Raw genomic sequence first — 57,671 nt, 5'->3', positions numbered from 1 at the left:
GAATATTTCAGGCATCCACTGGTTTATCTGGTAGAAGCTGCCGACGATATATGCTATCAGATTATGGATATTGAAGATGCGCATAAACTGGGAATGCTAACCACCAGGAAGACAAAATCTCTTCTGCTGTCATTTTTTGATACTGAACTTGAAAGCAAACGCATTGAACGACTCCGGGAAACCATGAACCGGGTGACAGATAAAAATGAACAGATTGCCTACCTGAGGGCTTCTGTTATCGGGAAACTGATAGATGCATGTTCGCATGAATTTATGGAAAATTATACAGCTATCATGTCAGGATCATATCAGGGAAGTCTGATTAAAAATATTCAGGGTGTGGTTGGTGAAGCTTATAAAACCTGTGCCGGTCTTGCCGTGCGTAAAATTTACAAAGCCCCTGAGGTGGTTGAAATCGAAATTGCCGGGTACCGCATTCTTTCAACATTGCTGGATGTGTTTGTGGAAGCCGCTTTAAACCCAGATAAATCTTACTCAAAGCAATTACTGCAACGTCTGCCTGAGCAATACGAAATTACTGAAGGATCAATCTACAGCCGAATCCGCAATGTACTGGACTTTATTTCAGGAATGACGGACATTTATGCGCTGGATTTATACCGGAAGATTACCGGCATTTCTATTCCGGGTGTAGATAAAGTTTATTAATCCAACAATCTGCAAAAACATTATAATTGGTGAACAGGGCAAATATATTGACTTTCTCCATAAGGTTTATTAACACCTTGCTGTTGTGTGTTTAAGCTTAAAAATTTACTTTTGAGCACTAAATAAAAATACGTTGCAAAAACTCATCCACATATTTTTTGTTCTGTTGGCCGTGGTTCTTTTTCATGCATGTGCCAATCCCGGAATGCCTTCAGGAGGCCCTAAAGACGTTGATCCGCCTTTATTGATTAAAAGTAAACCCGAACAAAATCAGAAAAATTATACCGATCCTAAAATCCAGCTCTATTTTGATGAGATTGTTGTATTAAAAGACACCCGGAAAAACTTTATCGTTTCACCACCGCTTGAGGAAGAACCAATTATAAATGCACTGGCAAAAAAAATATCAATTGATCTGAATAACGAACTACAGCCTAATACCACTTACACACTGTATTTCGGGAGTGCTATTGTGGACAATAACGAAGGTAATCCGCTTGAGAACTTTACATTCAGCTTTTCTACGGGAGAAGTAATCGACAGCATGATGATGTCAGGAAGGGTAATCAGGGCAAAAGATCTTGAGCCCATAGCAAATATCATTGTCGGAATTTATAAAGACACATCAGATTCTGCCTTCATCAAGAATGTGCCGTTGCGAATTGCACAAACCAACAGCAAAGGAGAATTTTCCGTCAAAAATATTGCTCCGGGAAAATACAGAATTTATGCACTGAACGAACCAATTAAAAATTACCGGTACGATGCGGGAGAAGAAATTGCGTTTCTTGATACAATTTATGAAACATATTTCGACACCATACAGTTGAGCGACACCGTCTGGGTAGATTCAGTGACCGTAGATACTATCATGTACCGTGATACACTGATCTACGGACCTGAAAACATATTATTACAAACATTCGAAGAGTTTCATCTGGTTCAGAATCTTAGGAAGAAAGAACGTTCTTTTCCGTATCAGTTTCTTTTTTCTTTTAGCTCACCGATACAGGAAGATCCTAAACTACACATTGACGGTACACCAGACAATTACGGAGGTATATTTTCGGAATATTCAACCACAAGAGATACGATTTACTACTGGCTAACGGATTCCAACCTTTATAAATTGGATACACTCATGGTTGAACTGCAGTACCAGAAGACAGATTCGCTTGAGCAACTTTTCTGGCAGCAGGATACCATTCAGATGATTTACCGTGAACCCAAAAGCGGTGGCAGGAAAGGCAGAGGGAAAAACAAACCGGACGAACCCAAAACAGCATTGTTGAAGATAAATCACAATATCTCTGCGACGATGAATCTGAAAGGCCGGATTATGTTTGAGTTTGAAGAGCCAATCAACCGGTTTAATAAGGATGAAGTCCATCTGTATCTGAAAGCTGACACCCTGGAAAAACCACTAAATTTCACACTCGATCAAAGTGATCTTTTCCCTCGTAAATTCTTCCTGGACTATAACTGGGCTGAAGGGGAAAGCTATACTTTATCCATAGATTCAGCAGCTATTGAAAATATTTACGGTATTCATTCCGATAAGTTTAAATCCTCTTTTACCATTCGTAAGCTGGATCAGTATGGCAATGTAAAATTCAACCTCACCAAACCGGATTATCCTGGTGTTTTATACATGCTTGATGCCAGCGGAAAAATTTTACGAAGCCAGCCCTTCAGTGCTTCAGACAATACAGTTTCTTTCAGGCTCATTCTTCCTGGTAAATATTATTTCAGTCTGTTTTTTGATAAAAACAGAAATGGAGAATGGGATACTGGAAACTTATTAGAACATATTCAACCGGAACCCGTAAGGTATTTCAGTAAACAAATTGAGGTGAAAGCTTACCGGGACTACGAAGAAGACTGGGATACCGAAAAATTATTGCTCTGGAAACAAAAACCTGAAGCTTTACAAGGGAAAGAAGAAAAGAGATAATTTATTTCTGGCATTACCGTTGTAGTATTATCCGAATCAAAGACATTATATGATCAGGTATCTGAAAGTTATCATATTATTTTCTTGTATCATTCAGACGTTGTCTGCACAACAAAAAACCTTTAAAAGTGGTGAAAAAGTTGTGTTTGATGCATACTACAACTGGGGTTTTATTTGGCTGAATGCAGGCCAGGCAATGTTTACAGCAAGCGATACCATTTTTAACGGCAAAGATGCGTACCAAATGAAAGCCACCGGCGTAACATATAATGGATATGACTATCTTTTCAAAGTTCGCGATACGCTGATTTCAGTCATTTCAAAAGATTCATTGCAACCACTTTGGTTCACCCGAAAAACAAACGAAGGAAGTTACTCGGCAGAAATTACATATAATTTTGATCACGAATCCAACCTGGTAAACGGCACTAAAAAGCGAAAGGGCAAAACTGAATACGCTTCTTATATTCTACCGGAGAACACAAAGGACATTGTCTCCGTGATTTACTACCTGCGCGAAGTAGATTTTACAGGAATGAAGGAAAACGACCGGATTTTATTTAATATGGTGGTTGATAACGAGATGTGGGAATTGTATGTGCGGTATCTTGGCAAAAAAGTCATAAAGCTTAAATCAGGTCGCCGGTTCAGATGTATCGTTCTGGCACCGCTGCTCCTGGAAGGATCGGTGTTTAGTGGTGGTGAAGGTATGAAGATTTTTGTTACTGATGACCGTAACCGACTGCCTGTCTATATTGAATCAAAAGTTCTGGTTGGAAAAGTGAAAGCCAGCCTTATCAGCTACGAAAATTTGAAGTATCCGCTTAGTTCTGAGGTCTATTAACCCCAAATTTTAGTAAAAATACGTAGTGCTTCAGCAGAAATAGTCTTATTTAAAAGAATTATTATTCGTATTTTTATGCGAAACCTGTAGGGGAATAAACTTTGCATATGAGATTGGTTAAATTGATTATAGCAATTATCCTGATTGCATTACCACTAAATGCTGTTAATGCTGCTGTGATCGGTGTAACTTCCCCAAAGAAAAATTCAGTTTATACTGCCGGCTCAACCCTTTATATCTCCTACGTTTTTTTGGATGTGGACACCGTAAATATTGAAGTGTTTTCCCCATTAAACGGTGGAACGTGGGAAGTTGTGGTCGATAGCCTGCCAACGGTGGAAGGAAGTAAAATTCCCATTCAGAACCTTAAGGCTCCGGACTGGGCTCATTACGAAATCCGTATTATTGATTTGCATCATAAAGCAGACACTGCTTATTCCGGACCGTTTACTATTCTAAATCCGCCATCACCGGTTTTGCGTCTGAAGATACAGGAAGACACTATTCAATCCGGATCCGACCTGAATCTCAACTGGGATATCTCACCTTCCATAGATTCAATCGCGTTTGAACAATATGATCCGTGGAAAAAACGCTGGATCAAACAGGACTTTGACTATCTGACCAGAGATAGTTCCAAAATGATCAAAACAGGTAAAGGCCTTATGGGAGGGCTACATTACTTTCGTATATATGATGTGAACTACCCTGATAAATATTCCAACACTGATTCATTTTATGTCAGGGATAACGTGTTCGGTGGCATCGATTCTCTTTTTCCTGCTAATGACGCCGAAAATGTCGATATCCGACTGGAATCCGAATCAGACACGTGTGTCTTTCTGATTTATTTTAAGGAATTTATAGAATTGGTTCCGGGTAAAAATATTGAAATCAATAACGAAGCACAGGGTGTTGTGACTACCATTTCAACAAGCGACACTGCTAAAGTAAAGGTTATTAATGATATAAACGGAGACCCAACGATATTATGCATAAAGCCACCACTGCCACTTACACATTCTACCAGGTATTATATTTTATCGGATAAAGGAATTGTGAAGGATATGTTGGGGAATATTTTCAACGGATTCAGAAGCAATCTGGACTGGAATTTCCATACGGAAACACTGAACGACTTTAAGGGGACACTGACTTACAATGGTGCTTTGAAAGGAAACCTTGTTATTGGTCTGTATGATCAGAGCGATATAGAAAGTAACATTACTAACCATCCTGAAAATTTTGAATACAACGAGGATACTGAATTTCCCTATAGTTATGCCATTGGAGCACCGGTTGACGGGACCTATGGTATATTCTGCTTTCTTGATCTGAATAATAATTTTGAAGCTGATGCCGGAGAACCAACAGGTTTTCTGGATAGTCTTTCGATGAACGGAAAGGACACAACTGGAATCAATATCCTGCTGACGGACAATGCCAGTGTTGACGACGTTTTTGTTTTCGATCAGGCCAAATCATACTGGGGGAATAATGAAACCTTTGGCTATAATGCATTCCTGAAATCGTACTATGCAGGTGATTGGTATTCCGGTTCAACACCGGTCATTTCGAATGCATATAAAATTGAGGAACTTCTATGGGGTGTTAGTTTCAAAATTCGCGAAAATGGTTCGGATGATCTGGCAAATTCCGTACTTAAACCGGGAACTGTAGCACATCTGGAATTTGGATTCCCTGATTCCCTGACCATAAATTATATTGCAGCAGGCGGTATCATAACCAAAGCACAAATGTTGAGTAACCGACTGGTGCTTGACTTAACGGTGGTAAATCCTGTGAGTTCTAACAGTGGAAATCTGAAAGCCTCGCTGGGCTTTATTATCAGCTGCTCTCCGGATCATAGTGCAGGTGTTAATGCATATGGCTCTTTGTTCTTTGGAGATAATTATATTAAAGATATAAGTCCGGTTTTAAGTGGTAACGGCAATGCCATAGGCGTAAGGATCAATGGCAAAAACGGCGTTGAAAGTCACCTTATTGGTATGTTGTCAGACAACTTCCTTATAAATAATTTCAGCCAGATTGACCCGAAACATTTGCCTGCAAACAGTAACAGCCTCATGGCTGTAATCCCTGAATTGGATCCGGCTCAATACGAAGTAGATAACTCGTTTGATGTGTACTCTAAAAGTTATGATGTTGACGGCGACGGAAAGCTGAATAAGATGTATCGCGTTGTTGTTTCCAATAACAGTTGGTCGGCACACGATATTTTGTTTACTTACGATGTTACCACAGATATTAAAAATCCTGATGCCCAACTACCGGATATTTATTACAACGGTCGCTTAAATGCATTAATAGCAAACAAAGTTATTCCGTGGCTGACGGTTTACGACATTACAGGGAAAGTTGTATTCATCTCACATACAAAAGGTTCAGAATTTAAACTACCGGACGCTCCAACAAAAGGTGTTTATTTTGTCAAAACACAGAACAAACAGGTACGTAAAGTTTTGATCCAGTAAATTATTTTTCAAAAAAGGCCTCTACTCCGGGATATTTGAATTCGTTTTGAGCTTTTTCAACCGGAAATAAAAAATAACTTACTACAGATTCCGTAGCAAAAACACCATCTGAGTTATAAAGTTTTACATTCACTTTGGCTAATCTTGTGGTCTGTTCCGCCACCTTTGCAACAAGTTTTACCTTCCCATTTATTGAAGAAAGCGGTTTTTTGTATTTAATTTCCATGCCTGTTGTTACGCCTGCTGTACCACATTTTACATACACCGTCCAGGCAGCAATCTCGTCCATCAACGTTGCCTGCAAACCTCCGTGAACCACACCGTGATAGCCTTCAAATGTACGCTCAGGTTCCCATTCGCAGGTAAGCTCTTCCCCTTCTTCCCAGAATTCCAGTCGTAATCCGTGATCGTTATGAGGAGAACAGGCAAAACAATTGTACAACTCCCCTTTTAGTTCCACAAACGGATTCAGTATTTTTCTTTTCATATTGCCCTGGTTAAAATTTTAATGCATATTCACAAGCCTCTGCCATCAGTTTTACAGCACGCTTAAAAACGTCGGGATCTTCGAACCCATAGGATAAACGAAGCTGATATTTTGCCTTTTCCGTTTTGCTGCAAATGGTTCCGGGAATATAAACCAAACGTGGATTCTTTTCGCCTTTTCCGTCCACATCCGGATCACCAGTCATACGTGACAAAAAATTAAAGAATGGAGATCCTTTATCCGTACGAATATTTTTAAATGTGATATAAAAATAGAACGCTGCATCGCCACCGGAATACGATTCAATGTATGGACCAAGATGTTGTGCAAACTGACTTTTAATAAATGTCGCCTTCTGCTGATAGCCAGAATTGACCGCTTCCTTTTGAATATGTATATAGTGATCCAAAAGCCATCCTGAAATTTCCTGATTGATGAGCGGAGAGCTAAAGCCGATATCCGAAGTGCGCTGCATGAGAATTTTTGCAAAATCGTTATCCGGACAGATAATATAACCAATACGCAATGCCGGAGCCAGAATTTTGGAAAGAGTGCCCACCTCAAACACCTGGTTCCATTTATCATACTTTAAACCCGATACCGGCTTTTCCAACTCCGGATTGTGAATAATATCCTCGTATGCTTTATCAAAAATAACAGGTATTAATTTCCCGCTTTCTTCGCTCAATCTTTGAGCGATCTTCACAATAGCTTTCCGGCGAGCATTGGATAATACAACCGTGGTGGGATTATTAACTGTTACAATGTAGAAGAAACTGATATCATTCGAATCAACTTTTGTTAATGCATTTTCTAAAAGTGCTGTATTCAGTCCTTCCGCATCTTCAGGAACAGCCAGTATTTTAAATCCTTTTCGTTCAAGAGTTTCGGTGTAGATGTAGTAATACGGATCTGCCGTAATCACGATTCCCGGCTGCAAAATATCAGAAAGTGCATCAAGAATACTGGTGGCACCGTTTGCTCCAATCAGAATTTTTCGGTTTGTAAAATCCTTTTCTTCAAGTCCTCCAATATTGTATCTCGTATAATACGACCGGATGGAGTTGCGCAGATTTGGTGAACCATCCGCACCACCATAATTCAGCGCGTTCCGGTAATGGTCGGGATGCGCCATAATATCACTGTAAGCTTCACGAATGGCTTCCACAGGAATGGTTTTATCGTTCACATAACCTACACCGAGATTAATATCAACACCTTCCCTGAAATCCTCCGCAAATTCAGCTGTCAATTGATTGATGGCAGAAGGTATCAGCGATGCCTTCGCCAGTGAGGAAAATGGATAGTCCATCTGATATTTTTTTCAAAGTAAATCAATAATGGTGGGAATTAAAATAATTTTAGTCAGTGTTGTTGCGCTAAATTTGTTTCTGTTATCCTATATTTTAGAATGGTTATAATTTAAGGTTTTCCATTAAAATTCTGTGACAATGGAATTGCTCACCCGAATATTCTTCATATTTTAGCGCTTTAGTACGAAACAAGCTTAAGCTTTTGCCTGTAAGTTTATTCGTTTACTAAAGTCTTAAACCATTTGAAATATTAACTTAATTCTACCTGTTCTATGGGAAACTTTAAAAAAATTATTGGATTGATCCTGCTAGGATTAACCTTGTGGTCATGCACTAAAGACAATGTTCTGGAAATTATTGATTACGGCACCTTAACCTTTAACATTACTGACAAGAGCGATGCCCCTCTTTCAGGAGCAACAATTTATGTTTTTGATTTTGAACTATTCAAAGTAACATCTATTGATATAAATGATAGTTACGATCTGGCAATAAAAAAAGGAGAAACTGATGCCAACGGTAAAATTGATTTCGGCAAACTCAATACTGGTCTCTATTTAATTTATGGAGTAGTAGAAGATGAAGACAACAGAATGTATCAGATCAGTAAACTGGTTCAGATACAATCCGGGGAAGAAACAAAACAGGAAATTAGTCTTGCAGACTATGTAGGATCTGTCACAATCCGGGTGAAGGGATTTGAATATACTGCATCATCATCAACCGACAAATACCTTGATACAATCAATGTTATTCTGGTACCGTATGAGCAGATGCATTCGGCATCAGGCACCAATTTTAGTGAAATGCTGAATCAGGGTATTGTACTGGGCAAAACCGACAATTCCGGTTTTGTATCATCAGAACAGGTCCCGATAGGTAGATATTATGCCATTGCATATTATGATGACACACGGTACGATATTCTTTCTTTAAACCGATATCAAAACTCTGAAAGCTACTTTGAAATTCAAAAAGGTTCAAAAATGAATATGAGTATGTATGCTGAAAAAGAGGATCTTGCTATTCATACGCCGGAGTCCATGTCGTTTCGTGTATATTACACAGAATACAATACCGGTACCGGGAAACACGATACCACATTTCTGCCCGATGTAAATATTCTTCTAAGCCAGACCAGCTCTTCTTATCTGGATAACGCTATTTCGTCAGGTTTCCTGACCATGTCAACGAATGATCAGGGGACTGCTTCTCTTGAAGACATTAGTAGCTTAAGTAGTTATTATAGTTATGCCTATCTTTGGGTTTACAGTGATATGAATACCTACAAAAGATTCGGACAGGTGTCTTTTTCTTCATTGAAAAACAAAGTGACAGACCTTGAAGTCGACAAGGAGGTGTTTTATAAAACATATGGGAATGTACAGGTAAATGCCAAAGGGAAATATATAACAGGTGTGACCCTTGACACGCTGGTATTTTCGAATATAAACCTTAGATTAACCACAAGTTCTACAACATATTTTAGTAATACTTCATCGTATTACGATGTAAAAACGGACGAAAACGGCAATGCAACTTTCACTCACATTCCTACAGGAACTTACTATTTATGGGCTTACTCCGATGCAGACCATGCAGATCGTTCAGTTGTTCTGGTCACCGTTGTCGAAAATGAAACCACGAATATTGAAGTTGTATTTAGTGCTGAAAATGCCTTAATCTTATCCGGAGACCTTAATTTTGAGTTTTATGGCTATAACAATGGTACCGAAGAACTCATTAAAGATGCTTACGTCATTATATCGAAAAATTATACTTCATCTGTAAGCACGGCATTAAATTATGCCTACAAGTCTGGTAAAACAGACCAGTATGGGAAAATCACATTTAAGGACCTTCCTGTTAATGAAAAGTTTTATGTTATTGTTTACTATGATGCAGATCGCTATTCATCCTCTTCAAGTAGCTATACCGTAAGATATAAGTCAAGTGACAAAATCAGAATTCAGTGCAGCAGCAGAATTTTTAACTAAAGAATTAATCCACCACAGCATTTTGTTGTGGTGGTTCTTTTTGTATCTTAGCTGAAGACCGGAATTAAACATCGTTATTACGGGTAAAGCAGTAATAACAATTACTTTATTTGATGATAAATCCTTATGTGCTTTTCAGCTGAAGTCAGTTTTGGTGCCAGTGCAGTTATATCAACGGTTGGTGTTGTTGCAGTTAAAAAAAGTGCAAGAAAAGAACAACTTTTTTTTGCATTGATCCCGTTAATGTTTGGTGTTCAACAGTTTTTTGAAGGCTGGCTTTGGGTTGCCTTACAGAACGAAGGATATCGCACCACCGAAATGCTCGCGAAATACGGGTTCTTAATATTTGCACAGCTTATCTGGCCGGTTTGGGTACCGTTATCGGTTTATAAGATTGAGAAGAACCGTAAACGAAAACGCATGATCGGCGGATCGCTGATATTGGGAATTGCAATGTTTGCTCTTCTTGCCTATCGGATGGCCGCATACGATGTCAGTGCACATATTGATCATCATCACATCTATTATACCGTAGGACATTTTAACAGCACAAACTGGTGGAGCGGCGCACTTTATCTGCTACCTGCAGTCTTCCCTTTTCTGTTTTCCAGTCATAGGAGAATTAATATTCTTGGTACCATCATGTTACTGTTTTTTGTGATCTCAAAGGTATTTTACCTGAAGTATATGATTTCGGTGTGGTGCTTTTTTGCAGCGGTAATGAGTATATACATATTGTATATTCTAAAAAAACAGGAACCTGAAGTAAAACAAACGATACCAATATCATGAAACGTTTAACCCTTTTTTTTGCAACATTTATCTTAACTGTCAGTGCAGGTTCAATGACTGGAAATGATTCTGCAGGCGCACGTTTTAATATGGACAAAGACTTTCTGCTGGTTCAGTATGATTGTAAAACAGATGTTGACGACCTCCATACCATTGCCGCTTTCAGGTCCCTGATTTCCGATCCTGCATTTTCAAACCTTCATTACTATGCCGTTGCCGGAGCCTACGGCATCCAGGATGGTTTGTATGTTCCGCCGAATAACCTCTTCAGACAGGCTTTTGGGAATAACTGGTCCAATGCCCATGAGAACGCAGAAAAGGCAGTTAAAGAAGTGATAAAGAAGGTAAAAGCTACCATCAAGAATTATGGTGATGTCTGGATTGCGGAAGCAGGGCAATCTGATTTTACGGCTAAACTTGTGAGCGAATTACAAAATGCATTCCCGGAATTAAATACACAAGGACGCATTCATGTGATTCAGCACAGTGATTGGAATGAAAAGTCTACATCGCCGGAAAGCCTTGCATATGTAAAAAAGAACTGCGACTACATTAAAATTCCGGATGGGAACACCGTAAGCAATGGATCACCCGGCTTCAGGGACGAAGATTATACTGATTGGAAACAGGATATTTCCAATGAGAAACTGGCAAGCATCTGGCAACTGGCCTCTGATATCTCAACAAAATATAACGGTAAAGACGGCAGGTACAACAACAGCGCCATTGCAAATGGCGGCCTCGACTTCTCTGACCTCTCTGAAGTATGCTGGATTTTTGGTTTGGAGGATATAAAGGATGCCAGACAGTTTTTTAAGCTCTATGTAAAATAACCAGGTCGGTAACGCGCTTACAGTTGACCCGTTAATCAGTTCAAATCACTTAGAATTTGTATGTTAATGGTATATTTTACAAAAATAAGAGATTTATACGCAGCAAAAAAGGTGCATCTACATCACAAAACCGGATTTTTATTACCTTTAAACGATTAACCGAAAATCTGTTGAATATATAACCGTATATAACACTAACCTTTAATAAAATAACCCGGAAAGCAGGAGTTTAAACATAACTATATTATGGCAAATACCGGAATATAATTAATAGTAATTTATATTACAACGTTAGGCAACATTTTGAAAAAAATTCTACATAAATTTAGCTTATGAAAAATTTAAAAGAATTCCACACTAATATTGCGGGAAAAGTTAGAAATACCAAACTCCCCAAAAGAAAAGCCTTGCTCCCACTTTTTGAGACAATAAGTAATTCGATTCATGCCATAGAAGAAAAAGGAAATGTAAAGTCTGGACAGATACAAATCTTTATCGTTAGAAATGGTAGAGATGAAACATTAAAAGAAATCAAGGAAATTGAAAAATATCCAATAAAAGGATTTAGTATCATTGATAATGGTATCGGTTTTAACGAAAAGAATTTTGATTCTTTTCTGACTGCTGAATCAGACTACAAAATAGAAAAAGGAGCAAAAGGGATTGGACGTTTCGTTGCGTTAAAAGCATTCAAGCAAGTTAAGTATTCAAGTTGCTTTCATGATGGAAAACAATTCGCAAAAAGAGAATTTACGTTTAAACCAGTACAAAATGGAATATTTAACTATTCGGAGATGCTGATAGAGTCAGACAAATCATGGACGAATGTTGAACTCCAAGATTTTCGTGAAGAATATCAAAAATTTTGCCCTCGTACATTAAATGATATTGCTGAACAAATCGTTGAGCATTTTTTAATTTATTTCTTGCAAAACAAATGTCCTTACATAACTATTATTGACCAAAATGGCACTGAACTCTTACTTCAAAATTATTATGGTAGTACTTTTAAGGGGTCAATCAAAAATCGCGAATTTCATCAAAAGGATGAGATATTCAATATTTATCTATTAAGAGTTTATAATACTCGAAAGTCTCATCAAATTCATTATTGTGCAAATAATAGAGAGGTAAAATTTGAACTACTAAATACTTTTATACCAGATTTGGGAAGGAGAATAGATGAAGAAGACGGAAATCATTTTGTATATCACGCTTACATAACAAGTAATTTTTTTGATAAAGCGGTGGACAATGAAAGACTGGATTTTAATTTACCCGACAGTGAGGAAGATGGAGAAGACGAAAACGATGAACTTTCATTAAAATCGATTAGAGATAAGTCAATTGAGAATATTGAGGACTTATTAGAACATTATTTGAATATTGTCAGGGAAGAAAAGTTTGAAAAATATCAAACACATATTTACGAATCAGCTCCACAATACAGAACAATCCTAAAATATCATCCAGACACAATCAGAAAAATGCAACCCAACCTGACAGGTAATAAACTTGATATTGAATTATTTAAAGTACAGAGTGATTTAGAATCAGAGATAAAAGAGCTTGGTGAACATGTACTTAATGCAGATGAAGATTTTAGAAGTTCTGATGACTATCAATCAAAGTATTCTGAGTACATTGAAAAGTTCAATGATATCGGTAAAGCTAATTTGGCAAAATATATTGTTCATAGAAAATCAGTAATTGAGTTATTGGATAAATTTCTTGGGATGGAAGATGAAAAGTATCAAACAGAAGAAACAATTCATAATATATTCTTTCCCATTAGAACAGACTCAGACGAGATAAACTATGATAAACAAAACCTGTGGTTAATTGATGAAAGATTAGCATATCATAACTATTTATCTTCAGATAAATCTTTTAAAAATATCAAGCACACAGAAAGTCTAGACTTACAACGCCCTGATTTATTAATATTCAACGATAGTTTTGCTTTCGTGAATGACGATGCACCACATCATTCATTTACTATTGTTGAGTTTAAGCGTCCTGAACGTGAAGGCTACTCTCCCGAATCAAGCAAAAAGAATCCTGTTGACCAGGTACTGCAATACATTAGAACCATAAGAACAAATCAAGCTTTTGATAGAAAAGGAAAAAGGATTGATTTTATAAGTGAAAACACACCTTTTTACGCATACATTATTCTAGATTTCAACGAAAGTATTAAGTATGTTTTAGACGATAAAGATTTTAAGAAAACTCCAGACTTGATGGGCTATTTCAAATTTCATGAAAATTATAATGCATACATGGAAGTTATTTCATATCAAAAATTAATAAAGGATGCTAAAATGAGAAATCGAATTTTATTTGATAAACTCGGATTACCAACAAATTAAAAAACGTTACCTAACAAATTGCAAATTGCATTGCGGGTGCAGTGGTGTTCGTTGTCTCTGCTCCTTCCTTGACCGTCACGTACTATCAACACTGACGCTCTCCGAAATCCACCCCGACAACATGTACCAACCGTTCTAGCTAATTATACCCAATCAGGTATATTACACCTTAAGCCGAAATAAAGTATACCTGAAAAGGTATAAAATCTATTTTTAAAAAATAATTTATACCCGAAATGGTATATTATAAATAAAAATCCTTATATTTATACCCTAAAGGGTATAGCCGCATGAATAAATTAAGTCAATTCGTAAAAAAAAGAAGGAAATCCCTTGGACTAACTCAAGAAGACCTTTCTTTCAAAGCTGGTGTAGGACTAAGGTTTATTAGAGATTTAGAGCAAGGAAAAGAAAGTTTACGAATGGATAAAGTTAATCAGGTCCTAACGTTATTTGGCCATGAGCTTGGTCCAATACAATCAGAAAGAAATGAAGAAAGCTAGAGTATATATGTATGATAAGTTAACTGGGACATTGACGGAGGACGAAAATGGATTCCATTTTGAATATGACCAATCATACCTAAAATCAGATAATGCAGAGCCAATAAGCTTGACATTGCCACTCACGGATAATGAGTATATAAGTAAAGTGATGTTCCCCTTTTTTGATGGATTAATACCTGAAGGGTGGTTACTCGATATAGCCCAAAAAAATTGGAAGTTAAACCCTAGAGATAGGATGGAGATATTGCTAAAGACCTGTCATGATTGTATCGGTGCAGTATCAGTAGAAGAAATTTAGACCTATGAAAAACAAATGTTTATACTGCTACAAAACAATAAATTCCACAGATTTAGATACTTCTGCAGGTCAGGAAGGCTATCATCCAAAGTGCAGCAAAAAGTTTTACGGTAAACCTACACCTCCATTATTAGACTTTACAGAAGATCAAATATTACAATTGGCAGAACAAGTAATTAAAAGCCATAAAACCGTAACAGGGGTACAACCCAAACTGTCACTTGGGTTGAGTAATGAAATTAATGCACCTGAACGTTTTACCATTGTTGGATTATGGGGGGAATACATATTGAAACCCCAAACTGAATTATATCCAAACCTGCCTGAAATAGAAGACTTAACAATGCATCTAGCCGAATTAAGTAAGATTAGAACGGTTAACCACTCATTAATAAAACTCAAATCAGGACAGCTAGCCTATATCACAAAAAGGATTGATCGGAATAATGGCAAAAAAATACATATGGAAGACATGTGTCAATTAACAGAAAGACTAACCGAACATAAATACAAAGGATCTCACGAACAAGTTTCAAAGGCAATAAAGAAATATACTGCGAACCCAGGATTAGACGTAACAGATTTTTACGAATTAGTTCTGTTTTGCTTCCTAACAGGTAACAATGACATGCATTTGAAAAATTTCTCATTGCTAAAAAGTAATCTGAAATATGATTTGTGCCCCGCATATGACTTAGTTGCATCAGAATTAGTTGTAGAGGGAGACGATGAAGACCTAGCATTAAACTTGAATGGTAAAAAGAAAAAAATTAAGAGAAAAGATTTTGAAGCTGCAATGGCAGGAGCAGGCATAGATCAAAAAGTAATTGAAAACATATTTAAAAAATATAAAAAACTAGTTCCTAAATGGGATCAGTTTATAATTGAAAGCTTTTTACCAGAGAAAATGAAAGATGAATACATCTCTCTTATTAAAAGAAAATCTATTCAAATTGAACTATAAAAACTAGCTACAAAAATGTCTATAGTGCAAAGCACCCTGCGGGATGCGACGACACCATACACGAACTGTTGTGTTTAATGCTAAAAGACATCGTGCTACTCATAAAAGAATAAGCTGAAAGATGATTTTAATACACCATTCAGCTATTCTGAAAATTTAATCGTGAGATTCAACGTGCCAAGCCTGTTCAACAGTGTGAAGATTAGCCTTGATGTCTGTTGTCCAACTTTTAACCTTAGCAGACAAACCTGATTTCATGATTTTCTCAGCGTGTTCGCTTTTCATGAAGTTTGTAAATTTATCACGACTTGTCCATAAAGAGATACCTGTAATAGGACCGTTCTTTTGTTCGGGTTTCAATGACATGCTCATTAATGCACCGTCCTGTTCTTTAATCATTTCAGAAGTTTCTTTTAGCATGTTTAATACTTCATCAAAATGTTCATCTTTTGGATAATAGTTCTCTGTTACTAAGTACGGTTTTGTATTCATTTTATTCAAATTTTAAGTTATTGGAAACACAATACTATGTTTTCGATACAAATATACGAATTATAATTCAATTACATACTTAAATTGTAATTGTTTTGTATGTTTTTGACATATTACGTATATTTGGATTATGAATAATTCATTACATATTGTTACAGAGTTGGTTGAACAACTTAAAAGGTTTGAAAGCGAAAAGGGGCAAGAACCGAAGGACATTAAAGAATTTACCGTTTGGTTAAATCAAGTTGTTTTTGAGCATCATACTTCATTGGAGTCAGGTAAAGAAGAAACTGATATTGATATGGAGTTAACTTTTCTTCTGATAATGCAAAGCAAACATTACAAAACATATTGTAAAGAAGCATTAGTTGAAACCGAAATAAATTCTCCTGACGAATATAGTTTCTTATATCATTTAAGCTTAGTTGACAGTTTTAGAAAGATGGAATTAATTCACATTCACCTCTTAGAAGCTCCATCTGGAATAGAGGTTATTAAAAGACTGTTAAAAAGAGACTTTATTGAGGAATTTGGTGACCCCGATGATAAAAGAGCCAAACGTGTGAGAATAACTGAAAGAGGTAAACAAGAAACCGAGCGGTTAACACCAAATATGAAGAAAGTTTATTCCAAAATGACGGCAGAAATGTCATTTAAAGAAAAAACTCATGTAATAACATTTCTTAGAGAACTAAACGATTATCATTCAACCCCAAAAGACAAAAGGAAATAACTATTAACAATAAGATATGTTTAATAACTGGTTGCAATTCGGGTATTGGAAAAGGTAACGCATTGACCAGCCAAGATTTTACTGACTTTATCAGGGAAAACGAAATAAGCGAATTTTATATTACCGGAGCAGACGCCATTGCCTGCGTGAAATCAACAGTATTTAATATGTGCAGGGAAAACTATAAAGTTACAGTCCTATCAGATTGTATTACGAGTTATGATAAAAGGAAAATTGACGAAATGCTGAATTATTATGAAAATAAAGGCAGCAGAATAATTAGATCGAATGACCTGATAGATTCTGAATAAAGATGACAGCGACTAGTAAAGTGTATATACCATAAGGGTTTCACCTGATATTCAGGCGTTGTAGCCCGCCCAAATTTTCCTGTAGACGGGCAGGAGTATTAGAAATACCGTACGTTTCATATACTTATCCATTAGCAACAATTTAAATACGACGCAACAGAATCCGGGAAAAGAGTAACTGATTATTTATTGTAGCGTGTAATAACGCATTGAATTATCTTTGCCTCTCAGGGCAAACATGGCAAACATGAAAATAACAAAGACTAAAAAGAGGTGGGGCATTCTTATGCTGTTGATTGCAGTACTTATCAGCATAGCCTTTTATCCGCTAAAGCCTCAGTATCCCATTCACTATTATGAAAGGGAAAGCGGGCAAATAAAAACAGAAAAGGTAGCCGGAGAAAAATGGTTGGTATGGTTGTATTACAATCCGGTAGGAGAAGCAACCTTGTGGGCATTGGTGAAGAGAAAGCTGGTTTCATCGGTCTATGGTAAAATGATGGATCGCCCTTCTTCCGCAAAAAAGATACAGCCGTTTATTGAAGAATTTGATATTAATATGAGCATTGCTCAGGAACAGAAGTTCCAAAGTTTTAACGATTTTTTTACCCGAAAACTTAAAGAAAATGCAAGACCAATTGATACCGCTTTCAATACTGTTATATCGCCTGCCGACGGAAAAATTATGGCTTATGCCGATATAAACAATTCCGATTTTATTATAAAAGGATTTCGCTTTGATGTATCTTCCTTTCTGGATGATCCGGATCTTGCACAAAAATACCACGATGGTTCTATACTTATAATCCGGCTGGCCCCGGTGGATTACCATCGTTTTCATTTCCCGGTCAGTGGAAATTTATCTCCAAACAAAAAGATTGAAGGTGACTATTATTCCGTCAACCCCTTTGCTTTGCGAGAAAAGGCCAACATCTTCTTTTTAAATAAACGGGAATATACAATTATTTCAAATCCTTTGTTTGGTGATGTTATTATGGCCGAAGTTGGTGCTACTATGGTAGGAAGCATTGTACAAACGTATAACGGAAGTTATGTAAAAAAAGGTGAAGAGAAAGGCTACTTTAAATTTGGAGGTTCAACGATAGTGCTGCTGTTTGAAAAAGATAAAATCCACATTGATGAGGATTTTTTGAACCATACATCGAAGGGATACGAAACGACTGTTAAAATGGGTGAAAGAATTGGTGAGAAAAAATAAAAGGGTTTTAACCCTTCATTTTGTGTGTTTACCGGACACCAGAAATTCGTAATTCATAATTGTTTATCTCTCTTGCTTTTAATGATTTAATTCGCTACTTTTAGTGGCACTATTAACTTAATTATCACCCCACTGTATGCACTGCTGTATATTACAACAACAGATTGTTATTCCCAAATAAGGCTATAAAGTTGATTATACCGGTATATACTTTTCAGGGTGTTTCAGGCTCATGAAGCGTCATAAGATCTTAGCTTACAGTTTTCAGTTTTATCCGTATAACTAATGGATGAACAGATATTCGTATGTCTGTAAAAGGATGTGCGGGGATACAATACATGAATTTTCATATCCATGAACTGAAAAACTGAGCCGGTGCAGGAAAAATGCCAAACTTATTGGGGTAAATCCTCTGAAATATTAAACTAATACTTACCAAAATGAAACACTTCAACAAAACGCATTTTAAACTTCTATCTGCATTATGCCTCATTCTGATAATTTCAGTATCCTGTTCAGAACAAAAGAATTCTGATGGGCCAAGGAATCTGGCAAATATTGCCACTGCCAATGGTTCCTTTCGTTATATGTCCCGCCTTGCAGCTCTAAATGACGGACTTACACCTACAGATTCCACCAGGTGGAGACCCAGACAGGGGAACAGAAGACGAATGCCAGCAACACCACAGTGGATTGAATACAGCTGGGATCAGCCGGTAAAGACATCTGCTGTGGATTTATTTCTTTGGGATTATTATAAAGTTATTCCGTTGCCTGAATCGTACCGCATTACCTACTGGAACGGATCGGACTTCATACATGTACCAAATGCAAAGGGTTTGGGCCTGGAAGCAGGAAAGTATAATAAAACAACCTTTGACTCCGTAGAGACAACAAAACTACGGATTGAAGTGGATTCTTCCTTTTTCCTCCCGATGAATGTTATAGAGTGGAAGGTTTATGCCAGTAGTGATGCACCAACCTATCCACCCATTGTTAATGCAGGTGAAGACCGTGATGTAATGATCGGCGGTAAAACCTGGTTATCTGGCGATGTTAAAGTAGTTGATGCACTGGACAAACTAAAATGGAAGAAGGTAAGTGGTCCGGGCAAGGTATCTTTTAGTGATCCTGATTCCATTAAAGGAACAGCTAGCTTTTCAAAACAAGGTGAATATGTGCTTTCATTAACAGCCAGGGACGGCAAATCAAGCGGATCATCGGATATTATTGTACGGGTGCATGATCTTCCGCCAAAGGACAGGCTGGACGTGGTGTACACGAAGAAATACAGCATCGATAATCCGATGTGGGATTCCAGGGCAAAATCCCTTATCGTTAACTGGATACCTCATTGTATCAGGATGATTGAAAGTACAAATCTGGAACAGGGACAAGGTGGCCTGGATAATTTTATTGAGGCCGCAAAAGCACTTCGCGGCGAACCGCACGGACCACATCTTGGTTACGTATTTTCGAATGCATGGGTACACCAGACCATCGAGTCGATGAGTATTGCACTGATGGTTGATCCCAATGGTGACAAAGAAATTATGGCATCACAGGAGCATATGAAAAAAACACTGGAGAAATGGATCCCGATCGTGCTTGCAGCGCAGGAGCCGGACGGATATCTTCAGACTGCTTTTACCCTGAGGGATACAACAAGATGGAAAGAAAGATGGTCTCCTGCTCAACGTGGTACTCATGAGGGATATGTTGCGGGCTATTTTATTGAGTCTGCCATCAATCACTATACCCTGACCGAGGGAACAGATAAACGGCTGTATGACGCAGCAAAAAAACTGGCAGACTGCTGGGTGGACAATATCGGACAGGATAAAAAGGAATGGTTTGATGGTCACCAGGAAATGGAGCAGGCATTGGTACGCTTCGGCCGTTTCGTCAACGATATGGAAGGAAATGGTCGTGGTGACGACTATATTAAACTAGCCAAATTTTTGCTAGACAGCCGCGAGGGAGGAAACGAATACGACCAGAGCCATCTTCCTGTAACACAGCAGTATGAAGCAGTAGGCCATGCCGTAAGGGCAGTATATAACTATTCGGGAATGGCGGATGTGGCAGCAGAAACCGGTGATATAGATTACCAGAGTGCCGTGATGTCCTTGTGGGATAATATGGTGAACAAAAAATACTATGTCACCGGAGGTGTTGGCAGTGGTGAAACCTCTGAAGGGTTTGGCCCCAATTATTCGCTACGCAATTCTGCTTATTGTGAGTCTTGTTCAAGTTGCGGGCTTATCTTCTTCCAGTATAAGATGAACCTGGCATACCACGATGCAAAATATGCAGACCTTTATGAAGAAACCATGTATAATGCCCTGCTGGGTTCACTCGACATGGAAGGTGAAAACTTTTACTACACAAATCCGTTGGTTTCAAATTATAAGCGATATCCATGGCATGTTTGTCCGTGTTGTGTCGGCAATATCCCAAGGACACTGTTAATGATTCCGACCTGGACCTATGTAAAAAGTCCGGATGCGATTTATGTAAACCTGTATATTGGAAGCAGTATAAAAGTTGAAAACGTTGCAGGAACGGATGTGCAAATGATCCAGAAAACAGACTACCCATGGAATGGAGATGTGTCTGTTACAGTTAATCCTGAAGAGAAGAAAGAATTTGCACTCTATGTAAGGGTTCCGGACAGGCATACCAGTGTTCTGTATAGCTCTGACCCGGAAGTGCAGGGGATTGAAATGCTTACCCTGAACGGTGTTGAGATTACTCCCGAAATTGAAAACGGATATGCAGTGATTAAAAGGGAGTGGGAAAAAGGCGACAACGTTAGTTTCTCCCTTCCGATGGAAGTTCAGCGCATAGCTGCAGATGAGAAAATTCTTGCAGATACGGGCCGGATTGCCTTAAGATATGGTCCGTTAATTTACAATGTGGAAGAAGCGGATCAGGAGAATATCGATAAGAACATAAGTAATGATCCTCTGACGCCGGTCTGGAGAGACGATCTTCTGGGTGGCATAGTGACCCTGGAAGGTAAATGGAATGATGGCTCTCCTCTTGTTGCCATACCTTACTACGCCAGGAATAACAGAATACCTGACGGTGATCATCCGGAACATGCAAGATCCATGGTCTGGATCAAGGCAGAATGACAGCGTTTGACTGGCAAGAAAAGCGGACTGGTTCAGCCGGTATGTTCCGGCGGCCGGGCCTGCCTGCCGGGTAAGTCATTTAACCTACAAGGCATGAACGATAACATTTAATACCTGGTACAGTACGCTTAAACAGCATGTGAATGGATGCATATAAAATCCGTACATTCCCGAAGTCAAGAATTGCCACAAATGATGTGTGTGCCATTGGTCGTCAGAAACATCATGTTACGGCACTGATTGAAATTGACGTGTCTGAAAGCAGGGAAAAAATTAAAGCGTGTAAGAAGACACGGAGAATTTCATTCACTGCATGGCTGATTAAAGTCATTAGTATCACTGTGAAGGATTACGAAAATGCCACAGCCTATCTTAAGGGAAAACGAAAAATTGTGGTTTTCAATGATATAAATGTTTCACTTGCTGTAGAAAAGGTATTAAACGGACAACGAATTCCGATACCGGTCATCATCGAAAAGGCACATGAGCGCAGCATTGAATCGATAACGCAACAAATAAACGAGGCAAGAGATCAGCAATTGGCTGATAAAGACGTTGTTCTGCAAAAAAGAACTAACAGACTGGAACAAATCTATTATGTGTTACCCGGATTTATCAGGAGATATTTCTGGCGTTACCTCGTAAGACATCCCCGCCTTGCCTTCAGTAAAATGGGAAATATCGCCTTTACGTCTGTTGGCATTACCGGTAAAGGAAATACATGGTTTATTCCGTTATCTGTACACCCGGTATGCTTCGGGATCAGTAATATTTCCAAAAAACCGGTTGTTGTGGATGACAAAATAGTGATCAGGGAAATGCTTCAAATGACCGTTTTACTAGATCACGATGTTATAGATGGTGCACAAATGGCCCGGTTCTTAAGAAAACTGTCTGAAAATATTGAAAGAGGGATTGGTTTATAAAAAACTTGAATACTCAACAGAATTATCCAATTAAAAGCGGATCATAGCATAAAAACAGAACCAAATGAAAACGATAAAAATCATTCTGATTATTCTGACTCTTTCCTCTCAAATAAGAGCACAGGAAACTCCCAAACCCGCAATTACACCCTACTGGGGATTTGGTCACTGGATATGGGAAGATCAGTTGCATACCTCAAATACTGTCAGGTACCTCATCGATGGCTACTCCAGGTACAATATTCCTGTAGATGCTGTCATTCTGGACAGCCCGTGGTCATCTGCCTATAATAATTTTGAATCAGATACCGCCCTTTATCCTGATTTTGAAAATATGCTTAATCACCTGCACAGCAAAAATATAAAACTGATTTTATGGTATACCGGATTTGTGAACAAGGAGTCACGGGAGGTTCCTTTAAACCAGTCCCCTCTATATGAACCAGCTGTAAACATGGGATATACGGTTAATAATGGAAGCCTGCACAGTTGGCATAAAGGAAAGGGCGCACACATTGATTTTACCAATCCTGAAGCAAAAGCCTGGTGGCACAAACAGGTGGATAAGATCTTAAAACAAGGCATTGATGGCTGGAAAGTAGATGTCAGCGCCGAATGGTTAGACGATAATGTATCAACTTCCATCGGCAATTTATCAAATAAAGAATTTAAATATTATCATTACCAGGATGCATTTGAATATGCCCGGTCCATAAACCCCGATTTTTTATGTTACACGTACGGACATGTGCATGTTAGAAATCGATATCTTGATATGGCACCTCAAAACTACTCTCACTGCCAGTGGACGGGTGACTTCACCGGAGATTTTAAGGGCCTGCTCAACCAGCTAAATTTCATCTACCTGTCAGCTCAAAAAGGATATGGAGCCCCTGCATGTGAAATAGGTGGATACTGGGGCAAGCCATCCGATAATAAATCCTTCATTCGCTATGCTCAACTGGCGAGCATGGTACCTGCCATGGTGAATGGTGGCCGGGATGGTGCCCTGGGACATCATTTACCATGGAATTACAGCGAAAAAACCATAACTATTTACAGGGACTACGTAAACCTGCACCGGAAACTTGCGCCCTATCTGTTCAGTACATCTGTAGAAGGACATCTGAAAGGCCACTCCATCATAACGGAATGCTCCAATAAGAACAATACTCATCTGCTTGGGGATGCCATTTTCGTAAAACCCATCACAACCGAAAATGATACCGTCAGTATTGTGTTCCCGGATGAGCACCAATGGATTAATTACTGGGACAGCAAGGAAGTATTTTCATCTTCAGATACAATTACAAAATATTATCCCATAGAAAAATATCCTGTTTTTATGAGGGCCGGGTCTATTATACCTGTCGCAAACAGTGATAAAAACAGTATTGAACTCCTGATCTATCCGGATGGTAAATCAGAATATGTTTTTCATAAACCGGCCGGAGAGGGCGTGGATTACACGGATATCCGGGTTACGATGAATGCGACAAAAGGGACATTAGAAATAAATTCACCAGATGCATACAATTTTCAGCTGAAGCTGATGTGCTTTGATGCCCCAAAATCTGTTTCAGGAGCCGACAGGTATCAGTATAATCCCGAAAGTTCTGAACTGTTACTGGAAAAGAACGGGAGCAACTTTAGAATTAAGATCAAAGGCTTAGCAGCCTATTAACATGATATACTGAGTGAGATGAATACATGTCAATTTAGTTTAAAAACACATACAGACAGATAAAATGTTTATACTTTTCTTGTTTTTAAGCAGCTAAATAAGTACTTTTATTTTTACTAAAGCGAACTGTAAAACAACCTGTTTACATTCCTGTAATTAGATATGTGTACTTTTATTCGGGATATCGTAACCATGCGGAATGAATAATAGGGATAAATTTAAAATGCTGACAAATGTTAAAGCTAAAATTAAGTTTAACAATCCTGTTCTTTTTATGTATGTATGTTAAGCCCATTCAAGCTCAGGAAAACGTTAATACTGCCGGAGGTATGGCAACCGGGAGTGGAGGATCTGCAAGCTATTCCATAGGACAGCTTACATGCCATACCCATGCAGGAACAAATGGTTCAATGGCAGAAGGTGTACAACAGCCATATGAAATTATGGTCGTAACGGAATTAAAAGAAGCTCAAAGCATAAACCTTACAATTTCAGCTTATCCAAATCCTGCAATTAACCATTTAACACTGGATGTTAAAGACTTTAAGCTTTCAAACATGCACTTTCAACTCTATGATATAAGTGGGAAACTTTTATTAAATGAAAAGATCACCAACACACAAACAAGCATTGATGTAAGTAAACTTGTTCCTGCTATTTATTTAGTAAAGGTATTTCAGGGGCAAAAGGAAGTGAAGACATTTAAAATAACAAAAAATTAAGACCAAAACGTAATGAAAAGATTATTAATCATTTTGACAGCCATCGTATTTACGGTAAGTGTGTTTGCTCAGCCACCCGAAAAGATGAGCTATCAGGCAGTAATCCGGGATGCAAATAACAATTTGTTACCAAACCAACCTGTTGGGATGCAAATAAGCATTATGCAGGAGTCTCCCGATGGTGCTGCAGTGTATGTTGAAACTCAAACGCCGACAACCAATGAAAATGGCTTAGTAAGTATCGAAGTAGGTACCGGTATGGTTGTAAGTGGTGGTTTTGCAAATGTTGATTGGGCAAAGGGACCATATTTCATTAAAACCGAAGCAGACCCCACTGGAGGAACTGATTATACCATTACAGGTACAAGCCAGTTGTTAAGCGTACCATATGCCTTGCATGCAAAAACTGCTGAAAGAATAACCGGGGATAATGCATTAGAAAATAAAGTTGCAGCGATGGAAAATATACTAATTAGTTTAGGACTTTATACTGTTACGGATATTGACAGCAACAATTACAATATGGTAATAATAGGCAAACAAATATGGATGGAAGAAAATCTGAGAGTAACAAGATATAACGACGGTGAACAAATTGAACTTGTCACAGACGGAACAGAATGGAGGTACCAGAATAAACCTGCCTACTGTTGGTATGATAATGACAGCACTGCAAATGCTAAACTATATGGTGCTTTATATAATTGGCATACTGTGAATACAGGAAAACTGTGTCCATTTGGATGGCATGTTCCATCAGAGGAAGAGTGGATAACATTGTTTGAATATCTGGGAGGAGATACAATAGCTGGAAGCAAGCTTAAAGAAACCGGTAACATTCACTGGACAACCGCAAATACTGATGCGACTAATGAAAGTAAATTTACGGCCTTACCCGGTGGATATCGCGCTGTTGATGGTAACTTCTACCATTTGGGTTTTAAAGGACATTGGTGGAGTTCAACCTCATCTTCTGATACCCATGCAATTAAAGTGGATGTTAATGCTGAAAATGGTGTTATTAACTCCGGTGGTGGTAATAAGTCTATGGGTGGAGTGTCTGTTCGTTGTATAAAGGATTAACGTAAATATTGATTTTACTAAGAATAAGCATTCTAAAAAACGAAACGCCAATAAACAGTCATAAAATATTTGGATTAATTTTCTTAGATTGCACTAATTATTAACTTATAAATCAATAATTATGAAACACCTAACTCTTCTATTAATTGTTTTGGCTTTGTCCAGTGCATCGTTTGCTAAAAATGCAGATTTTTCAGGAACCTGGAATATCGACAAATCGAAAAGCACTTTGAATGAACAGTTTAGCATGGCACCCAATCAGCTTATTCTGACTCAGGATAAGAATACATTAACGATTGAAAAACATTCTACATTTCGTGATCAGGATTTTACATTTACTGATAAGCTTACACTTGATGGGAAGGAATGCATTAACAAAGGCTTTCGTGATAGTGAAAAGAAATCAACAGCCGTATGGTCAGATGATTCAAAAACGTTGATTGTAACAACAAAAATACCGATGCAGGATGGTAATGAACTGACACTTGTGGAAACATACCAACTGGTGGATTCGAATTTACAGATCAATGTTAAAGCATCGTCGTCGTATGGCGAATCAGAAGAAACTTACGTTTTTGCTAAAGAGTAGACAGGACATTTTTAAAAGATATTCAATTTTATAACCATTTCTGATAACACGACCTGTCCCAACAAAGGAGGACAGGTCGTCGTTATAAAACGGAATAATATTTTACTACCACGAAACCATTCTTCGCAAGTTAGAAGTGATAAGTTTACAAGTAATAATGCCCTAAAAACCATAATAAAAATCACCATGCCCAGACTTAAACTCAATACATTCGTTTTATTAAGTACTGCAATACTTTTGTTGCTGTCTGTTTCCTGCGAAACGGATTCTGATTTTACCAGCATAAATGATAGCAGAGATTGGCAGTTAAATGACGATTTTTCACAAAAAGAGAAAAACCTGTTTGACACCCTTGACTTTAAGAAGGTAGCTAAATTCACTGAACCTGACAATCAGGAGTATCAAAGCATTACAGGTCACATCTCATTCTATCCAAACCCGTTATCTGATCATGGGAATCTGTCTTATCCCAATAAGAATATGATTCTGAACATCGTTATAGTGGATGAAATGTACAATATAAAAATGTCACATAGAAGTACTGCTAATTTGTTGGGGTTTGACTTTAGTTCCTACAAAAACGGATATTACCGGATGTACTATGTAGTACAGGATTCGTTGTTTTATATTGTTCATAAAGGTCATGGTGATATTAAAAAGGAATAATGGCTGATTTTTTTATATCTTAGTCAGTGAATTAAAGATATACCAGACAAACCAGTAAGAATGAACCTTAAAACCATTCACATATCCAACATGCCTGTTGAATGCCATATTCTTAAAGGCAGGCTTGAATCGGAAGGTATTGAGTGTTATATTTTTGATGAAAACCTGGTTTGGGTGCATCCATTCCGGTCCGTTGCCATAGGCGGGGTTAAGCTTAAGGTTCCCGAAGATCAGTACGATAAAGCGAAGCAGGTATTACAGGCTATTCAGGATGTGAACCTGGTGGATGAGACCGGAAGCTATGCCATGGAAGATGCTGTTAATGGCGCCATGGAAAAGGAGGATGAGATATTGCACATAAAATCCATTTTACGCCATGATCCCGAACTTCTGGATCAACCCGAAAAAATTGCAAGAAAACTGGTGACTGACACAGAACTGGCAGATCTTATCATCGCAGAAAAGCAGTTCCTAAAGCTATCGCATAAAGATAAGACCCCATCAATTGGGGAACTCATCCATGAACTGACCGACTTTAATTTTGATGTTCTGAAAAATCTAAGACCCAATCCAACGGAATATTATCTGGACAAGGAAGATGTAGAGAATTTTACACATCAAAAGAAGGATTTTGGTATCGTAAGTTGCCCGCATTGCGCATCAAAGAATGTACGTTTTGATGATGCCATCGATTATAAATGGGATATCCCTTACCTGTTTTTTTCACTGATTACCATGGTGCCCTTTCCTCCCATCAGACATAAATACCACTGCTTTAACTGTGGAAAAGATTTTAAAGTCAAACATCAACAACCTGATCATAACCAAAATCAAGACAAATGAGAAAAGCGTTTTATCTGATTCTTTTAATGGCAATATTCACTTTGAGTTCATGTTCGTTACAACAGGTTCCCTCTTCTGCTATACCGGCAGTACCTGAGGAAGATCTTGTTTCCCGTTCCATGTTTAACAGTCCTGAAAGAACAATATCAGAAGACGATATTCAACGACTTCTGAACGGAAAGATCAAATTTGGAGATTCACTTAGAATAGCCATTTTTAATTATCAGGCTGAGGGAGAAAGATTATCACATGGCAGACCATATTATTATTACAGAACTGATGAAGAGTATCTCAAAACCCAACAGGGGTATATCGAAACATTAAAACAAAAGTTAACCACATCCGAAAAAACGGCTAAGGTCATTTTGATGCCCTCAATTATGGCAGACCGCCAGTCGTCTATCACTAATCTTCGCGAAACAGCCATAAGATTACAGGCTGATTTATTGCTTGTTTATTCCATTAGTAGTGATATTTATTACAAATACAGATCTTTCAGTGCCGATGAGGTGAAAGCATTTGCCAGTGTGGAAGCATTTCTAATGGATACGCGGACAGGAGTTATTCCATTTACTACCATAACAACACGTGAAAGTTACGGCAAAAAAACATCAGGTGACTATACGATGGAAGAACTGCGCAACAATACAGAAAAAGAGGCTGTTCTCAAAGCCCTAAGGGTACTGGGAACTGAAATATATACCTATCTGAAGGAAACAGAATAAAGAAAAGTAACTATATATCCTCTCAAATATTAGCTCAATGACATATCTTGCCACATTCATAAAATATTTATTTTTATTCAATAATTAAAACAAACCATTTAAAATGAAAAAAATAACCTTATTCATTTTCCTGTTTACTGTTAGTATCTCATTAACATATGCACAAACAGACAGGGATTCAATATCAGCACATAAAGTTACTGGTGGTTATGAGTTTTACAAATCAAATATAAAACTCACAATGCCACAATTAGTTACGGCTTTAAAACCGAATGATGCAGCTTATAAACAAATTCAATCAGCCCGTGCCAACAGTGCAATCGCAGGTATATTGGGTGGTGTTGGTGGTTTTTTGGTAGGTTATCCCTTAGGCACTGCATTAGCCGGAGGAGATCCAAACTGGACCATGGCAGGTGTGGGTGCTGGTTTGGTTGTGATATCAATACCTATAAGCATAAGTTCCAACAAAAAGGTTAGACAGGCAGTTGACACTTACAATGAAGATTTACGAACAAGTTCAACCCATTACGAAACAGAGTTAAGGTTTTCAATGACACAAAATGGAATTGGACTTAAATTCAGGTTTTAGGTTCTGAAAAGTCCTTAAAAAAGGGGTTGAATTTTGCACGTTGTAAAAACACCTGATATGTTGAATTAAAGCAAATCAGTTAGAATACTAGTAATCATTTCACAATAAATGACTTAATCTACATTAAAATATTTAATGAACCAATCAATAATTATTCATAAGCAACATAAAGTACCAGAGAAGGTAAAGGATTTTATCATGATCATGTTGCATAACAAAAAACTCAGTATCCATGGTTAAAACACTAACTCTGCTCATTAGTTTAGCAATTTTAAGCAGTTCTGTTTACGCACAAATTGAAAAAAGTACCATAACATTAAATGGTTCCATTTTTGGTAATATCGGAACAACTCAAATTGAATCCAATTCATCATACCTGTCCTATTCTTTGGGTTTTAATCCCGGAGTTGGATATTTTATTGTCGATAATTTTGAAGTTATTCTCACACCCAAACTGGTCATATCAAATACTGAATATTCAGGATCAGCATATAATGGATTAAATCTAGCTTTCGGCGCCGGAGTCAATAAATATTTCGGATCAAAACCATTATTACCATATGTGGGTGTTATGATAAGCCGTGGAAACGAAAGGTCTGATTGGGGTGGAACACCTCTCTCTGTGACGATTATAACACAAGGTGATTTGGAAGCCGGACTCGCCTATTTTATTAATGAATCAGTATGTATAAAGTGTAGCCTGAATTACACCCATTCAAACAGCAAATACATTCGGGATTATGGCGGGGATGACTCTACCAGCAGCATAACAAAAAGAAATAATATTAACATCGGACTTGGTTTTGGCTTCTTCCTTTAATTGTTTTTGAGGTTTTAATCCTGTAACTTTTCATAAAAAACCACTCATCTGCATAAATCAATCGCCTAAAAAAAATAAATTTGCAGTTATTGTGTTATTATGTAAGTAAATCGTTAACATTCATCAATTTTGAACCGTAATTTTAAGACCCACATATACTTTCTTCTGGCGTTAATCTTGATTGCTGCCGGGTGTTCTACCTCGCGTAACACCAGGCTTTCGCGTACATACCATGAAATGACCTCACGTTACAATGTATACTTTAACGGAAATGAGGCATTTCAAAAAGGTGTAAAACGTATAGAAGATGGTCTTCAGGATGATTATTCACAAATCCTTCCGCTTTTTCCGTACAGTGTGCACAGCAACCTTGGAAAATCAGATAAGGAAATGGATTATGCCATTGAAAAAGCAAAAAAACTCATCAAAAAGCATTCTATCAGGAGCAAACCAAAGTTCAAATCAACACGGTCAAACGACAAGGCATATGTAGAGTGGTTCCGCCAGGAGGAATTCAACAGCATGGTTAAAGATGCTTATATGCTGATGGGGAAAGCGCACTTTTATAAAGGTGAATTTCTTGAATCCATCGGCATTTTCAATTACATCCGTCGCCATTTCTCAACTCAGGAAGTCAGGTACGAAGCAGAGCTATGGATGGCAAGTGCCTATACCGAAATGGGATGGTACTACGAAGCTGAAGATATATTGAAGAAAGCCAACGACGATAATTTCCCAATCCGTCTGTCAGGAGAGTTTGCAGCAATTTCTGCAGATCTGGCCTTAAAACGGGAACAGTATAAGGACGCTATTCCCTACCTGAAAGAGGCCATAGCAGAACAAAAAGATAAAAAAATTAAACGTCGTTATTTGTACATTCTGGCGCAGTTATATCAGAAATCGGAAAACTTCGAAAATGCTGTGGCAACTTACAACCAGGTGCTGAAAATGAGTCCGCCATACGAAATGGAGTTCAATGCAAGGATACGCCTTACTGAAGTATTTCAGGGGAAAGGCAATGCTGAAGGCATTAAGAAGGAATTGCGTAAGATGATCAGGGATGAAAAAAATCAGGAATACCTCGATCAGATCTACTATGCAATTGCTAATCTTGAACTTTCTCAGAATAACGTGGAAGCCGCAATAGAAAATTATGAGCTGTCTGTTGAAAACAGCACGAAGAATAATGTTCAGAAAGGATTATCGCAACTTACGCTGGCCAATATTTATTTCGATCGTGGTGAATACCGTTTGGCACAGCCGCATTATGCCGGTGCGGCAACAGCTTTTGGAGATGAATATCCGGGTGTACGGAATATCCGTAACCTGGCCAATGTTTTGAACCAGATGGCAGAATATTTCGAAGTAATAGAATACCAGGACAGTATGCAGATGGTGGCCTCTTTAACACCACAACAACAGAATGTATTGATAGACGGCATTATTGAAAAAGTTAAAGCAGATGAGAAACGGGCCGCTGAAGCTGCCGCAAAAGGTGAATCCATCCTCAATCTTCCGGGTCAGAGCGACTGGTACTTTTATAATCCACAGCTTGTACAAAGAGGACGCGAAGAATTCCAGCGAATATGGGGCAACCGTAAGCTTGAGGATAACTGGCGAAGAAGTGTAAAAATGGACACTGGTTTTGGGAATATGGCCCAGGATCAGGATACAGAGGAAGATACGGCACAGGTTATGGATAACAAAACCCGGGAATTCTACCTGCAGAATATTCCGTCATCTGAACAGGAAATAAAAGCGTCAAACAATAAAATAGCCATGGCCCTGTTTGGCTTGGGCGAAGTTTTCAGGGTCAACCTGAACGATTATGACAAGGCTATTGATTATTACAACCAACTGATCAGCAAGTTCCCGAAACACGAGAAGGTACTGGATGCCTATTTCGGACTCTACCAGTGTTATGAGAAGAAGGATGACGTTGCGCAGGCAGAAGTCTATAAGCAAAAAATTATTGATGAATTCCCGAACAGCCGGTATGCAACCATTTTGTCTGACCCGGATTACATGAAGAAACTGGAACTGGCGAAACAGGAACAGGACTCTTTATATGAGGCCTCTTACAAAGCCTACATGGACGGAGATTTCAATGCAGTAACTTATAACTACCGTCAGATTATTGAGAAATATCCGGATACCGAACTGAAGCCAAACTTTATGTTTCTGAATGCACTCATCACAGGATCGAATCAGGATTCTGCTGAGGTATTCCGTAAACAGCTTACGGAGCTGCGCACACAGTATCCTGAAGAACGTGTATCGGAACAGGCTAAAAATATTCTGGCACAGCTTGATGCAGGCAAAAAATTGTCGGGTACCGGCGCTACTCCCGGATCGTTACTGAAAAAACGCGATGAACTTCTGGAGCAACTGGGGATGGAAGCATTCGTGGATACCACAGCTGTATTAAACGAAACCGGCGAACGTTCGTTATATACTTATGACGAAGATGCGCTTTACTACTTTGTAATGCTCATTCCTTCGGGCAGGGTAAATGAGAACCAGTTCCTTTACGAAGTGGCACGGTTCAACTTTACCAAGTTTCTGATCAAGGATTTTGATCTGTCGTGGCTCAGCTATAACCAGGATACCACCATACTTATCATTAACGGATTCAATGGTCTGGACGAAAGTTTGTGGTACCAGCGTACATTTATCCTGGATCAGTCATTATACGAGATCCTGAGTGCCATCCCGTATGAACGTATGGTTATTTCGGACCGTAACTTCAGGGCATTGGTAACCACTAGGGATCTGGAGGAATATGAGCGGTTTTATGACAGATTCATAAAACCAAAGGAAGGAACCATACAGGATCCTTTTAAAAAGGATGAGCCGGATAATGAACCACCCGGAAAAGCGTTAAATAACTGAACGCACTAAAACAAAAGGAATACTATGGATGATATAAAGATTTTGTGGGCTGATGATGAAATGGACCTGCTTAAACCTCATGTGATGTTTCTGCAGGGCAGAAATTACGAAGTTGTAACCGTTCTTAGTGGCGATGAAGCCATTGAAGCGTGTAAAAAACAAAGCTTTGACATCATCTTTCTGGATGAAAATATGCCGGGAATGACCGGACTGGAAGCACTGGAGACTATAAAAAATATTGATCCGGGTGTACCTGTAGTGATGGTGACCAAGAGCGAGGAAGAAAACATTATGGATGAAGCCATTGGTGGTAATATTGCCGACTATCTGATTAAGCCGGTGAACCCAAACCAGATGCTCCTTTCCATTAAAAAGAATGTGCAGTCGCGCGAAATACGGAGCCGCAAGGTGACCTCTGATTACCAGTCCACTTTTACTCAACTGAGCCTGGAGATTAACGATTCCATGGACTGGGAAGACTGGATGAAAGTGTATGAGAAACTGGTATTCTGGGAGCTGGAACTTGACGGCACCAATAATCCGATGAAGGAGGTACTACAGATGCAGCAAAACGAAGCCAATCATTCATTTTGTAAATTCATCAGTAAAAACTATGTTTCGTGGTTTACCAACAGGCCTGAAGATAAACCGATGATGAGTCCTGACCTGTTTAAAGACCGAATTTTTCCGCTGCTCGATAAAGGTGAAAAAGTATTTCTGATTGTAATTGACAATCTGCGCTACGATCAGTGGAGAGATATCAAGACCATTCTCAGTGAGTATTACTCCTTCGATTCAGAAGAACTTTACTACAGTATTCTGCCCACTGCTACGCAGTATGCACGAAATGCAATTTTCTCCGGTTTAATGCCGGAACAAATCAAAAAGATGTTTCCGGATTACTGGGTGGACGAGGACGAAGAAGAAAGCAAAAATAATTATGAAGATGAGCTACTGGGCACACAGATAGAGCGGTTCAGAAAGAAATATACACACTCATACAACAAGATTTTTGATACCGCCGCCGGAGGAAAGCTGGTGGAGCAGATCCCTAATCTTTTACATAACGATATCAATACAATTGTGCTCAACTTTGTGGATATGCTGTCGCATTCCCGAACAGAATCAAAAACCATACGCGAACTGGCTTCTGATGAAGCGGCCTATCGCTCACTGGCGATTTCGTGGTTCAAGCACTCCTCTACCATTGAAATTTTCAAGACACTGGCAGAAAAGAACTGCAAAGTGATTGTGACAACAGACCATGGAACCATCCGTGTGAAAAACCCGATTAAGGTGGTTGGTGATCGCAATACCAACACCAATCTTCGTTATAAGGTTGGTAAAAACCTGGGGTATGACCGAAAGGAAGTGTTCGACATCAATCGACCGGATCAGATCGCATTGCCATCCATTAATGTGAGCTCAAAATATATTTTTGCCTATTACAACGATTTTTTTGCCTACCCCAACAATTACAATCATTACGTGAATTATTATCGCGATACGTTCCAGCATGGCGGAATATCCATGGAAGAGATGATTGTTCCGTTTGTGGTTATGAGTCCAAAAAAATAATTTATGGAGCTGAAAATTGATTCCCTTAAAGATATTGACCGTGTTGCCGGAGAATTTGTAAACTCTATCGGTAACAACCATGTTATGGCATTTTATGGTAAAATGGGTGCCGGGAAAACAACTTTTATAAAAGCGCTTTGCAGGCAGCTGCATGTTGTGGATCAGGTAAACAGTCCAACGTTTGCCATTGTAAATGATTATGAAACAGATAACAGTTCCCATATCTTCCATTTTGATTTTTATCGCATTAAAAACCTTGAGGAAGCTTATGACTTTGGGTACGAAGATTATTTTTACAGTGGAAACCTTTGCTTTATAGAATGGCCGGAACTGGTGGAACCTATTTTACCTGAAAATACCCTTGCAGTAACTGTACAGGTCAACGAAGACGGATCACGGAGCGTAATTTTTTGAACTGAATTATGAAACAATACATCCTGATACTTTTTACTTTTTTTCTTCTTTTTTCATGTAAGAACACGAATAAACAAGCTGAATCTTCGGATGTGGTTCCTGAAGACACCATTCCTGTTGTGATCAACCGTGAATACGGTCTGCCGGTAGATTCTTTTATTGTGACTCATGATCGTGTTAAACGCAACCAGTTTCTGAGTAATATTCTCAGTGGCTATGGCGTAAGCTATCAAACCATTGATAAACTGGCCCGCAGTTACCGCGACGTGTTTGATGTTAGGAAAATTAAGGTCGGAAATAAATATACAGTATTTCAAACGCTTGATTCAGTTCCGCAGATTGCTTATTTCGTATATGAAAAGACTGAATCAGATTATGTGGTTTATGATTTCAGGGATGGGGTTCAGATTTATACCGGACAAAAACCGATAATTACAGAACGAAAAATAGCTACCGGAGTAGTAAATACGTCCCTTTGGAATACGATGGTGGATAACGGGTATAATCCAATGCTGGCAGTGGAACTTTCGGATATCTATGCCTGGACCATAGATTTCTTTGGCATCGAAAAAGGGGACAGGTTTCGGGTGATATATGACGAGGATTATGTGGATTCCACCTCGCTCGGAATATCGAAGATCATTGCAGCCGAATTTGTAAACCGTGGAGATCATTTCTTAGCTATTCCATTTGAACAGGATAGCACAGTCAGTTTTTATGATGAAGATGGAAACAGTCTGAGGAAAGCCTTTTTAAAAGCACCACTTAAATATTTTTCACGTATTAGTTCAGGATACTCGTTACGGCGCTGGCATCCGGTTTTAAAATACTACCGCGCACACCAGGGCATCGATTATGCAGCTCCAACAGGAACACCGGTTCTTAGCATTGGTGACGGAACCATTACTAAACGTGGATACCAGAAAAACGGAGGGGGCAATTACCTCTATGTAAAACATAATTCGGTATACACAACCGTATATATGCACCTGAAAAAGTTTGCTAACGGGATGTATGTAGGTACACGTGTCAAACAGGGTCAGGTAATTGGTTATGTTGGAATGACCGGACTGGCCAGTGGACCTCACCTCGATTTTCGTGTGATTAAAAACGGGAAACTGATGAATCCGCTGAAAGTAAAAGCACCTCCTGTCAAGCCAATTCTTGAAGCCAACAGGGATAGCTTTAATGTGGTGAAGAAAAATACCATTGATATGCTCAAGGCAATTGATTGGAATAAACCTGAGAAAGAAGAATAAAAATTAACGCCTGGTTTATTAAAAAAGCCACCTGAATTGAGACAGATGGCTTTTTAGGTAGGAGAGATAGAACAACTATTTTTCTTTGCTGTACGGCCAGGCCATAATTCCGCCCTCCAGTACCTTCACGTTTTTATAACCATGAGCCTTCAAAAGAACGGCAGCCTCATAGCCACGCAAAGAAATTTTGCAATAGGTTATGATTTCTGTGTTTTTATCTTCAGGAATTTCATTCAGTCTTTTTCTAAGCATTCCGATAGGTATCAACGTTTCGCCGATTCCAAGACGGGTTTGCTCATATTCGTCAGCACCACGGGCATCCAGAATAAACAGCTTATCTTCCCTGTCAAGTTTTTCCTTCAATTCCATAGCAGATATCCCATCGAAGATCCCTTCCATTTTATTTGTTAAAAGATGCGCTGTTGCAATGCTGTGATCTATAGCCAATGAGAACGGAGGGGCATAAGGGAAATCAGCATTTATCATATCATAAACAGACAGATTACCCTTTATGGCTGTTGCCCATATGGCCAGTTGTTTACTCACATCACCGGGACCTACACACTGAGCACCAAGAACTTTCCCTGTTTCCTTTTCTGCAACAAGCTTAGTTACCAAAAGTTTCCCATCCATAAAACCGGGCTTATCGGGACTTGCATTAATTACCTTCACATAATCAATACCAGCTTCTTTTGCTTTCGTTTCCGACAAGCCTGTAATCCCAATACCATAATCGAATAACTTACATACACCTGTCTGAATAGTACCCGGAAACTTCTTTTTATTTCCGCATATCACATTTTCGCCAACCACTCTTCCTTCAAGGTTTGCAAGATCACCATAAGGTGCCAGAACTTTTTTACCGGTAATAATATTTGTTATCTCGCAACAGTCACCTGCTGCATAAATATCCGGATCAGAGGTCTGCATATATTCATTCACAGATATGCCACCCAGTGAACCGATTTCCAAACCAGCTTCTTTAGCCAGTTTTACGTTGGGTCTGACCCCAATAGCTACAACAGCCAGTTCACAGGGAATTTCTGTTCCGTTCTGCAGTTTTACCCCGGTAAGCTTTCCGTTTTCACCAATGAATTCTGCCACCCCGTTTTTGGTGATCACGTTGGCTTTAGTCTTAAGATAATTCTCCACCAGTTTAGCCATTTTCCAATCGAGGAAAGTCAGTAACTGCGGTAACAGCTCAACCATCGTAAGCTCTATTCCTGCAAGGTTCAGTGCTTCCAGTGTTTCTATACCTATAAGGCCACCACCGATGACCACAGCCTTTTTCACCTTTCCTTCATCACGGATCTTTCTCAGATAATCAGCATCCATCATGGACTGCAATATGGTAATCCCTTCGAGATCAGTACCCTTAACAGGCGGCATATTGGCAGTTGCACCAGTAGTTATCACCAGTTTATCATACTGCTGACAATCTTTTTCCCCAGTAATCAAATCTGTGTATTCCACACATTTCCTGTTTCTGTCGATGCCGGTTACTTCGGTATTTACTTTTGCCACAATACCCTTGGCATTCCAGTAAAATTTCGGATCACGAACCACGCCGGTTGGTGTGCATAAAAGTTTGTTTCTGTCGTCGAAAAAGCCCCCAACATAATACGGGAAGCCACAAGAGGCCATGGACAAATCAGGTGCCTTTTGGATCATGGTAATTTCTGCAAACTCATCCATTCTGCGGGCTTTTGCAGCTGCTTTAGGACCCGCTGCCGAACCTCCAATTACAATAATTTTTTTACTCATTTTCTTTTTGGTCATTAATGGTTAGTTTTATATCATGCGTTGTTTTAACCTATAAAAGCAGGCTTTAGTGCGTCTTTAACAAAATGCGGCAGACGAACCGGTTGGCGGTTGGCTTTATTTACAAATACTACTGTGGATACCGCAGTACATACCAATTCGTTTTTACCATTTTTGATCTCAAATTCAAAGTGCAACTTTACTTCGGGGAAGTTCCTGACTGTAGTGGTTATGGTCAGAACCTCATCATACCGGGCAGGTTTTTTATACGTTATTTGAAAGTTGATCACTGGGATCATCACATTATTCTCTTCCAACACACTGTCGTTAATGCCATATTGCCTCAACAATTCCGTCCTCGCTTCGTGGCAAAAGCTTACATAATTGGCATGATAAACATATCCCATTTGATCCACTTCTCCGTAACGGGGTCTTAACTTATACTCAGCGCTTATCATTTGTAGACGTATATATTCTCTAAATGCAATAATCACACATAAAGCAGACGATTTTTCAGTACTCCTGATTATACATTTATTTATGCATTGCGCCTATTCCCTAATCTTCCCACTCTTTTAGAATCATTGGCACATCCCAATCCGTTTCTGTGTTGAGTCATCCTCTTAGCTCCTGATCCCTGATCTGCTTCTCTATCAATCAGATCATCTGATGAAGTGTTGCGGCTTTTACACCTTCCCATTCCCCGACCTGTTCCGGAACCTTTCCCTTCCGGGCCTTTTCCATTTAATCCTGGCATGTCTACCTCCCTTTAAATACAATTACATTATGAGAATATTCTCACTACAAATATATCGAGAATATTCTCATAAATGAAAATTTTTAACACGCATTTTTGTCAAATTGTTATTACGCTATTTTTAGGGCTGCAAAGCAGGTAAAAAAAACCGCCCGTTTTTAAAACGGACGGTTCAAGAAGTAAGAAGATTCTGACTTCAAATTTAAATGACTTATTCTTCAAATAAATTCCCTTCGGCATTATTGGCATAGCTATTTCCGCTCTGAGTTAACTGAGCACCACTTCTTACATATATGCCATATCCGCCGCTATTATCAATCATAGAGTTTGTAACTTCCAGTTTTCCTGATTTTACAAAAATTGCAGTTGGCTGGTTACAACAATACACGTAATTTCCACCGGCATTACTAATGGTCGCATAATTTATTTTATTATTCAGACTGTTAGTCTCTGTATGAATTCCACGCCAGTATCCCTGTACATCCTGAAAACCATACAAACTCACGCTCCCGCCTTCTGAGCCTGAAATTGAAAGAATGCCATCATCGTAAATGCCCAGACCACCATCTTCTTTAAAGACCATTTGTACCCCTGCCTGAATTTCAAGTTGTGCGGTAATATCCACCACATAATCTACAAGGTATGGTATGGATTGATCAGGATTTGTAATAACCACAGGATCTTTGACATCAGTATTGGAAATAAAAGTGATATAATTCTTTGTGGTTGTCGTACTGCTGTATTTTGAATTTGTATTCAACTCATTAGCCCGCTCTATAGCTATTAATAAAGGCTCATCTTTTGCTTCTACATTTACATTGCTGTACTCTGAAAAGGTAAACGCATCTGCAGCATAAATACCAACAGAACCGCTTGAAACATTTAAATGATCTACCGAACATTTTCCGTCTTTAAAATATAATGCAGAAGGATCAACACAACAATAAACATAGTTGGAACCTGCATCGTATACATTCAGGTAATGCAACTGATTATTCAGACTGTTGGTCTCCATATGTATACCTCTCCAGTAACCTGATACATTCTCTTTACCCTGTATGGTCACAGGCAGTGCATCAGTTCCTGTAACCTTAAGTGCTCCATTGTCGTACACGCCAATTCCGCCGTTTTCTTCCATTTTTATCTCCGTTCCTGCTTCTATGGTCAGCAGTTCAGTAACATCCAGTACTTTACCTTCCATGAGATATGGTACATTCGTGGGTTTCCATGTTGTTTCAGAGGTAATTTTATCAGCCCACACAAAAATATTATCTGATCCATTTCCGGTATAATCAGATCCTAAACCATCAATGTCTGATAACACGTTTGTGGAGAAAGCAGCCGGGTAACCATCATGTGACGTTATGGTCACATCGGAATACCCAGCAAACTCAGAACCATTGGTTGCAGCCAGTCCCGTTTCCGCACCATTGCTGATGATAACATGATTCAGGGCAATCTTACCGCCTTTAATAAATAAAGATGCCGGGTCGTTACAACAATACACATAATTACTTCCGGCATCCGAAATCATCACGTTTTCCAGTTTATTACTTACGGATGATGATTCAACATGAATACCGCGCCAGTATCCTTTACCCGGGTTGTAGCCCATAAATACTATTGGTCGGTCAGAATCGCCAACCGCATTGATTGAACCATCATCAAAAACACCAAGACCGGAATTTTCGGTAAAAGCAATCACCACTCCGGGTTCTATGGTTAAGGCTGCCGTTACATCAGCAACACAATCGATGAGATAATCAATCTCTGCAGGTCCGTTTTTCAGGGTATAATCAGACTTAAAAGCATTACAATCCAAAATCACCGTTTCAGTTGGGCCAACAGAAGATCCGGTCCCTTCCCTGACCCATTTCTGTTCATTTCCTGCACCTGTTGATCCTACAGAGATCATGATCGTACTGTCGTTTTCCAGTGAGATTTCTGCAGGATAATAATTGTTGTCACTCCCCAGTTCTTCGTAGGAATAAATGTTGTCTCCTTCCGAAATAATATCTTTCCATTTAATATCTCCGGCATTGAATGATAATGCTGCATTGGCGCTTAACAGAATACCCTGATCATTCACTACTTTTATAATCATGCCATCATTTGCAACATTGTTACTTTCCACGCGAACCCATTTGCCTTGTAAGGCTTCAGGAACCTCGCTGTTATTATTATCACAATCGCAGGTTTTCTCCTCACAGCTACTCAGGAACAAAAGGGTTAAAACAAATGTAAATAGGAAATACTTCTTCATACTATATAATTTTTAGTTGATACGCAAGACCGCAAGCATCTACCAAAAGGTGATGTGCCTGAAAAATTAATAAAATTGAATACTTAAATAGTGAGTACAGGGTCTTCCAAAAATGTGACAGAAGCCACTCTATTTAGGTTAACGTAGAATGCTTAACATTGTTTAAATAAAATATATACGACTTTCCCTTTTGCCATATCAATTGTTCATTTCAAAATATTCCCTTGGTGGTTTACCATAAAACTCTTTAAAACGCCGTGTAAAATATGTAGGGCTGGAGAATCCGGTTTCATACGCCGCTTCCGAAATATTACATTTCCCGCTGGCGATCAGTTTTACGGCTTCTTTCAGTCGTACTGCCCTGATATATTCTGTGGTTGAACAATTAATGAGACCTTTCAGCTTCATATGCAGAAGAGACCGGCTCAGACCCATTTCCTTAACCAGATAACTGACATCCATCGTGGAATCGCTGATATTCTTTCTGATAATATTCGTCAGTTTCTCCATAAAGCTCTTATCTGATTCAGAAATATCCATATCACTGATCTGTACATAGGCATCATTTTTAAACCGCTCAATCAGCTTTTTCCGTGTGGATATTATATTCTCAATATTCTTCTCAAGAATTTCAGGATAAAATGGTTTTTCAATGTAGTAATCAGCCCCTGTCGACATCCCTTTTATCCGATCCTCCACTCCACTCTTTGCTGTCAGCAGAATAACCGGAATATGGGACGTATTCAGATTTGTTTTGATTTTCCCAGTCAGATCAAAACCATTCATTTCCGGCATCATCACATCACTTACAATAAGATCGGGAATTATTTTTTCCATCTTTTTGAGTGCTTCGATTCCATTAAGTGCTGTAATAACCTGATAGTTTGGCTCAAGAACCTCTTTCATAAAATCAAGCAGTTCCCTGTTATCTTCCACCACCATAACCAATGGTAAAGAGGAAAGTCCATCTGAATCGATCCGTTTCTTTTCCTCCTTTATGTCGAACAGCGCATCGCTATTCGCCGTAGCATGTTCATACTGTAAAATATGATCAAGTATTTCTGTTTTGTCGTATGCTATTCTTGATGCGGGCAGACTTACGGTAAATGATGTTCCTTTTCCAACTTCACTGTCCACTTTTATATCACCTTTATGCAAAATCACAAGGCTTTTCACATAGGCTAAACCAATGCCTGAACCTTTACTCAGATTTTCCTCAATCTGGAAAAACCGATCAAAAACACGATCCAGCATTTCTGGTTTTATCCCCCTGCCGGAATCCGAAATTTTTATGATCAGCACATTATTTTCGTAACGTGATCGTGATTTTGAACTTTCAATACTGGCAGAAAATTCAACGCGTCCACCCGCTTCTGTGAACTTAAAAGCATTTGACAGGAGGTTAAATACAATTTTATCCAGCTTACCGGGATCAACCCAAACCATGGAATTTTTTACCGGCAGACTTGTAACAAACTCTATATCCTTCGACTCTGCGATGTTGTTAAATGAATCCGAAATTTCATCCACAACAGATCTGATATCGGTTTCAATAATCTGTAATTTTTCCTTTCCGTTTTCTATTTTTCTGAACTCCAGTAACTGGTTGATGAGCTGGAATAAACGCTTCGCATTCTTCTCAACGCCCAACAGTTTTCTCCTTGAATTAGGACTTAGCCTGTCCTCATCAATAATATACCGAATTGGTCCCAGGATAAGCGTAAGAGGGGTTCTGAGTTCATGGGAAATATTCGTGAAAAACTCCAGTTTTACTTTATGGATTTCATCGGCATGTTCCTTTTCCCTTCGTTCCATTTCAATCATAACCTTTGACTGTGCCAGATTCTTACCAACCTTATAAATGATATAAGAAAAAATCAGTGCAAGTAAAAAATAAATCATGAAAGCCCATTTAGTGAGCCAGTATGGCGGTAAGACTTCTATGGTCAGGCTGGTATCATTTGAAACTTCCTGCACATTATACCCCGATCCTTTGACATGAAACGTATAAGTTCCCGGGCTAAGGCTGGTATACGTGGCAAAGTCCCGGTTCCCCACATAATTCCAGTTCGTCTCAAATCCTTCCAGGTAATAGGCGTACTGACTTCTACCACTAAGGGAATAATTTAATGCGGAATACTCTATGGTAAAAACATTCTGATCGTAGCGTAGAACTATTTTATCCGTCTCATTAATTGACCTTTTCAGCGGTGACTTCTGGCCTGGTCTTACAGGTGTATTGAATAATTGAAAACCCGTCAGCACAACACCGTTATCCTTCGCCATCTGTGGATTTTTCTTTTCATTAAACGATACCATCCCACTGTTGCCACCAAAATAAATGTTGCCGTTACTATCTGTAAATGATGCCCTGTAATTAAACTGGTTAAAAGGCACACCTGAATTGCTGTCATATAATATACTTATACCACTCTCAGGATTAAACTTTACAAGACCTTTATCACTACTTGCCCAAAACCAGCCGCCATTCCCCTCTTCAAGACTGAACATCCATGAGACTGGAAACCCTGTTTCAGGATTAAACTTCGTTATTCTGTTTGATTTGAGATCATAACAGGCCAGCCCCTGGTAGGAATCACCAATCCAGATGCGTCCTTTGGAATCTGCCTTGACAAAATTAATGTTATTCATCTCAGGAATTTCATCGAACAGCTGAATTGACTTTGTTTCCAGATTGTACCTGTAAATAGCCTCCACCGAAGAGAGCCATATTATGTTACCGGTCCGGGTCATGCTCTCAACCTGAATGTTCTGTAAAACATCATCCTTCAGTCTGGAGAATCTTTGACTATTAGCATCATACAAAGTCACACCATAAGTTGAACCTATCAGTACAGTGTCACCTACCTTCAGAAATGCATAAATGTTATCAGAAAGAATCTGCGGAACATTGTTTTTATTCAGATGGGTAATTCTACCGGTTTCTGTATCCAATATATTTATTCCTCCTGTGTAAGTAGCAATCCAGAGTTTTGTGTCAGTCACAAAAAGAATATCGTGCAGATTATTATAAGACAGTCCGTCTTTCATGGTATAGTGCCTGACCTCACCCGTCTGTAAATCAATTCGGTTAAGCCCCATGTCTTCCAGTCCAACCCAAAGATTGCCTTTATCATCCTCTGTGAGGCAACTTACTACATTTCCTCCTAGGTGCCAGTCACCCAGACCGGAATTCCATGTCCTGAAAAATATATCTTTTGCACTCCAAAAATTAACGCCTCCAAAATATGTTCCCAACCACATATTCCCATCCTTATCACAGAATGCATCATAAATGGGATTTGTATTCAGGCCCTGTGGATTTGCAGGATCATAACTGCATATGGTGTTCTTCTCATGTAAATCATCATAAATGCTTATCCCGGCCTCTGTACCTATCCAAATTCGATTCTGATGATCCTCTTCCAGACAATGTACCAGATTATGAGGAATTGTATAAGGTTCCGGTTGATCCTTTGAAAACCTCTGATAGCTGTTGTTTTCAGGATCATACCTAAAAACACCATTTGTCTCTTCTCCAAACCATATCCTGTGAGCTTTATCAAGATAAAACAATTGTAACGAAGATGAATTATTTAACTGCGGAAGCGGGCATATTTTGAATACCGAAGAACCAAAACTAAACCAAATCAATTCATTTGAATTGGTCAGTACGACCAAATGATCCTCATCAGCAAGGGATGATAAATATGTGTAACCACCGACCGTTTTAAACTGGGGGACTATTTCATTTATATTCTTTTTTTCTCCGGTGACGGGATTCAGATAAAATATTTCTTTTGTTGTGCTGATCCAAAATCCTTTCCGGGTAACATTAATAGACTGAATGTCAGGAATATTATTAAGTAATGCATATGCATTAAATACTTCCAGATTATTATCGAAAACAAAAAAATCACCCTGATTTGTCCTGGCTATGAGTAAGGAATCTTTAAAATAGAAAAGCTTATTGCAAAAGATTTTAACTTCTCTGCCATCTTCACCATAAGCAGGAAAATCCTGAAACTGTTTACCGTCAAAACGGGAGACTGAAATACGTGTTGCCAACCAGATAAAGCCATATTTGTCCTGAGTAATGCTTTTTACATAAGACGATGGCAGTCCCATCTCATTTGTAAAATGATAAAACTGAACCGATTGATCTTTACCATATATCTGATGGTTCAGATTTAAAAGGAATATAAAAGCTATGACCCACCTGAATATTTTCATTGTGGACTGGCATATTTAAACATCTTAACTCTGGTCACATAATACCTTAGCGATACCACAACAGCAAAATACAAAATTATCTGTGCAGTAAAGCTGTAAATTTAAATGTTTCTGTCAATTTTTAATAACTATCTGAAGAATTTTATCCGGCTCTCAATCCATTTAACCAGATTAAAATGTATACAGATTTTGTCCTCCGTGGCACGATGGAGAACCTTCAAATTCCGAGAAATACTTGTGTATGAGATTATATAATTTCGGATCGTACCGCTTTAATTCTTCCCGTGTATTCACCTGGTTATGCTTTCCGTCCGTTTTTGGTACTTCAGCATTCACGTTAAACCAATCCTGTATTCCTTCAGCCCAGTATTCATATATATTGGTTTTGGCGTATGTATTGGCATACAATCCATTTGCAACAGCCTCATCAAGATATTGCTGCAAGGTATTGTTGAAGGTGGAATCTATTGGTGCGATACCTATCAGATGAATAGCATGCGCAAACTCATGGATCAGGATATCTTCTGCATGATACTTATCGATCTGATAACACAACAGGTTTTCCTCTGCACATGTTGTCAGGGGCAAATTCATATCGCCGCCGAGCCCTCTGGCCCGGAGATCCCAGTTTAAGGTAGTATCATTGGCCAGATCAGCATGTTCAGGAATATCTGTTGTTCCTTCATAACGAGCCATTACACCAACTCTTGCCCCTGCATGCTGCATTTGGGTCAACACTTCTTCAGGCAGATCATTGGTCATGAACATTACAATCTTCCACGCCTGTATCAGGGCCGAATCGGGTACCCTCCACGATGAAATGACAGGAATACCATTGGCGCCCATGTATTTTTTATAAAACGGATCCAGCTTTAAAACCAGTGGTGGTTTTGTTATTTCCGGCGGAATATTTTTATCCCCGACAATACACTGCCCGTAAGAACTTAAAGGTAACAGTACAATATACAACAATGCGACTAAATATATTGAGCGTTTCATCATTTCATCTTTTTATGGTTAATATTATTTCCCCCATTTCGGCGGCAGTTGGTTATACAAGGTTTTCACAAAAAAGTCCCTGCGTTTGTGTTCGCCATAATCCCCTCCTAGTGTATGGTTTGATCCGGGAAGAACCACCAGTTCAAAATCTTTCTTCGCCTTTATCAGAGCATCTGCCACCTGCATGGTTGATGCCGGATCCACATTATCATCCACCTCACCCACAATCAGCATCAGGTCACCCTTTAATCTGTAAGCATTATCCACATTGGAACATTCTGCATATTCCTTCCCTATCGGATAGCCCATCCATTGCTCATTCCACCACATTTTGTCCATGCGGTTGTCATGACAGCCACAGGATGATACGGCCACATCGTAGAATTCAGGATGAAACAATACAGCACCGGTAGAACTCTGTCCTCCTGCAGAACCTCCGAAGATACCAACACGTGTGGTATCCATAAACGGATGTGTTTCTGCTGCAGCTTTGATCCATAGTATTCTGTCAGGAAAACCTGCATCCTTCAGGTTTTTATAGCACACATCATGAAAGGCTTTCGAGCGGTTCGACGTTCCCATACCATCCATCTGAACTATGATGAAGCCCAGTTCTGCCAGTCCCGAAAACGGGTAATTGTAAGGACGGAAACTTTTCTGTGCAAATGATCCCTGTGGACCTGCATAGATGTATTCTATAATCGGATATGTTTTCTCCGGATCAAAATTCGTAGGATAATAAATGTTACCCCAGATGTCTGTTTTGCCATCCCGTGCTTTTGCAACAAACACCTCCGGTTTACGCCAGTTTGCAGCAAGTAAATCTGAGATATCAGCTTCTTCAAGTATTTTCAGTATTGTTCCGTCAGCTGTTTTCCTTAGTACGGTAACCGGCGGTGTATCAACAGTAGAATAGGCATCGGTGAAGTATTTGTAATCGGACGAAAAGGTGGCATCGTGGTTCATCTTTTCAGGTGTCAGGTCCTTTAATCCTGTGCCATCGAAACTGATGCTATAATAATGTATAAAATACGGATCTTCTCCCTCGTTCATTCCTGAAGCAGAAAAAATGATGTTCCGGTTATCATCATCCACATGCTCTACACCTCTTACCAGCCAGTTACCCTTTGTAATTTGATTTTTTACTTCACCGGTTTTGGCATCAATCAAATATAAATGGTTCCAGCCATCTCTTTCCGATGCCCAGATGATTTCCTTTGATTTATCCAAATCATGGCGAAAGTGTTTCCCGCTGTAATCTATAAAAGTTTTACTGGTTTCATTAATAATAACCCGAACGTCTCCTGTTTCTGCATCAACTTCGGCAATCTGGTAAACCTGATGTCCGCGCTGATTGAATTCAAACGTAAAAGCTTCACTACCCGGCCACCATTTAATTCCAAACAAAGAAAACTGGTTCTCAAAAGGCTGACTATTGACCGGTATTTGCTTTAAGTCCTCCACATTAAAAAGACAAGGTTTAAGTATCGGAAGTGCGTCGCCCGGTTTCAGATATTCTCTCTTTTCCAGTTTCGGCTGTAACTGATCTTTAGGTGAAGACTCCACGAAATAGATATAGTGTTTTTCGTTTGGACGTACTTTGTTTACTGCAATTTTTTTGGAATCCGGGGACCAGTCCATATGTCCGGAATAAAACTCTCCGGCAGAACCGTCGAAACTCAACTGTGTTTCGGATCCGGATTTCAAATCCTTCAGCCAAACATTATATTCCCTGACATATGCTTCCCACTTTTCATCAGGCGATTTAACGGGATCGCTTTTATACTCCCCTTCAGTTTCTCCCCAGTGACGGTTGCCCCAACCTTGAACATCGCCTTTTATGTCAACTTTATACTTTTTCAGATCACATTCCAGTCTTTTATCACCTGCTTCAAAGGCAATAGCCTTACCATCTTTAATAAACCGCAGGCGTCTGAGATTAAGTTCAAATGGTTTATAGTCTTTCTTCAGGGATTCATTCAATGCTTTACACAATTTTTCCTGATCAAAGGCCGGTGTAATTTTCAAATGCTCTGCATCCACCAGTTTATACTCCGTTCCTTTACGGGTCTTTATACTGTACCAGAAAACAGGTTTATCCTTTATCCAGTTTACATCAGCATAGGCATTATAAACCAGACTTCCGAATTTAGCTGTAGAATCTGCCCTGGCATAATCTTCAGCAGTCACCTGTGCAAAGCTTGCATAATGTGCAACAAAACTTCCCAAAAACAATAGTACTACTAACCTTTTCATCCTGTAAAAATTATATGTTATTCGTTATGTCCTTGAATATTACAACCTATTTTTTTGTTAATCTGACCATCAATACCCCATGTGCCGGAATTTCCTTTTTCAATTGTTCCTCTGTATCACCAACTGTTTTATGATCCCAAACATCATATACCTGATATACATTCCGGTGGATGCTCACGTCGCGTACAAAATACATTGTATATTTTTTCCAGTTATAATTCAGTTTCCAAGGTGTATCGGTCCGGTTGAGGAAACAGACCGCAACCTCTCCGTTACTTAATGGTTTGGCCCAAATTTCATGCTCCCCCATATCCATAAATTTTCGGGCCTGTACTCCCCTGCTATCCTGGTTTATGGCGATAACATCTTTGTTTGTCAGAATTTTCTTTGTGCTTTGGTCCATTGTTCTGAGATCGTTGCCAGCCATGAGAGGTGCCGCCAGCATGGCCCACATTGAAAAGTGTGTGATATACTCATCCTCCGTCATTCCACCATTTCCGACTTCCAGCATATCGGGATCATTCCAGTGCCCCGGACCTGCATAAGGCCATAATTCGGCTTGTTTATCAATGATATCCAAAACACCGAGACCACCCCAGTCAAAGGTACATTCATAACAATCTCTGATGTCCGCTGTTGTCCGCCACAAATTTCCAATACCTTCTCCCCATTCCCATGGTTTACTCTCACCCCATTCGCAAATGGAAAACACAATTGGTCTGCCTGATCCCTTCAACGCATCGCTCATTGTTTTGTACGCTGCTTTGGCATCCTGACCTTCATTATAGCACCAGTCGTACTTCAAATAATCCACACCCCAGGATGCGTAGGTCCTGGCATCCTGAAACTGATACCCCCTGCTTCCGGGTCTTCCCTGACATGTTTTAGAACCTGCGCAGGAATAAATACCAAATTTAAGTCCCTGATCGTGTATATAATCGGCCAGTGCTTTCATTCCCGATGGAAAGCGTTCCGAATCCGGAATGATATTGCCAGAACTGTCACGGCCCGTCTGCCAGCAATCGTCAATCACAATATATTCATATCCGGCATCACGCATGCCACTGATAACCATGGCATCAGCCATCTCCATAATCAGTTTCTCACTGACATTACATCCAAACTTATTCCAGCTGTTCCATCCCATTGGCGGAGTAGCTGAGATTATAGCGTTATCCTGGGCCTTTAAAGTTAGAACCTGTGTCATCAGCACGAAAACGAGCCCTGCTGTGATGTAATGCCATTTATTCTTCATATCTGTTTTCTAAAGTTTCACCTCCACTGATTTTTTCTTCAGGGGCACAACCCATGCTCCCCTGCTATCCTTCTTATATTTCTTAAGGGAATCAACGGGTTTACCATTCTTTTCCAGTCGCAGATAAGCTTTTGGTGTAAAGTCGTTTTTCGGGGCCAAAACAAGGATTACTTCATGTGTTTTTGAATTGTATCTTACTGCATCTACATTTCCTGCATCCAGGGTGATCCAAAGTTTTTCCGGCGCGATAAATATTCTTGATTTTGATGCCGTTGTGATATCGGTTGTAACCCAGTCGCCATCCTCGCTGATATTACCACCAAACGCAAGCCAGCCAAAGTCATCGTCTCTGGTAATAAATGTGGCGCTGTTGACCGCATATCCAAAGAATCCTGTTCCATAATCGCCGGAGATACCATCGTTGGCCAGTGTGGAAGGGAAGGAATGGAATGCACAAGGTGCAAATCCTTCTTCATTAATATTTGAAATTGCCCCCATTACTCCGCCGTAACCCACACGAAGCAGATAGAGGTTATCCGGTTCAAGCCTGTATTCATGCAATACCGGTATGGCATTCAATGCTGAACCGTAATGATGGATCTGCCGTTCAATACGTGAAAGTTTTCCTCCAAACAGAAAGTCCCAGTATCTGCGCGCGTTTCCGTTATAAGCCCAGTGCGGAATTGTAGGCATATAGGCCATTATTGCCTTCAATGTTACCATCGCTTTATCAGAGAATCCAAAATAGCGCGACCACATATATACTTCTTCCTGTCCGGTTGAATCCCAGGGCATCTCACTTCCAAACGGATAATTCAGCGTGGCCCAGTGATCAGCTCTTTTCTTCATGGCTGCTTCAAGTTTATCAGCCATATCCGCAAAACCTTCATTTCTCAGGTCATTCAGGATCAATAGAAAAACAGTCCCTTCCATTTGCCCGAACTGTGCATAATACGGCGCCTTTTCTACCATGGCCATAGAGGTATAAAAGGCATTCTCCAGGTAAAACCTCCACTGACTGTCATCCACAAGGCCTTTATAGTTTCTGGCCAACCGGTACATCACCCAGTGTGCTGCAGCTACGTGCGGATAATTATAGGACCGGCCAACTGACATTGCTGCTTTCTTCGACCAGGCGGCCCAGGTTTTATAATTTATATCATCTCTATATGTTCCTGCCGGCATGCTGTCCGGTTCATAATAGAACATACTTTTACGAACGCCATATTTATGATCGCCGCTATTGTACTGAATGCCACCCCACAATGTCTGACTTACAAACGAATCCAGCTTTGCGATCTCTTCAGGATCCGGTTCAACCAGTTGCTTCATAATGGCATTTAACCACGCACCTGCACCACCTTCATCACTTAAGCCACAAATCCACGAACGCGAATCCTGCAGAACTTTCTCTCCTGTTTCATAATCGTAGGTTATCACAGACGGGCTTCTGTCAAACAGATCGTCCGAATTTTCATACCATTGTTTGGTTGTTAAGAAATGACCGTTATCTGCTACAACTTCTGCTTCAGGCTTAATCACTTTATAATTGATGGTCTGAAGCGTTCCATCATCATACGTAACAGACAGCCTTGCCCTGCCCCACTGATTTCCTTTTACAATATATTTTTTCCATTTACCATCTGTTACCTTATCAAAGGTTACGGACAGAGCCCCTTCCGGTTCAGAAGTGATTGACTTCACGCCTTTTTCAGCTTTCAGAAAAAGTGTTCCTACAACATCTTCAGGCAACACATATCCAGGGATACCAACGGCCACAGGCCTGTTGTAATCTGCCAGTGTTTTTTCGATGCTCTTAACGGAATCAGCCAGTACAAACTCCACTCCTACATTGTATTCTTCACCAGGTTTCAGCACTTTCTCTGTAGGAACATTCCATTGCTCCACACCTTCCCATTCCCCATCAGCCCAGGCTTTGGAATGGATCATCCACTCATGGAACCCCTCAAATGTTATACCTCTTGGTGTCGGATCATCAAGCAATGGCCTGTACGCTTCGAAGGGCGAATTTTCCCAAGGCAATACAAGCAGAACCTTCCCTTCTCCTTTCAGCGACACCACCTGCAGATAACCTGCATCCATACCGATATACGGGTCATAAAACACATTCTGCGCATGGGCTTCATCCAGTGATTTACCTGTCAGATCATTATTAAATATCATTGGAATACCCAAAGCGCCTATTTCTACATCTTTATCTGTGTTATTAACCAATTTAAAACGCAACACAAGGTGATCCCCTTTCTTCTGCCAGTACCTTGTAAGCTCCAAGGGAAATGTTTCAGGCATGGTAACGTTCAGATTTGAGGCAGCCAGCACCTCCGGATCATTCACATTTAACGACATAACCGGTTTGCGGTTTTCTGCCGTAGAAAAGCTGGCCCAGTCCTCGCAACCACAACTCCTTACTCTCAGATTAATATCCCCCAAATGATAAAATCTGTTTCCTGAACGAGCTTCCAACCTGTCATGGGGTGTGAAGTCGAACCCTTCATCCGTTTTTAATTCTGAAACGGTTTGTGATGCATTAACAAGTTGCAGTTTAATTTGCTGAGTGGAATAATCTGTATACCCACTATCAAGTCCCAGTGTTGGGACAGGCTTCTCTCTCCTGCGATTTTGTGCATTGATAACCGTCCCTGCAAGGATCATTAAAGCCAGAATATACTGATATTTTATCTTCATTTGATGTTGTTTTTTAATACTCCTATTTGCTCATTTATTCAATCACCCATTCATGAATACCTGTAGAAAACCTCTCCGGTAATTTAACCATCATTCGTAACGCAGTGGTTTTTACCGGTTCAATATTTACAGAATCCCAACTGTCTTTTGTGATAGTGTATTGTCCAAGGGTCTTAACCGGAACCCAGTTCTTACCTGATTTATACATTACTTTCCATTCTGCAGGAATACGACAACCTCCGAACGGTCCATCATCAAACCAATACACTTTTACCATATTTACAGTTTCTTCATTATCAAAATCGTACTGAACCCATTCCCATGCATTGTTTTCAGGCCACCAGTGATAATAGGGCCATGTATGGTCGTTGGCATCCTTAGGCATTAACTGGTCGTTAATGGCAATAAGACTTTTAGTGGGACGCGATGCTGAAAGTTTACTTTTGCTGGCAATGGAAGGTGCAGGCAAAGGTCGTACACTTTTTTCGTTATACGGAAGCCATACTGCCATTTCTCCGGGTCCACGATTATTCCATGCATAATACGGAATCAACTGAACAATTTTTTCTTCACTGTATTCCAAACCTCCATTTTTGGTTGCGCGGGCAATTCTTGCAGGAATATTAATGGTGTAAACACCATTTAAAAGATGATCGTTGTGCTCAACAGTAAGTTCTTTATCCTTGTCAAAAATCAGATTTAATACTTTTCCGTCCTCCACATCAGGCCATTCCGCAGCATACATCAATGGTCCCCGTTGAATGGCCATTTTATCGGCATCTGCTTTTATATTTTCATCCGCCTTAACTTCACGCGGTTCCATTGGCATATTTAAAGAAACAACATCGCCCTTCGTCCATTTCCGATCGATGGTTACATATCCGTGTTCCGGTTTAACCTTCATATCCTTACCATTCACATTAAGCGTTACCTCAGGATTAACACCATCCATAAAGGTATATAAATCTCCCGGAATGGCTTCATTTCTTGCCCAGCCAGGAATCCTTAATTTTAAAGCGAACCTGGCTTTGTTTTCTGGGTTAATAGTCATCTTAACCAAACCGTTCCATGGGTATTGTGTCTCCTGGCTGATAGTAACATCCTCATCACCAAGCTTGATTTGAGCAGTGTTGGCCATATACAGGTTTACATAAATGGCATCGTTTGTTTTTGCATATACATAGCCGGGTAACGAAGGTAAAAGTCTGGCAATGTTCGGAGGACAGCACGCACAACCAAACCATTTACTACGGCTGTGTTGTCCTATTGATTCCAGTACATTAGGATAGAAAAAACGGTCCCCGGTTAATGAAACACCTGATATCAACGCATTATATAAGGTTCTTTCCAGAACATCCATGTACTTTGCTTCTCCATCTGACAGAAATAAGCGGTAATTCCAGAATACGTCTCCAATTGAAGCACAGGTTTCACAATATGCAGCCATATTGGGTAAATTATACGGTTCATCAAAACCTTCGTTCCCACCTGAGGCACCAATTCCTCCAGTGACATAGGTTTTACCATATACCATATCCTGCCATATGGCCCTGCTGGCATGAAGGTATGACTCATCATTATACAAGGCAGCGATATCTGCCATTCCTGAATACATGTAAGTAGCCCGAACAGCATGTCCCACAGCCCGGTTCTGATCCACTACTTTTTCATGTGCCTGATTATACTCTGATCCGCCAGGTCCCCTGACATCAAGGAAAAATTTAGCCAGATCGAGATAGCGCATTTCATTTGTAGCCCGGTAAAGTTTCACTAATCCCATTTCAACAACCTGGTGACCGGGATAATCTTCAAGCTTTCCCCATCCAAAGGTACGGTCCAGCATATCTGCAGCTTTAATGGCTATGTCGAGAAAATTTCGTTGTCCTGTTGCCTGGTAATGTGCGACAGCAGCCTCAAACATATGTCCCAGGTTATACAGCTCATGACTCAGTTCATGCACTTTATTCCACCGGCCATCGCCAACCCACGGATGCGGGTTTGTACCGTTCTTTTCAGCAATGGTAAGGTTGGTATAAATATATCCGTCCTCCTCCTGTGCCTTTCTTATTTTATCAATAAGTTCATCCAGCTTTTTCTGCAGTGCAGAATCCGGCATGGTTTGCAAAGAGTAGCTGGCTGCTTCAATAATTTTATATATATCACTATCGTCAAACGGATACTCTGAACAGAATTCGCCTTTTGCATCACCAGCTGCAATCTCAAAGTTTTTTACACGGCCTGAAATCTCCGATTGTTCTATGGCAATCGGAATGGTCACGTTATGATTGATTTTGATTTTTGGAGCCCAGAACTGATCAGTCACATGAACAGCAGTAAAAGGAACCGGTTCAATGGGATATTGACCTTCTTTTTCAGTTTTAACCTCTGTTTTACAGGATGAAAAAAACACCAGTAAAATTACCACACCTGCAAAAGCAGTAAAATGTTTTGAATTCAGTTTTTTCATATCCATATTATTTAGTTCGGTTGTGCGTTTGTAATAGGATTAGTCTCCGATAATAACCCTTTTATTTCTGCTTCAGTCATGCTTTTATTATATAATCTGATACCCGAGATACTGCCCGAAAAGTTCTCATCAGGATTACCGGAGGCGCCAATATGTATTTCAGCAGGTGTAACAAACAGCATCAGTTGAGCCTTTTTATCCAGTTTCCCATCCACATATATACTTTCTGTCATGCCATCAAATGTTACGGCGATATGGTGCCATTTGTCTGCTTCAGGCACTTTGGAATAAGACATATCGACCGCGCCATCACCGTGAGCTGCTGCGCCGTAATTTCCTGTTCCGTAGTACATGGCAGCATAAGATGCCTGCAACATATCACGCCGTGATGTCCAGCTTAAAAGACATTCTCCATGTCCTATTTCAGGATTCTTCACCCAAACTGCTGTAGTAAAAGGTGCATTCCAGGCCATACTTTCAGGTGGAACAGCAGCCAGTCTGAGTGACGATTTTCCGTCAAAAACAGCAGCCATCACTCCATCAATATTTTGTATCGTAACATTCCCTCTTCCGGTAATTTTCCCACCAAGTGTCCCTGTATTAAGCACAGTTTCACCGTTTAACTGACCTGGTTTCTGATCCTTAAAACTGATATCTACCAGACATTCCCCTGTTGGCTGAGGCGCTTTATCCGCATTTGAAACCATTTGCTGGAATTCGGGGATGTCCATCTTCCCTTTTGTAACGTTTACATTCCATATCCCGGCATAAAGACCTGGTTTCTCTACGCCCGTAACGGTAATTCTTATAAAACGGGCCTTGGCCTTCTTTTCGTCAATAACCGGTGATCCTGAAACTTTATTATTTGTTTTATCAGCATAAACCGACCAGTTTTTGCCGTCCTTCGATATCTCTGTTTTGTATTGATAAAAATGAGAAGGGTATTCAAAATCTGTCAATATACGATCGAAGGATTTTGTTTTACCAAGATCAATTGTTAGGGATTGTGGCAACTCACAGCCATCGGCTTTCCACAATGTATTATTGCTGCCATCTGTAGCGTTTGACGGACTATAAGCATAATCAACAGCTTTGTTTCCGGTAAACCTGCTTCCCCTTGTTTTCAGATGGTAATATGATGTGGCTTCAGCTTTAGCTCCCAAAGCAAGATTTTCAGGACCCAAATTTTTTACACCTAACGCACATAAGCCATCTTCTGTCGGTTCAACTTTTGCAATGGTGTGATCATTAATAAAAGTAAGCTTGTCCACACAGGTTTGCCTGAACATGCCACCGGTACTGTGCGGATTATCATGCCGGTGATAAACAATATAATAATTCCCGTTATCTTCAAGAACAGAATGGTGACCCGGTCCGTCAACCAACGCACCGTCGCTTGACAGGACCGGATTATTTTCTCCGTATGTAAACGGGCCGGTGGGTTTATCAGAATATGCATAATGCACCGCGTAAGAATCCAGCTTGCAATCGCCGGCAGAATACATTAAAATGTAAGTATCATTCTTTTTCATCATATAAGCAGCTTCAAAAGCTCTAGGAATCTGAGAAATGGGAATAAATCCTTCCTCTTCGATGGTAAACATATCATCGCTGTTGATCTTTACCCATCCCATACCACCAAAAGATGTACACCAGGTTCCGAAAAAGGCATATAATGATCCATCATCATCCTGGAAAAACTGTGCATCCAGTGCAGGAAGATACTCTTTTCCCGTTCCTACCGGAATAACCGGTTTCCCTTCATTTAACGGCACCCACGGACCAACCGGTGAGTTTGAAACATAGCCGTAAATATTGCAGCCATACTGACAATTCCCCATATAATAATAGTACCGTCCATCCTTACCTTCGAGTACATCAGGTGCCCAGCAATTAGTTAAACCATCCGGTAAAGACATCTCCATTTCCACATTGACCCAGTTTTTCAAATCCTTACTTACCCAAACGGAAGGCTCTCCGGATGCCAGCTTAATACCATCTGTTGTTGCATAAATATAATAGGTATCACCAAACTTTTTAATGGTTGGATCGGCATAATAACCCGGCAACAACGGGTTGGCAACAACCGTAAATAATGAGGTTAACAATATCAGAATCAGGCCTGCTCTTTTCCGGTGCTTCATCTTCACTAATTTTGGGATTATAAATTGAAAAAACAGTATTATGTTTCAATCCAAAACCAGCTAATTGTTCCGGATCCGGATACCAATCAGCTGGTTTTTTGAATTACCATTATAAATACTAATTATTAATCGTACGGGCTGTAAAAAGTGGTCCGGCCCTGTGTCCTTTATGCGGAACCAGTTTTACTTCAATGATATCTTTACCTGAGGTCACTTCTTCAGGAATTTTATACTCCATATCCATGAATTTTGCCTGGTTTAACGCTGAAATATTCTCAGTAGCAATTACTTTATCATCAACAAGAATATCAAATGTTTTTGAGCCGTTATAACCACCCCAGTATTCCAGTACCAACGATGTTGGTTTATCCTTGTTAATTTTCATTTCAAATGACATCCATCCACCCCTGTTCACTTCGCGGTACTTTCTTTCTTTGAACTCATCTATCCATGTACGTTCATCTTTAAACTTATGATTTCGTTCCGGCTGCATTTCGCCCAAACGGATAAAATCAATTGTTTTAGCTTCCAGTTCCTTTTTTCGTTGCAGATCGGCTTTATATTCAGCTTCTTTTACTTTCCATTCTTCCGGAGTATAGGTATCCCAAAATATCGTATAAC

General features: G+C 39.5%; 44 protein-coding genes (2 of these 44 only partly in view). 29 read left to right on the top strand and 15 right to left on the bottom strand.

What is annotated here, in order from left to right; all coding sequences use genetic code 11:
- The 4 genes from ACE01N_RS03050 to ACE01N_RS03035 form a co-directional block, all read left to right on the top strand.
- On the top strand, positions 1-669 hold the end of the coding sequence (locus tag ACE01N_RS03050) for a deoxyguanosinetriphosphate triphosphohydrolase (RefSeq protein WP_380584686.1). The gene continues 675 nt to the left of window position 1, outside the view; 669 of the gene's 1,344 nt are visible here — the last part of the coding sequence; its start codon lies beyond the left edge, outside the window; it ends in the stop codon at positions 667-669.
- Between the two features lie 133 nt (positions 670-802).
- A complete protein-coding gene (locus ACE01N_RS03045) occupies positions 803-2,623 on the top strand; it encodes an Ig-like domain-containing domain (protein WP_380584684.1) in 1,821 nt (606 codons plus the stop codon).
- Between the two features lie 49 nt (positions 2,624-2,672).
- On the top strand, positions 2,673-3,467 hold the full coding sequence (locus ACE01N_RS03040) for a DUF3108 domain-containing protein (RefSeq protein WP_380584682.1): 795 nt from the start codon (positions 2,673-2,675) through the stop codon (positions 3,465-3,467).
- Positions 3,468-3,574: 107 nt separating this feature from the next.
- Positions 3,575-5,962: an Ig-like domain-containing domain gene (locus tag ACE01N_RS03035; RefSeq protein ID WP_380584680.1), complete on the top strand. Its 2,388-nt coding sequence runs from the start codon at positions 3,575-3,577 to the stop codon at positions 5,960-5,962.
- A 1-nt stretch (position 5,963) separates the two neighbouring features.
- On the opposite strand, the gene ACE01N_RS03030 is transcribed toward ACE01N_RS03035, so the two are convergent.
- Positions 5,964-6,449 carry a PaaI family thioesterase gene (locus ACE01N_RS03030; RefSeq protein WP_380584678.1) on the bottom strand — a complete coding sequence of 162 codons (486 nt, stop codon included), beginning with the start codon at positions 6,447-6,449 and terminating at the stop codon, positions 5,964-5,966.
- A 10-nt stretch (positions 6,450-6,459) separates the two neighbouring features.
- Positions 6,460-7,761 (bottom strand): aminotransferase class I/II-fold pyridoxal phosphate-dependent enzyme, encoded by a 1,302-nt coding sequence (locus tag ACE01N_RS03025; protein ID WP_380584676.1) that lies wholly within the window; start codon positions 7,759-7,761, stop codon positions 6,460-6,462.
- Positions 7,762-8,034: 273 nt separating this feature from the next.
- Between ACE01N_RS03025 and ACE01N_RS03020 the strand changes: the two genes are divergently transcribed.
- From ACE01N_RS03020 to ACE01N_RS02990, 7 genes are all read left to right on the top strand, one after another.
- Positions 8,035-9,759, top strand: coding sequence for a hypothetical protein (locus ACE01N_RS03020; RefSeq protein ID WP_380584674.1), 1,725 nt, complete (start codon positions 8,035-8,037; stop codon positions 9,757-9,759).
- 126 nt (positions 9,760-9,885) lie between these two features.
- Positions 9,886-10,551: a DUF6629 family protein gene (locus ACE01N_RS03015; RefSeq protein WP_380584672.1), complete on the top strand. Its 666-nt coding sequence runs from the start codon at positions 9,886-9,888 to the stop codon at positions 10,549-10,551.
- A complete protein-coding gene (locus tag ACE01N_RS03010; protein ID WP_380584670.1) occupies positions 10,548-11,384 on the top strand; it encodes a hypothetical protein in 837 nt (278 codons plus the stop codon). Before ACE01N_RS03015 ends, ACE01N_RS03010 begins: the two co-directional genes overlap by 4 nt.
- 332 nt (positions 11,385-11,716) lie before the next feature.
- Positions 11,717-13,756 (top strand): hypothetical protein, encoded by a 2,040-nt coding sequence (locus tag ACE01N_RS03005; RefSeq protein WP_380584668.1) that lies wholly within the window; start codon positions 11,717-11,719, stop codon positions 13,754-13,756.
- A gap of 290 nt (positions 13,757-14,046) precedes the next feature.
- A complete protein-coding gene (locus ACE01N_RS03000; protein WP_380584666.1) occupies positions 14,047-14,259 on the top strand; it encodes a helix-turn-helix transcriptional regulator in 213 nt (70 codons plus the stop codon).
- Positions 14,246-14,560 carry a HipA N-terminal domain-containing protein gene (locus tag ACE01N_RS02995; protein ID WP_375727597.1) on the top strand — a complete coding sequence of 105 codons (315 nt, stop codon included), beginning with the start codon at positions 14,246-14,248 and terminating at the stop codon, positions 14,558-14,560. Before ACE01N_RS03000 ends, ACE01N_RS02995 begins: the two co-directional genes overlap by 14 nt.
- A 4-nt stretch (positions 14,561-14,564) precedes the next feature.
- A complete protein-coding gene (locus ACE01N_RS02990) occupies positions 14,565-15,524 on the top strand; it encodes a HipA domain-containing protein (protein WP_380584663.1) in 960 nt (319 codons plus the stop codon).
- 156 nt (positions 15,525-15,680) lie between these two features.
- Here ACE01N_RS02990 and ACE01N_RS02985 read toward each other — a convergent pair whose 3' ends face one another.
- Positions 15,681-16,016 carry an antibiotic biosynthesis monooxygenase gene (locus tag ACE01N_RS02985; RefSeq protein WP_380584661.1) on the bottom strand — a complete coding sequence of 112 codons (336 nt, stop codon included), beginning with the start codon at positions 16,014-16,016 and terminating at the stop codon, positions 15,681-15,683.
- A 130-nt stretch (positions 16,017-16,146) separates the two neighbouring features.
- Here ACE01N_RS02985 and ACE01N_RS02980 point away from each other — a divergent pair, with 130 nt between their 5' ends.
- The 18 genes from ACE01N_RS02980 (at position 16,147) to ACE01N_RS02895 (ending at position 36,209) form a co-directional block, all read left to right on the top strand.
- Positions 16,147-16,749: a MarR family winged helix-turn-helix transcriptional regulator gene (locus tag ACE01N_RS02980; protein WP_380584659.1), complete on the top strand. Its 603-nt coding sequence runs from the start codon at positions 16,147-16,149 to the stop codon at positions 16,747-16,749.
- A 62-nt stretch (positions 16,750-16,811) separates the two neighbouring features.
- A complete protein-coding gene (locus ACE01N_RS02975) occupies positions 16,812-17,060 on the top strand; it encodes an isochorismatase family protein (protein WP_380584657.1) in 249 nt (82 codons plus the stop codon).
- A gap of 247 nt (positions 17,061-17,307) precedes the next feature.
- The gene (locus tag ACE01N_RS02970) at positions 17,308-18,279 is read left to right on the top strand and encodes a phosphatidylserine decarboxylase (RefSeq protein ID WP_380584655.1); all 972 of its coding nucleotides are present in this window, start codon (positions 17,308-17,310) and stop codon (positions 18,277-18,279) included.
- Between the two features lie 440 nt (positions 18,280-18,719).
- Positions 18,720-21,419, top strand: coding sequence for a glycoside hydrolase family 127 protein (locus ACE01N_RS02965; RefSeq protein WP_380584653.1), 2,700 nt, complete (start codon positions 18,720-18,722; stop codon positions 21,417-21,419).
- Between the two features lie 143 nt (positions 21,420-21,562).
- Entirely contained in the window at positions 21,563-22,345 is a 783-nt protein-coding gene (locus tag ACE01N_RS02960; RefSeq protein ID WP_375727605.1) for a 2-oxo acid dehydrogenase subunit E2, read from the top strand.
- Between the two features lie 64 nt (positions 22,346-22,409).
- Complete coding sequence (locus ACE01N_RS02955; RefSeq protein WP_380584650.1) at positions 22,410-24,029, top strand: TIM-barrel domain-containing protein; 1,620 nt, start codon at positions 22,410-22,412, stop codon at positions 24,027-24,029.
- Positions 24,030-24,262: 233 nt separating this feature from the next.
- Positions 24,263-24,751 (top strand): T9SS type A sorting domain-containing protein, encoded by a 489-nt coding sequence (locus ACE01N_RS02950; protein WP_380584648.1) that lies wholly within the window; start codon positions 24,263-24,265, stop codon positions 24,749-24,751.
- Positions 24,752-24,763: 12 nt separating this feature from the next.
- Positions 24,764-25,834, top strand: a complete 1,071-nt coding sequence (locus ACE01N_RS02945) for a fibrobacter succinogenes major paralogous domain-containing protein (RefSeq protein ID WP_380584646.1) — start codon at positions 24,764-24,766, stop codon at positions 25,832-25,834.
- 121 nt (positions 25,835-25,955) lie between these two features.
- On the top strand, positions 25,956-26,423 hold the full coding sequence (locus ACE01N_RS02940) for a lipocalin/fatty acid-binding family protein (protein ID WP_380584644.1): 468 nt from the start codon (positions 25,956-25,958) through the stop codon (positions 26,421-26,423).
- A gap of 186 nt (positions 26,424-26,609) precedes the next feature.
- Positions 26,610-27,089 carry a hypothetical protein gene (locus tag ACE01N_RS02935; RefSeq protein ID WP_380584642.1) on the top strand — a complete coding sequence of 160 codons (480 nt, stop codon included), beginning with the start codon at positions 26,610-26,612 and terminating at the stop codon, positions 27,087-27,089.
- A gap of 60 nt (positions 27,090-27,149) precedes the next feature.
- Positions 27,150-27,932, top strand: a complete 783-nt coding sequence (locus ACE01N_RS02930) for a putative signal transducing protein (protein WP_380584640.1) — start codon at positions 27,150-27,152, stop codon at positions 27,930-27,932.
- Positions 27,929-28,657, top strand: coding sequence for a hypothetical protein (locus ACE01N_RS02925; RefSeq protein WP_380584638.1), 729 nt, complete (start codon positions 27,929-27,931; stop codon positions 28,655-28,657). Before ACE01N_RS02930 ends, ACE01N_RS02925 begins: the two co-directional genes overlap by 4 nt.
- A gap of 103 nt (positions 28,658-28,760) precedes the next feature.
- A complete protein-coding gene (locus ACE01N_RS02920) occupies positions 28,761-29,246 on the top strand; it encodes a hypothetical protein (protein ID WP_380584636.1) in 486 nt (161 codons plus the stop codon).
- 232 nt (positions 29,247-29,478) lie between these two features.
- Complete coding sequence (locus tag ACE01N_RS02915; protein WP_380584634.1) at positions 29,479-30,066, top strand: outer membrane beta-barrel protein; 588 nt, start codon at positions 29,479-29,481, stop codon at positions 30,064-30,066.
- Positions 30,067-30,195: 129 nt separating this feature from the next.
- Positions 30,196-32,958 carry a type IX secretion system periplasmic lipoprotein PorW/SprE gene (gene porW / locus ACE01N_RS02910; RefSeq protein ID WP_473965029.1) on the top strand — a complete coding sequence of 921 codons (2,763 nt, stop codon included), beginning with the start codon at positions 30,196-30,198 and terminating at the stop codon, positions 32,956-32,958.
- Positions 32,959-32,982: 24 nt separating this feature from the next.
- Positions 32,983-34,536, top strand: coding sequence for a T9SS response regulator signal transducer PorX (gene porX / locus ACE01N_RS02905; protein ID WP_380584630.1), 1,554 nt, complete (start codon positions 32,983-32,985; stop codon positions 34,534-34,536).
- Positions 34,537-34,539: 3 nt separating this feature from the next.
- Positions 34,540-34,950 (top strand): tRNA (adenosine(37)-N6)-threonylcarbamoyltransferase complex ATPase subunit type 1 TsaE, encoded by a 411-nt coding sequence (gene tsaE, locus ACE01N_RS02900; protein ID WP_380584628.1) that lies wholly within the window; start codon positions 34,540-34,542, stop codon positions 34,948-34,950.
- Between the two features lie 8 nt (positions 34,951-34,958).
- Positions 34,959-36,209, top strand: coding sequence for a M23 family metallopeptidase (locus ACE01N_RS02895; RefSeq protein ID WP_380584626.1), 1,251 nt, complete (start codon positions 34,959-34,961; stop codon positions 36,207-36,209).
- A 75-nt stretch (positions 36,210-36,284) separates the two neighbouring features.
- Here ACE01N_RS02895 and ACE01N_RS02890 read toward each other — a convergent pair whose 3' ends face one another.
- The 12 genes from ACE01N_RS02890 to ACE01N_RS02835 all read right to left on the bottom strand — a co-directional run.
- Positions 36,285-37,988, bottom strand: a complete 1,704-nt coding sequence (locus tag ACE01N_RS02890) for an FAD-dependent oxidoreductase (RefSeq protein ID WP_380584625.1) — start codon at positions 37,986-37,988, stop codon at positions 36,285-36,287.
- A gap of 29 nt (positions 37,989-38,017) precedes the next feature.
- Positions 38,018-38,428, bottom strand: a complete 411-nt coding sequence (locus tag ACE01N_RS02885; RefSeq protein WP_380584623.1) for an acyl-CoA thioesterase — start codon at positions 38,426-38,428, stop codon at positions 38,018-38,020.
- A gap of 80 nt (positions 38,429-38,508) precedes the next feature.
- Positions 38,509-38,727, bottom strand: coding sequence for a DUF5320 domain-containing protein (locus tag ACE01N_RS02880; protein WP_380584621.1), 219 nt, complete (start codon positions 38,725-38,727; stop codon positions 38,509-38,511).
- A gap of 211 nt (positions 38,728-38,938) precedes the next feature.
- Positions 38,939-40,990, bottom strand: a complete 2,052-nt coding sequence (locus ACE01N_RS02875) for a hypothetical protein (RefSeq protein WP_380584619.1) — start codon at positions 40,988-40,990, stop codon at positions 38,939-38,941.
- Between the two features lie 198 nt (positions 40,991-41,188).
- Entirely contained in the window at positions 41,189-45,223 is a 4,035-nt protein-coding gene (locus ACE01N_RS02870; protein WP_380584617.1) for a hybrid sensor histidine kinase/response regulator transcription factor, read from the bottom strand.
- A 171-nt stretch (positions 45,224-45,394) separates the two neighbouring features.
- Positions 45,395-46,222 carry a hypothetical protein gene (locus ACE01N_RS02865; RefSeq protein ID WP_380584615.1) on the bottom strand — a complete coding sequence of 276 codons (828 nt, stop codon included), beginning with the start codon at positions 46,220-46,222 and terminating at the stop codon, positions 45,395-45,397.
- 24 nt (positions 46,223-46,246) lie between these two features.
- Complete coding sequence (locus tag ACE01N_RS02860; protein WP_380584613.1) at positions 46,247-48,478, bottom strand: S9 family peptidase; 2,232 nt, start codon at positions 48,476-48,478, stop codon at positions 46,247-46,249.
- 46 nt (positions 48,479-48,524) lie between these two features.
- On the bottom strand, positions 48,525-49,733 hold the full coding sequence (locus ACE01N_RS02855; RefSeq protein WP_380584611.1) for a glycoside hydrolase family 27 protein: 1,209 nt from the start codon (positions 49,731-49,733) through the stop codon (positions 48,525-48,527).
- Positions 49,734-49,742: 9 nt separating this feature from the next.
- Positions 49,743-52,439: a DUF5695 domain-containing protein gene (locus ACE01N_RS02850; RefSeq protein WP_380584609.1), complete on the bottom strand. Its 2,697-nt coding sequence runs from the start codon at positions 52,437-52,439 to the stop codon at positions 49,743-49,745.
- Positions 52,440-52,473: 34 nt separating this feature from the next.
- Positions 52,474-54,906 (bottom strand): glycoside hydrolase family 127 protein, encoded by a 2,433-nt coding sequence (locus tag ACE01N_RS02845; protein WP_380584607.1) that lies wholly within the window; start codon positions 54,904-54,906, stop codon positions 52,474-52,476.
- Between the two features lie 11 nt (positions 54,907-54,917).
- Positions 54,918-57,050, bottom strand: a complete 2,133-nt coding sequence (locus ACE01N_RS02840) for a family 43 glycosylhydrolase (RefSeq protein ID WP_380584605.1) — start codon at positions 57,048-57,050, stop codon at positions 54,918-54,920.
- A 118-nt stretch (positions 57,051-57,168) separates the two neighbouring features.
- On the bottom strand, positions 57,169-57,671 hold the 3' end of the coding sequence (locus tag ACE01N_RS02835; protein WP_380584603.1) for a beta-L-arabinofuranosidase domain-containing protein. The gene runs 1,864 nt beyond the window's last position; the window shows 503 of its 2,367 coding nt (coding positions 1,865-2,367); its start codon lies off the right edge, out of view — the gene reads right to left on this strand; the stop codon is at positions 57,169-57,171.

This window comes from Quyinboa ferrireducens, assembly GCF_042436675.1.
In the GTDB taxonomy this organism is placed as follows: Bacteria; Bacteroidota; Bacteroidia; order Bacteroidales; family UBA5342; genus JBHJHP01.
Note: the sequence above shows the minus strand (reverse complement) of the source record. Positions and strands in the feature narration are given on the sequence as shown.

Excerpts from the sequence above, each read along its gene's own strand:
- ACE01N_RS03040 (WP_380584682.1), top strand. The coding sequence starts at position 2,673 with ATGATCAGGTATCTGAAAGTTATCATATTATTTTCTTGTATCATTCAG.
- ACE01N_RS03035 (WP_380584680.1), top strand. The coding sequence starts at position 3,575 with ATGAGATTGGTTAAATTGATTATAGCAATTATCCTGATTGCATTACCA.
- ACE01N_RS03030 (WP_380584678.1), bottom strand. The coding sequence starts at position 6,449 with ATGAAAAGAAAAATACTGAATCCGTTTGTGGAACTAAAAGGGGAGTTG.
- ACE01N_RS03025 (WP_380584676.1), bottom strand. The coding sequence starts at position 7,761 with ATGGACTATCCATTTTCCTCACTGGCGAAGGCATCGCTGATACCTTCT.
- ACE01N_RS03020 (WP_380584674.1), top strand. The coding sequence starts at position 8,035 with ATGGGAAACTTTAAAAAAATTATTGGATTGATCCTGCTAGGATTAACC.
- ACE01N_RS03015 (WP_380584672.1), top strand. The coding sequence starts at position 9,886 with ATGTGCTTTTCAGCTGAAGTCAGTTTTGGTGCCAGTGCAGTTATATCA.
- ACE01N_RS03010 (WP_380584670.1), top strand. The coding sequence starts at position 10,548 with ATGAAACGTTTAACCCTTTTTTTTGCAACATTTATCTTAACTGTCAGT.
- ACE01N_RS03005 (WP_380584668.1), top strand. The coding sequence starts at position 11,717 with ATGAAAAATTTAAAAGAATTCCACACTAATATTGCGGGAAAAGTTAGA.
- ACE01N_RS03000 (WP_380584666.1), top strand. The coding sequence starts at position 14,047 with ATGAATAAATTAAGTCAATTCGTAAAAAAAAGAAGGAAATCCCTTGGA.
- ACE01N_RS02995 (WP_375727597.1), top strand. The coding sequence starts at position 14,246 with ATGAAGAAAGCTAGAGTATATATGTATGATAAGTTAACTGGGACATTG.
- ACE01N_RS02990 (WP_380584663.1), top strand. The coding sequence starts at position 14,565 with ATGAAAAACAAATGTTTATACTGCTACAAAACAATAAATTCCACAGAT.
- ACE01N_RS02985 (WP_380584661.1), bottom strand. The coding sequence starts at position 16,016 with ATGAATACAAAACCGTACTTAGTAACAGAGAACTATTATCCAAAAGAT.
- ACE01N_RS02980 (WP_380584659.1), top strand. The coding sequence starts at position 16,147 with ATGAATAATTCATTACATATTGTTACAGAGTTGGTTGAACAACTTAAA.
- ACE01N_RS02970 (WP_380584655.1), top strand. The coding sequence starts at position 17,308 with ATGAAAATAACAAAGACTAAAAAGAGGTGGGGCATTCTTATGCTGTTG.
- ACE01N_RS02965 (WP_380584653.1), top strand. The coding sequence starts at position 18,720 with ATGAAACACTTCAACAAAACGCATTTTAAACTTCTATCTGCATTATGC.
- ACE01N_RS02960 (WP_375727605.1), top strand. The coding sequence starts at position 21,563 with ATGGATGCATATAAAATCCGTACATTCCCGAAGTCAAGAATTGCCACA.
- ACE01N_RS02955 (WP_380584650.1), top strand. The coding sequence starts at position 22,410 with ATGAAAACGATAAAAATCATTCTGATTATTCTGACTCTTTCCTCTCAA.
- ACE01N_RS02950 (WP_380584648.1), top strand. The coding sequence starts at position 24,263 with ATGTTAAAGCTAAAATTAAGTTTAACAATCCTGTTCTTTTTATGTATG.
- ACE01N_RS02945 (WP_380584646.1), top strand. The coding sequence starts at position 24,764 with ATGAAAAGATTATTAATCATTTTGACAGCCATCGTATTTACGGTAAGT.
- ACE01N_RS02940 (WP_380584644.1), top strand. The coding sequence starts at position 25,956 with ATGAAACACCTAACTCTTCTATTAATTGTTTTGGCTTTGTCCAGTGCA.
- ACE01N_RS02935 (WP_380584642.1), top strand. The coding sequence starts at position 26,610 with ATGCCCAGACTTAAACTCAATACATTCGTTTTATTAAGTACTGCAATA.
- ACE01N_RS02930 (WP_380584640.1), top strand. The coding sequence starts at position 27,150 with ATGAACCTTAAAACCATTCACATATCCAACATGCCTGTTGAATGCCAT.
- ACE01N_RS02925 (WP_380584638.1), top strand. The coding sequence starts at position 27,929 with ATGAGAAAAGCGTTTTATCTGATTCTTTTAATGGCAATATTCACTTTG.
- ACE01N_RS02920 (WP_380584636.1), top strand. The coding sequence starts at position 28,761 with ATGAAAAAAATAACCTTATTCATTTTCCTGTTTACTGTTAGTATCTCA.
- ACE01N_RS02915 (WP_380584634.1), top strand. The coding sequence starts at position 29,479 with ATGGTTAAAACACTAACTCTGCTCATTAGTTTAGCAATTTTAAGCAGT.
- porX (WP_380584630.1), top strand. The coding sequence starts at position 32,983 with ATGGATGATATAAAGATTTTGTGGGCTGATGATGAAATGGACCTGCTT.
- tsaE (WP_380584628.1), top strand. The coding sequence starts at position 34,540 with ATGGAGCTGAAAATTGATTCCCTTAAAGATATTGACCGTGTTGCCGGA.
- ACE01N_RS02895 (WP_380584626.1), top strand. The coding sequence starts at position 34,959 with ATGAAACAATACATCCTGATACTTTTTACTTTTTTTCTTCTTTTTTCA.
- ACE01N_RS02890 (WP_380584625.1), bottom strand. The coding sequence starts at position 37,988 with ATGACCAAAAAGAAAATGAGTAAAAAAATTATTGTAATTGGAGGTTCG.
- ACE01N_RS02885 (WP_380584623.1), bottom strand. The coding sequence starts at position 38,428 with ATGATAAGCGCTGAGTATAAGTTAAGACCCCGTTACGGAGAAGTGGAT.
- ACE01N_RS02880 (WP_380584621.1), bottom strand. The coding sequence starts at position 38,727 with ATGCCAGGATTAAATGGAAAAGGCCCGGAAGGGAAAGGTTCCGGAACA.
- ACE01N_RS02875 (WP_380584619.1), bottom strand. The coding sequence starts at position 40,990 with ATGAAGAAGTATTTCCTATTTACATTTGTTTTAACCCTTTTGTTCCTG.
- ACE01N_RS02870 (WP_380584617.1), bottom strand. The coding sequence starts at position 45,223 with ATGAAAATATTCAGGTGGGTCATAGCTTTTATATTCCTTTTAAATCTG.
- ACE01N_RS02865 (WP_380584615.1), bottom strand. The coding sequence starts at position 46,222 with ATGAAACGCTCAATATATTTAGTCGCATTGTTGTATATTGTACTGTTA.
- ACE01N_RS02860 (WP_380584613.1), bottom strand. The coding sequence starts at position 48,478 with ATGAAAAGGTTAGTAGTACTATTGTTTTTGGGAAGTTTTGTTGCACAT.
- ACE01N_RS02855 (WP_380584611.1), bottom strand. The coding sequence starts at position 49,733 with ATGAAGAATAAATGGCATTACATCACAGCAGGGCTCGTTTTCGTGCTG.
- ACE01N_RS02850 (WP_380584609.1), bottom strand. The coding sequence starts at position 52,439 with ATGAAGATAAAATATCAGTATATTCTGGCTTTAATGATCCTTGCAGGG.
- ACE01N_RS02845 (WP_380584607.1), bottom strand. The coding sequence starts at position 54,906 with ATGAAAAAACTGAATTCAAAACATTTTACTGCTTTTGCAGGTGTGGTA.
- ACE01N_RS02840 (WP_380584605.1), bottom strand. The coding sequence starts at position 57,050 with ATGAAGCACCGGAAAAGAGCAGGCCTGATTCTGATATTGTTAACCTCA.